55 protein-coding genes, 3 pseudogenes and 1 riboswitch (1 of these 59 only partly in view) are annotated in these 54,573 nt (G+C 62.3%); of the genes and pseudogenes, 34 read left to right on the top strand and 24 right to left on the bottom strand.

Annotated elements, in window-relative coordinates:
- Both ACNPAA_RS11780 and ACNPAA_RS11775 read left to right on the top strand, forming a co-directional pair.
- On the top strand, window positions 1-27 hold part of the coding region annotated (locus tag ACNPAA_RS11780) for an IS5 family transposase (RefSeq protein WP_417891784.1) (this coding region is incomplete at its 5' end). Its footprint begins 392 nt before the window's first position; 27 of 419 annotated nt are visible.
- A 151-nt stretch (window positions 28-178) separates the two neighbouring features.
- A complete protein-coding gene (locus tag ACNPAA_RS11775) occupies window positions 179-634 on the top strand; it encodes an EF-hand domain-containing protein (RefSeq protein ID WP_201871818.1) in 456 nt (151 codons plus the stop codon).
- Window positions 635-713: 79 nt separating this feature from the next.
- Here the strand turns inward: ACNPAA_RS11775 and ACNPAA_RS11770 are convergent, their stop codons facing one another.
- The 5 genes and pseudogenes from ACNPAA_RS11770 to ACNPAA_RS11750 form a co-directional block, all read right to left on the bottom strand.
- A complete protein-coding gene (locus ACNPAA_RS11770; protein WP_201871819.1) occupies window positions 714-1,238 on the bottom strand; it encodes a thioredoxin domain-containing protein in 525 nt (174 codons plus the stop codon).
- 3 nt (window positions 1,239-1,241) lie between these two features.
- Window positions 1,242-1,376: pseudogene (locus tag ACNPAA_RS11765) on the bottom strand (DsbA family protein); the annotation flags it as partial.
- 36 nt (window positions 1,377-1,412) lie between these two features.
- Entirely contained in the window at window positions 1,413-2,153 is a 741-nt protein-coding gene (locus ACNPAA_RS11760; RefSeq protein WP_201871820.1) for a DsbA family protein, read from the bottom strand.
- A gap of 10 nt (window positions 2,154-2,163) precedes the next feature.
- Window positions 2,164-4,206: a protein-disulfide reductase DsbD family protein gene (locus tag ACNPAA_RS11755; RefSeq protein ID WP_201871822.1), complete on the bottom strand. Its 2,043-nt coding sequence runs from the start codon at window positions 4,204-4,206 to the stop codon at window positions 2,164-2,166.
- 54 nt (window positions 4,207-4,260) lie between these two features.
- Complete coding sequence (locus tag ACNPAA_RS11750; protein ID WP_201871824.1) at window positions 4,261-4,641, bottom strand: hypothetical protein; 381 nt, start codon at window positions 4,639-4,641, stop codon at window positions 4,261-4,263.
- 163 nt (window positions 4,642-4,804) lie between these two features.
- On the opposite strand from ACNPAA_RS11750, the gene ACNPAA_RS11745 reads away from it, so the two are divergent.
- The 4 genes from ACNPAA_RS11745 to pspG all read left to right on the top strand — a co-directional run bounded on the left by ACNPAA_RS11745 (window position 4,805) and on the right by pspG (window position 6,877).
- Window positions 4,805-5,533, top strand: a complete 729-nt coding sequence (locus ACNPAA_RS11745; RefSeq protein ID WP_039039739.1) for a 1-acylglycerol-3-phosphate O-acyltransferase — start codon at window positions 4,805-4,807, stop codon at window positions 5,531-5,533.
- Window positions 5,534-5,739: 206 nt separating this feature from the next.
- Window positions 5,740-6,402: a phage shock protein PspA gene (gene pspA / locus ACNPAA_RS11740; protein WP_010672795.1), complete on the top strand. Its 663-nt coding sequence runs from the start codon at window positions 5,740-5,742 to the stop codon at window positions 6,400-6,402.
- Between the two features lie 2 nt (window positions 6,403-6,404).
- Entirely contained in the window at window positions 6,405-6,611 is a 207-nt protein-coding gene (locus tag ACNPAA_RS11735) for a PspC domain-containing protein (protein ID WP_010672796.1), read from the top strand.
- A 47-nt stretch (window positions 6,612-6,658) separates the two neighbouring features.
- Entirely contained in the window at window positions 6,659-6,877 is a 219-nt protein-coding gene (gene pspG, locus ACNPAA_RS11730) for an envelope stress response protein PspG (RefSeq protein ID WP_052814381.1), read from the top strand.
- Between the two features lie 50 nt (window positions 6,878-6,927).
- On the opposite strand, the gene ACNPAA_RS11725 is transcribed toward pspG, so the two are convergent.
- Window positions 6,928-7,263, bottom strand: coding sequence for a GIY-YIG nuclease family protein (locus tag ACNPAA_RS11725; RefSeq protein ID WP_052814382.1), 336 nt, complete (start codon window positions 7,261-7,263; stop codon window positions 6,928-6,930).
- The gene (rarD, locus tag ACNPAA_RS11720) at window positions 7,260-8,153 is read right to left on the bottom strand and encodes an EamA family transporter RarD (RefSeq protein WP_010672799.1); all 894 of its coding nucleotides are present in this window, start codon (window positions 8,151-8,153) and stop codon (window positions 7,260-7,262) included. Before rarD ends, ACNPAA_RS11725 begins: the two co-directional genes overlap by 4 nt.
- Before the next feature lie 102 nt (window positions 8,154-8,255).
- Between rarD and ACNPAA_RS11715 the strand changes: the two genes are divergently transcribed.
- Window positions 8,256-8,846 (top strand): uracil-DNA glycosylase family protein, encoded by a 591-nt coding sequence (locus tag ACNPAA_RS11715; protein ID WP_010672800.1) that lies wholly within the window; start codon window positions 8,256-8,258, stop codon window positions 8,844-8,846.
- Here ACNPAA_RS11715 and ACNPAA_RS11710 read toward each other — a convergent pair.
- Entirely contained in the window at window positions 8,843-9,700 is an 858-nt protein-coding gene (locus tag ACNPAA_RS11710; RefSeq protein WP_041214395.1) for a DMT family transporter, read from the bottom strand. The genes ACNPAA_RS11715 and ACNPAA_RS11710 overlap by 4 nt on opposite strands.
- Before the next feature lie 91 nt (window positions 9,701-9,791).
- Here ACNPAA_RS11710 and ACNPAA_RS11705 point away from each other — a divergent pair, with 91 nt between their 5' ends.
- Window positions 9,792-10,709 carry a LysR substrate-binding domain-containing protein gene (locus ACNPAA_RS11705; RefSeq protein WP_042014956.1) on the top strand — a complete coding sequence of 306 codons (918 nt, stop codon included), beginning with the start codon at window positions 9,792-9,794 and terminating at the stop codon, window positions 10,707-10,709.
- Window positions 10,710-10,813: 104 nt separating this feature from the next.
- On the opposite strand, the gene znuB is transcribed toward ACNPAA_RS11705, so the two are convergent.
- Both znuB and znuC read right to left on the bottom strand, forming a co-directional pair.
- Window positions 10,814-11,593 (bottom strand): zinc ABC transporter permease subunit ZnuB, encoded by a 780-nt coding sequence (znuB, locus tag ACNPAA_RS11700; RefSeq protein ID WP_010672803.1) that lies wholly within the window; start codon window positions 11,591-11,593, stop codon window positions 10,814-10,816.
- 9 nt (window positions 11,594-11,602) lie between these two features.
- Window positions 11,603-12,367 (bottom strand): zinc ABC transporter ATP-binding protein ZnuC, encoded by a 765-nt coding sequence (znuC, locus tag ACNPAA_RS11695; RefSeq protein WP_069785617.1) that lies wholly within the window; start codon window positions 12,365-12,367, stop codon window positions 11,603-11,605.
- Window positions 12,368-12,461: 94 nt separating this feature from the next.
- Here znuC and znuA point away from each other — a divergent pair, with 94 nt between their 5' ends.
- Complete coding sequence (znuA, locus tag ACNPAA_RS11690; RefSeq protein ID WP_201871828.1) at window positions 12,462-13,400, top strand: zinc ABC transporter substrate-binding protein ZnuA; 939 nt, start codon at window positions 12,462-12,464, stop codon at window positions 13,398-13,400.
- A gap of 76 nt (window positions 13,401-13,476) precedes the next feature.
- Window positions 13,477-14,151, top strand: a complete 675-nt coding sequence (locus tag ACNPAA_RS11685) for a transglutaminase-like cysteine peptidase (RefSeq protein WP_039039731.1) — start codon at window positions 13,477-13,479, stop codon at window positions 14,149-14,151.
- Here ACNPAA_RS11685 and ACNPAA_RS11680 read toward each other — a convergent pair.
- Together ACNPAA_RS11680 and ACNPAA_RS11675 are read right to left on the bottom strand one after the other, a co-directional pair.
- A pseudogene (locus tag ACNPAA_RS11680) lies at window positions 14,146-15,088 on the bottom strand (TAXI family TRAP transporter solute-binding subunit). The gene ACNPAA_RS11685 and the pseudogene ACNPAA_RS11680 overlap by 6 nt on opposite strands.
- Window positions 15,085-16,386 (bottom strand): LapD/MoxY N-terminal periplasmic domain-containing protein, encoded by a 1,302-nt coding sequence (locus tag ACNPAA_RS11675; RefSeq protein WP_043152912.1) that lies wholly within the window; start codon window positions 16,384-16,386, stop codon window positions 15,085-15,087. The pseudogene ACNPAA_RS11680 and the gene ACNPAA_RS11675 overlap by 4 nt, the downstream one beginning before the upstream one ends.
- 270 nt (window positions 16,387-16,656) lie before the next feature.
- Between ACNPAA_RS11675 and mepM the strand changes: the two genes are divergently transcribed.
- Complete coding sequence (gene mepM / locus ACNPAA_RS11670) at window positions 16,657-17,994, top strand: murein DD-endopeptidase MepM (RefSeq protein ID WP_417891783.1); 1,338 nt, start codon at window positions 16,657-16,659, stop codon at window positions 17,992-17,994.
- A 63-nt stretch (window positions 17,995-18,057) separates the two neighbouring features.
- Here the strand turns inward: mepM and ACNPAA_RS11665 are convergent, their stop codons facing one another.
- Entirely contained in the window at window positions 18,058-19,002 is a 945-nt protein-coding gene (locus ACNPAA_RS11665; protein ID WP_043152907.1) for a D-2-hydroxyacid dehydrogenase, read from the bottom strand.
- 161 nt (window positions 19,003-19,163) lie between these two features.
- On the opposite strand from ACNPAA_RS11665, the gene ACNPAA_RS11660 reads away from it, so the two are divergent.
- The 3 genes from ACNPAA_RS11660 to ACNPAA_RS11650 all read left to right on the top strand — a co-directional run bounded on the left by ACNPAA_RS11660 (window position 19,164) and on the right by ACNPAA_RS11650 (window position 22,152).
- Entirely contained in the window at window positions 19,164-19,745 is a 582-nt protein-coding gene (locus tag ACNPAA_RS11660) for a YjaG family protein (RefSeq protein ID WP_042864483.1), read from the top strand.
- 226 nt (window positions 19,746-19,971) lie between these two features.
- Window positions 19,972-21,315, top strand: coding sequence for a potassium channel family protein (locus tag ACNPAA_RS11655; protein WP_043152903.1), 1,344 nt, complete (start codon window positions 19,972-19,974; stop codon window positions 21,313-21,315).
- 237 nt (window positions 21,316-21,552) lie between these two features.
- Window positions 21,553-22,152 carry a Yip1 family protein gene (locus ACNPAA_RS11650; protein WP_029314835.1) on the top strand — a complete coding sequence of 200 codons (600 nt, stop codon included), beginning with the start codon at window positions 21,553-21,555 and terminating at the stop codon, window positions 22,150-22,152.
- Window positions 22,153-22,266: 114 nt separating this feature from the next.
- Here the strand turns inward: ACNPAA_RS11650 and ACNPAA_RS11645 are convergent, their stop codons facing one another.
- On the bottom strand, window positions 22,267-22,599 hold the full coding sequence (locus ACNPAA_RS11645; RefSeq protein WP_039039727.1) for a hypothetical protein: 333 nt from the start codon (window positions 22,597-22,599) through the stop codon (window positions 22,267-22,269).
- A gap of 383 nt (window positions 22,600-22,982) precedes the next feature.
- Between ACNPAA_RS11645 and ACNPAA_RS11640 the strand changes: the two genes are divergently transcribed.
- Window positions 22,983-24,476, top strand: a complete 1,494-nt coding sequence (locus tag ACNPAA_RS11640; protein WP_052814390.1) for a histidine-type phosphatase — start codon at window positions 22,983-22,985, stop codon at window positions 24,474-24,476.
- Window positions 24,477-24,528: 52 nt separating this feature from the next.
- On the opposite strand, the gene ACNPAA_RS11635 is transcribed toward ACNPAA_RS11640, so the two are convergent.
- Window positions 24,529-25,404, bottom strand: a complete 876-nt coding sequence (locus ACNPAA_RS11635) for an EamA family transporter (protein WP_171865451.1) — start codon at window positions 25,402-25,404, stop codon at window positions 24,529-24,531.
- 96 nt (window positions 25,405-25,500) lie between these two features.
- Between ACNPAA_RS11635 and ACNPAA_RS11630 the strand changes: the two genes are divergently transcribed.
- Window positions 25,501-25,959, top strand: coding sequence for an Lrp/AsnC family transcriptional regulator (locus ACNPAA_RS11630; RefSeq protein WP_039039724.1), 459 nt, complete (start codon window positions 25,501-25,503; stop codon window positions 25,957-25,959).
- 87 nt (window positions 25,960-26,046) lie between these two features.
- On the opposite strand, the gene ACNPAA_RS11625 is transcribed toward ACNPAA_RS11630, so the two are convergent.
- From ACNPAA_RS11625 to treR, 4 genes are all read right to left on the bottom strand, one after another.
- The gene (locus ACNPAA_RS11625; protein ID WP_029314833.1) at window positions 26,047-26,667 is read right to left on the bottom strand and encodes a sugar O-acetyltransferase; all 621 of its coding nucleotides are present in this window, start codon (window positions 26,665-26,667) and stop codon (window positions 26,047-26,049) included.
- On the bottom strand, window positions 26,667-28,331 hold the full coding sequence (gene treC / locus ACNPAA_RS11620; RefSeq protein WP_201871832.1) for an alpha,alpha-phosphotrehalase: 1,665 nt from the start codon (window positions 28,329-28,331) through the stop codon (window positions 26,667-26,669). Before treC ends, ACNPAA_RS11625 begins: the two co-directional genes overlap by 1 nt.
- An 88-nt stretch (window positions 28,332-28,419) precedes the next feature.
- On the bottom strand, window positions 28,420-29,850 hold the full coding sequence (treB, locus tag ACNPAA_RS11615) for a PTS trehalose transporter subunit IIBC (protein ID WP_201871834.1): 1,431 nt from the start codon (window positions 29,848-29,850) through the stop codon (window positions 28,420-28,422).
- Between the two features lie 186 nt (window positions 29,851-30,036).
- The gene (gene treR, locus ACNPAA_RS11610) at window positions 30,037-30,984 is read right to left on the bottom strand and encodes a trehalose operon repressor TreR (RefSeq protein WP_041211765.1); all 948 of its coding nucleotides are present in this window, start codon (window positions 30,982-30,984) and stop codon (window positions 30,037-30,039) included.
- Window positions 30,985-31,118: 134 nt separating this feature from the next.
- Between treR and ACNPAA_RS11605 the strand changes: the two genes are divergently transcribed.
- Window positions 31,119-32,069, top strand: a complete 951-nt coding sequence (locus tag ACNPAA_RS11605) for an AEC family transporter (protein ID WP_171865448.1) — start codon at window positions 31,119-31,121, stop codon at window positions 32,067-32,069.
- Between the two features lie 409 nt (window positions 32,070-32,478).
- Window positions 32,479-33,678: a mannose-6-phosphate isomerase, class I gene (manA, locus tag ACNPAA_RS11600; RefSeq protein WP_201871836.1), complete on the top strand. Its 1,200-nt coding sequence runs from the start codon at window positions 32,479-32,481 to the stop codon at window positions 33,676-33,678.
- A gap of 29 nt (window positions 33,679-33,707) precedes the next feature.
- Here the strand turns inward: manA and ACNPAA_RS11595 are convergent, their stop codons facing one another.
- Window positions 33,708-35,006 (bottom strand): PTS sugar transporter subunit IIC, encoded by a 1,299-nt coding sequence (locus tag ACNPAA_RS11595; RefSeq protein ID WP_041211762.1) that lies wholly within the window; start codon window positions 35,004-35,006, stop codon window positions 33,708-33,710.
- Between the two features lie 244 nt (window positions 35,007-35,250).
- On the opposite strand from ACNPAA_RS11595, the gene ACNPAA_RS11590 reads away from it, so the two are divergent.
- From ACNPAA_RS11590 to ansB, 12 genes are all read left to right on the top strand, one after another.
- On the top strand, window positions 35,251-35,556 hold the full coding sequence (locus tag ACNPAA_RS11590; protein WP_041211761.1) for a PTS sugar transporter subunit IIB: 306 nt from the start codon (window positions 35,251-35,253) through the stop codon (window positions 35,554-35,556).
- Window positions 35,557-35,583: 27 nt separating this feature from the next.
- Window positions 35,584-36,930 carry a PTS sugar transporter subunit IIC gene (locus tag ACNPAA_RS11585; protein WP_128312936.1) on the top strand — a complete coding sequence of 449 codons (1,347 nt, stop codon included), beginning with the start codon at window positions 35,584-35,586 and terminating at the stop codon, window positions 36,928-36,930.
- A gap of 47 nt (window positions 36,931-36,977) precedes the next feature.
- Window positions 36,978-38,360, top strand: a complete 1,383-nt coding sequence (locus ACNPAA_RS11580; RefSeq protein WP_041211759.1) for a glycoside hydrolase family 1 protein — start codon at window positions 36,978-36,980, stop codon at window positions 38,358-38,360.
- Between the two features lie 32 nt (window positions 38,361-38,392).
- A complete protein-coding gene (gene chbA / locus ACNPAA_RS11575; RefSeq protein WP_041211758.1) occupies window positions 38,393-38,704 on the top strand; it encodes a PTS N,N'-diacetylchitobiose transporter subunit IIA in 312 nt (103 codons plus the stop codon).
- Window positions 38,705-38,718: 14 nt separating this feature from the next.
- Window positions 38,719-39,621, top strand: coding sequence for an ROK family protein (locus tag ACNPAA_RS11570; protein WP_134996940.1), 903 nt, complete (start codon window positions 38,719-38,721; stop codon window positions 39,619-39,621).
- Between the two features lie 135 nt (window positions 39,622-39,756).
- On the top strand, window positions 39,757-41,103 hold the full coding sequence (locus tag ACNPAA_RS11565) for a maltoporin (RefSeq protein WP_161470587.1): 1,347 nt from the start codon (window positions 39,757-39,759) through the stop codon (window positions 41,101-41,103).
- Between the two features lie 11 nt (window positions 41,104-41,114).
- Window positions 41,115-43,304 (top strand): CBM35 domain-containing protein, encoded by a 2,190-nt coding sequence (locus tag ACNPAA_RS11560; protein WP_161470586.1) that lies wholly within the window; start codon window positions 41,115-41,117, stop codon window positions 43,302-43,304.
- A 189-nt stretch (window positions 43,305-43,493) separates the two neighbouring features.
- A complete protein-coding gene (locus tag ACNPAA_RS11555) occupies window positions 43,494-43,949 on the top strand; it encodes a CBM35 domain-containing protein (protein WP_041211754.1) in 456 nt (151 codons plus the stop codon).
- Between the two features lie 220 nt (window positions 43,950-44,169).
- Entirely contained in the window at window positions 44,170-45,483 is a 1,314-nt protein-coding gene (locus tag ACNPAA_RS11550; protein ID WP_128312931.1) for a carbohydrate-binding domain-containing protein, read from the top strand.
- Between the two features lie 95 nt (window positions 45,484-45,578).
- On the top strand, window positions 45,579-46,541 hold the full coding sequence (locus ACNPAA_RS11545) for a LacI family DNA-binding transcriptional regulator (protein WP_041211752.1): 963 nt from the start codon (window positions 45,579-45,581) through the stop codon (window positions 46,539-46,541).
- A gap of 62 nt (window positions 46,542-46,603) precedes the next feature.
- A complete protein-coding gene (locus tag ACNPAA_RS11540) occupies window positions 46,604-46,798 on the top strand; it encodes a heavy-metal-associated domain-containing protein (RefSeq protein WP_128312930.1) in 195 nt (64 codons plus the stop codon).
- 128 nt (window positions 46,799-46,926) lie between these two features.
- Window positions 46,927-47,985, top strand: a complete 1,059-nt coding sequence (gene ansB / locus ACNPAA_RS11535) for an L-asparaginase 2 (RefSeq protein WP_201871838.1) — start codon at window positions 46,927-46,929, stop codon at window positions 47,983-47,985.
- Window positions 47,986-48,079: 94 nt separating this feature from the next.
- Here ansB and ACNPAA_RS11530 read toward each other — a convergent pair whose 3' ends face one another.
- Window positions 48,080-49,066, bottom strand: a complete 987-nt coding sequence (locus tag ACNPAA_RS11530; protein WP_237682636.1) for a sodium:calcium antiporter — start codon at window positions 49,064-49,066, stop codon at window positions 48,080-48,082.
- A gap of 89 nt (window positions 49,067-49,155) precedes the next feature.
- Window positions 49,156-49,262, bottom strand: a riboswitch (yybP-ykoY riboswitch).
- A 190-nt stretch (window positions 49,263-49,452) separates the two neighbouring features.
- On the opposite strand from ACNPAA_RS11530, the gene ACNPAA_RS11525 reads away from it, so the two are divergent.
- Window positions 49,453-50,040, top strand: a complete 588-nt coding sequence (locus ACNPAA_RS11525; protein ID WP_041213974.1) for a superinfection exclusion B family protein — start codon at window positions 49,453-49,455, stop codon at window positions 50,038-50,040.
- A 64-nt stretch (window positions 50,041-50,104) separates the two neighbouring features.
- On the opposite strand, the gene ACNPAA_RS11520 is transcribed toward ACNPAA_RS11525, so the two are convergent.
- The 3 genes from ACNPAA_RS11520 to ACNPAA_RS11510 all read right to left on the bottom strand — a co-directional run bounded on the left by ACNPAA_RS11520 (window position 50,105) and on the right by ACNPAA_RS11510 (window position 51,632).
- Window positions 50,105-50,563 carry a methylglyoxal synthase gene (locus ACNPAA_RS11520; protein WP_041211864.1) on the bottom strand — a complete coding sequence of 153 codons (459 nt, stop codon included), beginning with the start codon at window positions 50,561-50,563 and terminating at the stop codon, window positions 50,105-50,107.
- Between the two features lie 250 nt (window positions 50,564-50,813).
- On the bottom strand, window positions 50,814-51,293 hold the full coding sequence (gene bfr / locus ACNPAA_RS11515; RefSeq protein WP_010675778.1) for a bacterioferritin: 480 nt from the start codon (window positions 51,291-51,293) through the stop codon (window positions 50,814-50,816).
- A gap of 132 nt (window positions 51,294-51,425) precedes the next feature.
- Window positions 51,426-51,632, bottom strand: coding sequence for a bacterioferritin-associated ferredoxin (locus tag ACNPAA_RS11510; protein WP_010675777.1), 207 nt, complete (start codon window positions 51,630-51,632; stop codon window positions 51,426-51,428).
- A gap of 138 nt (window positions 51,633-51,770) precedes the next feature.
- Here ACNPAA_RS11510 and ACNPAA_RS11505 point away from each other — a divergent pair, with 138 nt between their 5' ends.
- The 3 genes and pseudogenes from ACNPAA_RS11505 to ACNPAA_RS11495 form a co-directional block, all read left to right on the top strand.
- Complete coding sequence (locus tag ACNPAA_RS11505; protein ID WP_041211748.1) at window positions 51,771-52,085, top strand: HlyU family transcriptional regulator; 315 nt, start codon at window positions 51,771-51,773, stop codon at window positions 52,083-52,085.
- The gene (locus tag ACNPAA_RS11500; RefSeq protein WP_244812340.1) at window positions 52,082-54,154 is read left to right on the top strand and encodes a tRNA(Met) cytidine acetyltransferase TmcA; all 2,073 of its coding nucleotides are present in this window, start codon (window positions 52,082-52,084) and stop codon (window positions 54,152-54,154) included. Before ACNPAA_RS11505 ends, ACNPAA_RS11500 begins: the two co-directional genes overlap by 4 nt.
- A gap of 287 nt (window positions 54,155-54,441) precedes the next feature.
- Window positions 54,442-54,573 (top strand): annotated as a pseudogene (locus tag ACNPAA_RS11495) (IS630 family transposase); the annotation flags it as partial.

The following is a 54,573-nucleotide window of genomic DNA, read 5'->3' as shown; positions in this document are numbered from 1 at the left end:
ATGCCTGTTCGCCAGCCAGTGAATTGAGTGGTATCAACGGGTTGGGGAACGGCCATCCAGCGACGGATTTGATCAACAACGCCCCTCGGGACTACACTACAGGAGGCGCCAGGCGTTGCCCTGGCGATCTTCAGCAGGACTCGGCCATACCGAGATCCTTACCAAGGAATGAACAGCCATGCTCAAATTTTATCTTCTGCCTATGGTACTGCTTGGCGGCTTCGCCATCGCCGCCGATGAGAGCATCGATGAGCCCTTGATGTTCATCAAGGGAGACATCACCAAGGCCCAGTTCATGGAAAGAGCCGAGCAGCGTTTCGCCCGGCAGGACAGCGACAAGGATGGCACCTTGTCGGTGGCCGAGAGAGAGGCCGCCATGGCCAGGATGCAAGAGGCAATGCAGCAGTCAGGCAAGGCCATGCCGGGCAAGATGGGGAACATGGGCAACATGGGCAACATGGGCAACATGGGCAACATGAGGCCGATGCAGGACACCACCAAGGCGCAGTTCATGGAACGCCATGAGGCCGTCTTCACCAGGATGGACAAGAACGGGGACGGGGTGCTCGACGAGGCTGAGCGAGCCAGTGTCAGGGGGCGGCTCGGGCAGGGAGCCATGGCGCCCGCGCAATAGGGCGGCTAGCCAGTCTCCAGATGAAAAAGAGCCCGGTAGCGATACCGGGCTCTTTGTTGTCTTGGCATGGCGTGCGGGGTTACCTGCGGGCCCACAGCAGCCGCAGCCTGAGTCCCCAGGCGCTGCTCCAGCCGGTGGTGCTGCTCACAAGCTTCCCATCCTTGATGACGAGAAAGGTCGGCGTCACCCCCACCTGCCAGCGGGTGGCCAGATCCCCCGACTCGTCGTTGTGGGTCGGGAAGGTCAGTCCCTTCCTGGCCATCCCCTTGCCAAGCTGCTCTGGGTTGCCGGAGCGCAGGGCCACCGTCAGCACATTTTCGCCCTCCTGCCAGAGCTGCTCCACCGTGGGAGTGGTGAAGCGGCACACCCCGCACCAGCTGGCCCAGTAGTAGACCAGCAGGGGCTTGCCGCGGCTCTGCTCGGCCAGCGTGGTGGTGGTGCCGTCCTGCAGGGTGAAGGGGGCCTCCATGGCCCCCGCCGGCAGCGTGGGGCTGCGCCACAGATCCACCAGGGTGGTGATGACGAGCGCCATCAGCAGCAGCCAGAGCGCCTCCTTGCCCCAGCGGCGCCAGCGGGGGGCCTTTATGCCTGCATCCTCGGCCATGGCTTAGCTCCGCTTGGCCAGCTCGGCTTTGACCAGCTGCTCCAGCTCGTCATAGGGAATGGCACCCGGCACCAGCTGGTTGCCGATAAGGGTCGCCGGGGTGCCTTGCACGCCCAGCAGGGTGCCGATGCGCAGTGCGCAGTCGGTGTGGTCGCAGCTCCATCAATGGCCTCCTCATGCCCGCTTGGCCAGCTCGGCTTTGACCAGCTGCTCCAGCTCGTCATAGGGAATGGCACCCGGCACCAGCTGGTTGCCGATCAGGGTCGCCGGGGTGCCTTGCACGCCGAGCAGGGTGCCGATGCGCAGGCTGTTGCGCAGCTCTTCGGTGGCCTTGCCTGCGGGCTTGAGGGTCAGGTTGTCGGTGGCGGCCAGCGCCTTGTTGATGTCCGTCTCGGTCAGCATCCCCTGCTTGCTCATGAGCTTGTCGTGCAGGGGGAGGAAGCGGGCAGGATCCTGTTGCCACAGGGTCAGGCTGTACTGGGCCGCCTTGGCGGAGGTCTGCCCCTTGAACGGCAGCAGCTTGATCACCAGCCCCAGATCGTCCGGATAGGCCGCGAGCAGCTTGGCGACCGCCGGGTCGAACTGCTTGCAGTAGGGGCAGTTGTAGTCGGTGAACAGCACCAGGGTCAGCTTGGGATGCTTGGCGCCGAGGCGCGGGCTGGTGGGGCTGTTGAACAGCACATCCTGGTTGCCCTTGATGAAGTCACCCATCTGGGCCTGCTGGGTCGCGGCGTTCTGTTTCTCCCAGGATTCGGCTGCCTCGTCGAGGATCCCGGGGTTGGCGATCAGGGTCTCGCGAATGAGCTCCTTGATGCGGGCCTCCTGCTCCGGGGTGAAGGGGGCGGCGTGCAGCGTGGGGGTGCTCAGGGTGGCGGCGACCAGGGCAGTGCAGAGGGTCAGGGTTCGCAGTCTCATGGCATTCTCCTTAGAAATGGGTGGCATCGGCCTGAACGAGGCCGGCCTTGTGCAAGCTGTCGAGCAAGTCGGCCTTGTCCAGCAGGGGAGAGAGGATCTCTCCCTCTGGCAGGCCGGGCCCGTAGATCTGGTTGAAGGGCACGGCGGCTGCGCCGCGCTGGCGCAGGAAGGCGGAGATGGCGTCGCTCGGCCGGCTCCAGTCGCCACGCAGGGCCACTACGTCCGGGGCCATCAGGGCGCTCTGCACCTCGTCACGCAGCAGCACGTTGTACTTGTTGGCCTTGCAGGTGACGCACCAGTCGGCGGTGACGTCGACGAAGACCCTCTTGCGCTGGGCCAGCGCATCGACGATGGCCTGCTCGGAGAGCGGCTGCCAGGCGATGCGATCGACGCTGCCCGACCCCTGCGTCGTGAGGGCGCCCCCCAGCAGCAGGGCGCCGCCGATGAGTGCCGAGAGAGAGAGGGCCAGCGTGAAACCGCGCATGCCATAACGCCAGAGGATGCCAATCAGCAGCGCCAGCAGCATGGCGGCCATCAGCCAGCCGGTGGCCGTGCTGCCCAGATGGTTGCCAAGCAGGCTCGCCAGCCAGAGGCTGGAGCCCAGCATCATCAGCCCGAGCAGGATACGCAGCCGCCCCATCCAGCGGCCCGGTTTGGGCAGCCAGAGGGCGAGGCGCGGCAGGGCCGCCACCAGTAGCCAGGGCAGGCTCATGCCAAGGCCGAGCGCCGTGAAGATGAGCCAGAGCTGGCCGAGGGGCGCCGCCAGCGCAAAGGCCACCGCAGTGCCGAGGAAGGGGGCCGAGCAGGGGGTGGCCAACAGGGTGGCGAAGCTCCCCTGCAGGAAGTGGCCACCGAGCCCCTTGCCGCCGCTGGTGGCGAGGCGAGTGCTGAGATTGCTGGGCAGACGGATCTCGAACAAGCCCAGCAGGTTGGCGCAAAACAGCAGGGTCACCGCCACCATGAAGCCAATGAACCCGGCGCTCTGGAACTGGATCCCCCAGCCGACGGCACCCTGAGTCGCGCGCAGCAGGCTGCTCATGGCCGCCAGCACCCAGAAGGAGGCAATGATCCCGGCACTGGCGGCGAGGAACTGCTTGCGCACCTGTCGCTGTTCGCGCGCCTGCTGCTGCAGCACAGTGCCCAGTTTCAGGGCCAGCACCGGCAGCACGCAGGGCATCAGGTTGAGGATGAGGCCGCCGAGCAGCGCCGCCCCCAGCAGCCAGATGAGTGGCTGGCCTGGGGCCGGCAGGGCGAGAGGTCCGGCGATGGTGGCGCTGGTCTGCCAGGCTTCATCGCCGCTGCCGAGCAGCAGGCCGAGGGATTGGCCACGCAAGTCAGGGGCATCCCCCTGCCAGCCGTCGCTGACCGGCACCCGGGCGATCAGGGTGTTGCCGCTCACCTCGAGCGCCGGCTTGCCGAACTCGGCTCCCTCCAGCGCATCGATGAAGAGCGCTGGCGCCTGCCAGCCCTCTGCCCGCTCGGCGCGCAGCTGCAGCTGGTTGTGCTGGTAGCCGAGTTCGACCCGGGTGTCGGCGGGCAGCGTTTGCGGCAAGGTGCTCATGGCCTGGGCCCAGGCGAAGTCGAAACCGGCCGGCGCCTGCCCATCTGCCGCCAGGGTGAAGGGATAGTCGGTCAGGATGCAGACGTTGCTGCAGGTGGAGAGGCGCAAGGTGCCCTTGAGTGGCTGCCCGGCGGGGTAGTCCAGGCTCAGGGGGAAGCGTACCCGCTCCTGATAGCCCTGGGTGCTCAGTCCGGCCACCTCGAAGGGGCGCGGCGTGGGCCAATGCCACTGGAAGTTGCCGACCGGCTGCTCCCACAGGATCTGGGGCGCTATGCCCCCTTCACCCGGGCTGCGCCAGTAGGTTTTCCAGCCGGATTCGAGGGCCACCTCGAGCAGGATGCGGGTCTGGTCAGGGACGCTGCGGTCGGCTTGCAGCCTGACCTTGGCGTGATCGTTCTGGGGGCTGGTGAGCCAGCCCGTATCGCTGGCCAATCCAGTGGATTGCCACAGCAGGCAGCCCAGCAGCAGGCTCGCCTTGAAGAGAGTTGACATAGATGTTGTCTCGCAAAAAATGAATGACAGCAGGCTGAAAAAGCGCGGCTGAACTCATTCCCGCCAGACACAGAGGGTGAGGTGAAGTCGTCGTTCGGGAGGCGAAACGGCCCGTGGCGGCGGCAGTGGCGGCGTGTAGCGCCAGAGCGGGGCCAGCAACGCGATGAGCAGGGCCACCGCAAAGAACAGTTGCTCGAGGCAGAGCAGGGTGGTGGCGCTCAGCCACTTGCCGTTGAGCTGGCAGCTGTTGGGCTGCGGGCTGGCGGGCGTGCCCTTGTCGGCCTGGTCGTCGGCTGAGGCGAACTGGGGCAGGGCCTGACAGCTGATGGCGTGATCGAGCAGGGCTAGCCGGGCCAGCGGCTGGGCAGCGCAATTGAGCACCAGCAGGCAGACCAGCAGCAGGAGTCGTGTCGCCGCGCGTTGTTGCAAAATCATGCTCGCCCCGTTCATCAAGATGGCCACATCCTAGCGGGCAATGGCGGGTGGGGCAAGCCGGGGTGGCCGGTGACGTCCGGGGCTGGTCGGTTCTGTCTGGCGAACGCTTGTTCGCTAAAAGGGGGACCAGTATACTGCGCCGAGTCAAATTCCGAGGTGTTCGATGCTCAAACTTGCCCGTGTGCTGCTGCTGGCACTGCTGCTCGTCTTCTGGTTCCTGTTCGGCCTGTTGCTTTGTCTGGTGCGCCCGCGCCACCCGAACAACGTCTATGTCTTCGCCCGTATGTATCATGCGGTCTGCCCGCTGATCGGCCTCAAGGTCCGGGTGACGGTGGCCGACGAGGTCAAATCGGTGGGGCCGGCGGTCTACGTCTGCAATCACCAGAGCAACTACGACATCTTCACCGTGACCGGCGCCGTGCAGCCCGGCGTGGTGGCGGTGGGCAAGAAGAGCCTGTTGTGGCTCCCCTTCTTCGGCCTCATCTTCTGGCTCTCCGGCAACGTGCTGATCGACCGCTCCAACCGCTCCCGCGCCATCGGCACCATCGGCCAGGTGGTGGATCGCATCAAGCATCGCGGCACCTCCATCTGGATGTTCCCGGAGGGGACCCGCTCCCAGGGGCGTGGTCTGCTGCCGTTCAAGGCGGGTGCTTTCCACACTGCCGTCCAGGCCGAGGTGCCCGTGGTGCCCATCGTCTGCTCCAGCTATTTCGGTCAGGTCGATCTCAACCGCTGGGACAACGGCGAGGTGCTGCTGGAAGTGATGGCCCCGGTGTGCAGCAAGGAGCACGGCGCCGCCGGCATCCGCGAGCTCTCCGACACCTGCCGGGAGAAGATGGAAGCCAAGCTGGCGGAGCTGGATGGCAAGCTTGGCCATCGGCCGGCGGCCTGAGCCCGGTTGCAGAGAAGAGAGGGAGCCGCTGGCTCCCTTTTTTATTGGTGAAAATCACCATCTTGTTGGTTTTTTTCACCACTCAGTATCCGGTGAACATCCATCGTTAACTTTCATCTAATTGTAAATAAAGGAAAAAATATTCTGGCACGGCTCTTGTAATGTCATGGGAAGAGAGTGACACCCCATCAACAAGGAGCCAGACCATGAGCGTATTCAGCCGCCTGACCGACGTGATCAATGCCAACCTGCACAGCCTGCTCGACAAGAGCGAAGAGCCGGAGAAGATGCTGCGGCTGATGATCGAGGAGATGGAGCAGGTCCAGGTCGAGATGAGAACCCAGGCCGCCCGCGTCATCGCCGAACAGAAACAGCTGGAGCGCCATCAGCAGGCGCTGCGCAACCAGATCCAGGAGTGGGCAGCCAAGGCCGAACTCGCCATCCAGAAGGGCCGCGAAGATCTGGCCCGTGCCGCCCTCACCGAGAAGCTGGCGGAGATGAAGCAGTGCGAGCGGCTGGAAGAGGACAAGGCGCGGGTGGCCGAAGTGCTTGCCCAGCTCACCGCCGACAGCGAGCGACTGGCGGCCAAGCTGACCGAGGCGCGGGAGAAGCAGAAGATGCTGACCCTGCGCGAGCAGACCGCCCACAGCCGCATCCGCGCCCGTGCCCAGGTGGACAACCAGCGCATGCACGAGCTGGTGGCCCGTTTCGACGGCTTCCAGAACCGGGTCGATCAGCTGGAGGCCCAGCTGGAGGCGGCGACCCTGGGGCAGAATCCCTCCCTCGAGGCCCAGTTCCGCGAGCTGGAGCTGAACGACGAGATTGAGCGGGAACTGGCCCGGCTCAAGGGTCAGAAGGTGGAGGCATAACCATGACACCCTGGCCCAAGGATCTCGCCCATCGCAAGCTGACCGGGGTCTGCGCCGGTCTTGCCAGAGGGCTGGGGGTGTCCAGAGTGACGGTGCGGGTGGTGGCCCTGCTCGCCCTGATCCTGATGCCACCGCTGGCCCTGGCGCTCTATCTGGTGGGGGTGCTCGTCATGCCTCCCCGCCGTGAACTTCAACGCTGGCTGGGGTGATCTCCGGATCGCCCCGTCGGCAAGTGCAAGCCCGTGAGGAGCACAACATGCTGGAATTTATCGTCTTGATCCTGGTGCTGATCGGCATGGCGCTGACCGGATTCACCGTGCTGGCCATGCTGCTGGTGAGCGGGGTCTTCGTGCTGTTTGGCGCCCTGGCCGGCATGTTTGCCCTCATCATCAAGCTGGCGCCCTGGTTGCTGGTGGTGCTGGTGGTGTGCTGGCTACTCAACAACAGGCGCAAGCAGTCGAACACCTACCGTTAAGCCCCCCTGATTTCGCATCCTTCCTTGGTCACTGCTTGCAGTGGCCCTTTTTATGGGGGCGACACAGGGTCGGTGTGCGGGGTGGCAAGCCAGGAAAGGCTCCAGCCGTGCCACAGCGCCGGCTCGTGTACCAGGCGCTCCTTGAACGCCTTGCTCTGCTGCTTGAGGCGGTACTCGAGGCGCAGCGCCTCGGGTTTGCCGGGGACTTCCTGCTGCCATACCAGGGAGAGGGGTCCCTTGCCGCGCAGGGCTCTGGCCCCCTTGCCGCTCTGGTGCTGACGCAGTCGCCGCTCGGGATCCGTGCTGATCCCCGCATAGAGTGCCCCGGTGCCGGTGCGCACCAGATAGACAAACCAGCGGGAGGGAGTGGTGGTGGCGAGGGTCATGAGGTGCGCCACCTGGCCCGCTGGCGCCCAAGCCGGTGCAGGGGCAGCAGGCTCACCAGCAGGCCGGCCCAGACGAAGGCAAAGCCCACGGATTTCACCGGATCCGGGATCTCGCCAAACCAGAAGAGGGCGAGCAGGAAGGCGAGGCTCGGCTCTATGTATTGCAGCAGCCCCACCGTGCTCATGGGCGTGCGCGCCACCGCATAGCAGAACAGCCCCACCGGCAGCAGGGTGGCGGGGGCACTGCCCATCAGCAGCAGTCGCTCGGTCCAGTCACCGGCCATAAACTGGCTGGTGCCCTGCAAGGTCAGCCAGCCGATGATGAGAAGGGCGACGGGCAACTGCACCAGGGACTCCAGATAGAGGCTGGTTCCGGCGTCCAGTCTCACCTTTTTCTTGATGAGGCCGTAGAGGGCGAAGTTGGCCCCCATCACGAGGGAGAACCAGGGCAGCTGGCCGTAGGAGAAGAGCATATAGGCGAGCCCCGCCAGGGCGAGCGCCACCGCCAGGTGTTTTTGCGGGGTGAGCTTCTCTTTGAGGAAGAGCACCGCAAAAGCGATGTTGAACAGCGGGGTCATGAAGAAGGCGAGGCTGGTGGCCAGCACCTGGCCCGTGGTCAGGCACCAGGTGAACATGCACCAACTGATGGACATCACGGGGCCCGCCAGCAGCACAAGGCCGAGCTGCCGGGGATCGCCGCGCAGGGCCCCCCAGGGCACCCGCTGGCCGAGGAGCAGAAGCAGGCCTCCCAGCAGCACCACGGACCAGAGCACCCGGTGGGAAAGCAGTTCCCACATGTTGATCTCGGGCATGAACTGGTAATAGAGGGGCAGCATGCCCCACAGCACGAATGAGAGGGCCGCGCTGCCGGTGCCCATCCAGTTCTTCATCTCTCTCCGTTTATTAAACTAAACAATGGCGGCTGCATGATAAGTATCCGCCGCCCCTTTCACAAGCGGGAGCGGGGAGAAAACTCTGGTACTATCTGGCCCATGAACCGACTCGATCCCCTGTTTGAACAGATCCGGGCCTGCCGCCTGTGCGAGGCCCACCTGCCGCTCGGCCCAAGGCCGGTGATCCGCGGCAACGAGCGCGCCCGTCTGCTCATCATCGGCCAGGCCCCTGGCACCCGGGTACACGCCAGCGGCATCCCCTGGGACGATCCCTCCGGCGATCGGCTGCGCTTGTGGCTCGGGGTGGACAAGGCCACCTTTTACGATGAATCCCGCATCGCCATCATGCCCATGGGGCTCTGTTACCCCGGCAGGGGCAAGTCGGGGGATCTGCCGCCGCGCCCGGAATGTGCCCCCACCTGGCACGACAAGGTACTGATGCTGCTGCCCAACATCGAGCTGACCCTGCTCATCGGCCAGTATGCGCAGGCTTACTACCTGAGGGCGGCGGCGAAAGGATCGCTCACCGAGACGGTGCGACACTGGGCGGACTATGGCCCGGCCTGGTTGCCGCTGCCGCACCCGTCCCCGCGCAACACCCTCTGGCTCAGGAAGAACCCCTGGTTCGAGCAGGCAGTGATCCCCCATCTGCAGCAGAGGGTCGCCCCCCTGCTTGACCCGGCAGGCTAGAGCGCCGGCTCGGCCTGGGGCTTGGGCTTGCTGCGGGCCATGGCGACCAGCGGCAGTATGATGCACAGGCACCCCAACAGCAGCGGCAGCCCCGGCTGTTCGTCAAACAGCCAGACCCCGATGGCGACCGCCATCAGCAGCCCGGTGTACTCCGCCGAGGCGATCTTGCTCGCCTCCGCCTTGCGATAGGCCATCACGCACAGCCCCGCGTAGACCATGATGAGCGCCGAGGAGCCGAAGGCGGGCCACCACATCTGCCATTGCCACTCGCCCCCTTCCCACCAGGCCAGCGCCAGGATGAAGGGCATGCTCAGCACATTGGTGAAAAACAGGGTCTGGGCGATGGGCTGCTGGAGCGGGATGCGCTTGATCAGCAGGTTGTTGACCGCCAGAGAGAGCGCCACCCCGAGCGCCGCCAGGGCGGCCCAGTTTACCTCGGTCGGGCGCAGCACGATGAGCACCCCGACGAAGCCGAGCAGCGCCGTCAGCACCTTCTGGCGCGAGAGTGCCTCCCCCGCCAGCCAGACCGCGAGCGGCACCATCAGCAGCGGGGCGGCATAGAAGAGGGCGTTGGCGGTGGCGAGCGGCAGTCGGGTGAGGGCGACCACCATCAGGCAGACGCCGACGGCCCAGATGTGGGCCCGCAGCAGGTGCCACTTGAGGGCTACCGGCGGGTTGCGCCGCCAGGACCAGAGCAGCCAGGGGGTGAGCAACAGGGCCGCGGAGAGCTGGCGGAAAAAGACAAACTGGAAAATGGGCTGGTCCGGCTCCAGCACCTTGACCAGGGCATCGGAGAAGACCGCCACCATGTTGCCGAGCACCAGATAGAGGATGCCTATCCCGACTGCATTCATACCACCTCCAGATTCAGATGAGGGGAGGGTAGCCCGCGGCCTGTTATCCAGTAAAATGATAAAAAATCATCACGCATGAGAAATTTGGATAATGAAGCTGCCCCCCCTGCGCGCCGTTCAATATTTCGAGGTGGTTGCCCGCCTGCTGAGTTTTTCCCGCGCCGCCCTGGAGCTCAATGTGAGCCAGAGTGCGGTCAGTCACCAGATCCGTCTGCTGGAGGATTTTCTGGGGGAGCGACTGCTGCTGCGCCAGGGGCGGCTGCTCTCCCTGACGCCCCAGGGGGAGATCTATTTCGAGGGGATCGCCGCCGGGCTGGTCCAGATTGCCCAGAGCAGCGAGCAGTTGCGCGGTGGAGGCGAGATGCGGGTGCGGCTCGCGGTCTACAGCTCCTTTGCGGTGAAGTGGCTGATCCCTCGCCTGGCCGGGCTGCGCCAGCTCTATCCCGAGCTGGATCTCAGCCTGGAGATGGTGGCGGAAGATCCCGAGCTCTCCGACAGGGTGGCGGACGGTTTCATCACCGTCTCCCCCGAAGGGCCGGGCTACATGCACGATCTGCTCTATCGGGAGCGGCTGATGCCGGTGTGCAGTCGCCGGATGTGGCAGCAGGTGGAAGGGGAGTGGCCCGCCACCCTGTGGCAGTTGCCGCTGCTCTCCATCCAGGCTATCTACCGAGAGAAGGGGGAAGATTGGCGGCGCTGGGCCGAAATGGGGGGGCTGACCATTCCCCCCGAGGCGAGAGTGCACCATTTCAGCCATATCCTGCTCGCGCTGGAGGCGGCGAACTGGGACCAGGGAATGGCGCTCATCAATGACTACATGTTGCAGCCGGAGGATCCGCGTCTGGTGCGGCTGCCCCTGCACGCCCTCGAGACCGGCGACAACTTCTATTTCGTCTTCAAGCGCTCGCGTGCCCATGAACCCGCCATCAGCCGGTTGCGTCAGTGGCTGTGGCAGGAGTCGCAGGCGAGCCTGAGACCCGGGGAAAACGAGCCTCTCAGGCGTGTCTGAACGGGCTGGGGGCCCTATGCAGAATGGACGGCGCAGCCCACGACGAAGGTGTCTGATTCGGGAGGCCTGATGGCACTGGCGAGACCAGGACCATCAGGAGCGGGTCAGGTGCGCTTGAACTGGCTCAGTACAAAGAGGGTGGTGGCGCAGACTACGACCGAGGGACCGGCCGGGGTGTCCTGATACCAGGAGAGGGCAAGGCCCCCCAGCACGGCGAGACAGCCTGTCAGGGCGGCAAAGCCAGCCATCTGCTCCGGGGTCTGGCTGAAGCGGCGGGCGGTGGCGGCGGGAATGATCAGCAAGGAGGTGATGATGAGCGCCCCGACGAACTTCATGGCCACGGCGATGACCAGGCCTATCAGCAGCATCAGCACGCAGCGCAGCACATCTACCCGCACCCCTTCCACCCGGGCCAGCTCTTCCGAGATGGTCATGGAGAGCAGGGGATCCCAGAGCCGCCACAGGGTGAGCAGCACCAGGGCACCGCCGCCGTAGATCCAGAGCAGGTCCATGGGCTGCACCGAGAGCAGGTCGCCAAACAGGTAGGCCATCAGATCCACCCGCACGTTGTCCATGAAGCTCAGGGTGACCAGACCCAGCGACAGGGCGCTGTGGGCCAGAATGCCGAGCAGGGTGTCGGTGGCGACCTGTTGGTTGCGGCTCATGATGACCAGCAGCATCGCCATGGCGAGGCAGCAGACCACGACCGCCAGGGTGAGGTCCACCTGCAGCAGGATGCCGAGGGCGATGCCGAAGAGGCAGGCATGGGAGAGGGTGTCGCCAAAATAGGCCATCTTGCGCCACACCACGAAGCTGCCCAGGGGCCCGGCCAGCAGGGCGATGCCGAGTCCGGCCGCGAGGGCGTATAACAGAAAGCTGTCCACGTGAAGATCCTAGTTGTTGCGAGAGGGCAGGCGGATGACGGGAGCCTGCGGTTCATGATGATGGTGTTCGCCATCGCAGTGGTGATGGTGGGTATAGACCGCCAGCACCTCCCGCTCCGGCCGCCCGAACAGGCGGGCAAATTCCGGGTGGCGGGCCACGCTCTGTGGCTCGCCGTGGCAGCAGACGTGGCGATTGAGGCAGATCACCTCGTGAGTGCTGGCCATCACCAGGTGCAGATCGTGGGAGACCATCAGCACGGCGCAGTGGAACTCGGCGGCCAGCTGGCTGATGAGGGCATAGAGCTCGATCTGGCCCGTGATATCTACCCCTTGCACCGGTTCGTCCAGCACCAGCAGCTCGGGTTTGACCAGCAGGGCGCGGGCCAGCAGCACCCGCTGCATCTCGCCACCGGAGAGCTTTTGCATCCGGTTGTCCAGCAGATCCTGGGCACCGACCCGATTGAGCGCCTCCTCGATGGAGAGGCGGCTGTTCTTGCCAAGTTGCAGGAAGCGGCGCACCGTCAGGGGGAGGGTGGGGTCCAGATAGAGGCGCTGGGGTACATAGCCGACTCGCAGATCGCGGCGGCGGATGATGTCCCCCGAATCTGGGCGGAGCAAGCCCAGCACCAGCTTGCTCAGAGTGCTCTTGCCCGCCCCGTTGGGGCCGACCAGGGTGGTGATTTTGCCTTTGTTCAGGGTAAAGGAGACCTTGTCGAGCACGAGTCGTCCGTCAAATGAGAGACAGACCTCTTTCAGCTCCACCAGTTGGGTCATGACAGCTCCGGGGTTTACAGCCTGTGAGAGTTATAATATAACAGTGACGTTGGTTTGTTATATTATCACACACACACACCCTGACGAGACCTCTATGCGAATTCTTGCTTTGATCACTGCCCTGATGGCGGTGAGTCTGCCTGTCCGTGCCCTCGAGGTGCTGACCACCATCAAGCCCCTGGGCTTCATCGCGGCGGCGATCACCGATGGTGTGAGCGAGCCCGGGGTGCTGCTGCCCACCGGCGCGTCGCCCCACGATTTTTCCCTGCGCCCTTCCGACATGCGCAACATCAAGGAGGCCGATCTGGTGGTGTGGGTCGGTCCCGAGCTGGAAGGCTTCATGGCCAAACCCCTGGCCCAGCATCCTCATGTATTGACCCTGACCCAGGTTCCCGGCATGCCGCTGTACAACTATGCGACCCAGGGGGAACATGACGATCATCACCATGATGACAAGGATCATGACCATGCCGCCCACGACCACGGCTCGCACGACGAGGGCCATGAAGGGCACCACCACGAAGGGGTGGATCCCCACATCTGGCTGGGTCCAACCCAGGCCAAGGTGATTGCCAAGGCGATTGCGACCGAACTGGGCAAGCTGGATCCTGCCAACCAGGCGCGCTATGCCGCCAATCTCGCGGCCTTCGAGGGCAAGGTTGACGCCCTGGACAAGGTGATCGCCGTGCAGATGAAGGCGGTGGATCAGAAGGGCTACTTCGTGTTCCACGAAGCCTATGGATACTGGGAGCGCCACTACGGCATGAGTTCCAAGGGACACTTCACCGTGAGCCCGGAGCGTCGCCCGGGAGCCAAGACGCTGATTGACATCCGCAAGGCGCTGGAAGAGAAAAAGGCGAGCTGCATCTACGCCGAGCCGCAGTTCTCCCCGGCGGTGATCGAGTCGGTTGCCCGCAATACCGAGGCCAAGGTGCTGCTGCTGGACGAAGTCGGCGAGCAGGTGCCTCTCGGTCCGGACGGTTATCCGCAATTCATGCAGCAGTTGGCGGACGCCTTCGCCCAGTGCCGCTAGGCCTTGCCCGACATTGACGATAGAGGCGGCGCGGCCAACTATACTGACCTCCAGCATCTGATATGGAGTGTCAGTCATGAAATGGTTGCTCGTCTCTGCCTGCACGCTGACCCTGCTGGGATCCGGCATACAGGCATCCGGTCTTTCCGAACACATCGCCAGCCCGGAACTCAGGGCAAAAATGCAGGCGGTCTATGGCGCCAGAGCGATCCAGCGGTCCGAGGCCTTCTCTCGGCTGCTGACGCCAAGGGCCGGAACCACGGACCAGCAGAAGCTGGAGTTGGTGAACAACTACTTCAACAACCTGACCTACAGCGAGGATCCCAGACTGTGGGGGGATGATGATTATTGGGCCAATCCGCTGGAGTTCATCGGGGCGAGAGGGGGGGATTGCGAGGACTACAGCATCGCCAAGTACTACACCCTGATGGAGCTGGGGGTCGACGAGAAGAAACTGCGGCTGGCCTATGTGAAGGCACTCCGTTACAACCAGTTCCACATGGTGACGTTGTACTTCTCGACCATCAAGTCAGATCCCTTGGTGCTGGACAACATCAATGGCCGCATCCTGCCGGGGAGCAAGCGCAATGATCTGCAGCCGGTTTACAGTTTCGATGCCAAAAGCATCTGGATCATGAAATCCCGCCGCGAGGGAACCCTGGCGGGGAGCGCCGATCGCCTGGCCCAGTGGACCTCAATGCAGAGCCGGTTCTCCAGCGAGCATCTGCGCTCCCCCCGTCGCCAGCTATAACTTGCCCGCCGCCTTCAACTCCTCGAAATATTTTCCCGCGCCCGGATGCTGTTCGACACTCAGCACCGGGCCTATTTTGTTGCGCGCCTTGTGAAACAGGTTCGCATAGCCATAGGTCTGTTCGTTGAAACTGGTTTGCTGGCTCAGCATGGCCCGGGTCAGCCGATAGACCTCGTCATCGGGAGTGGCGGCATTGGTCACCAGGGTGGCGGCGATGGCGAAGGTGGGGGTTGCCTTGAGGTTGCCCGGGTAGATGCGTGCCGGCACCTGGCTGCGCTGGTAATACCTGACCCCTTTGAGCAGCTGGTCCCTTACGGGCCCCTCGATCGCCAGGAAGCGCACGGCGCAGCGCTTGGCGGTGTCCAGCACGATGCGGTTGGGATGACCCATGACAAGGCCATAGGCATCGATCTGTTTATTGCACAACGCTTCGGAGAGATTGGCGACGCTCTTCAAATCGAGATCTTGCTCCTTTGCGCCCAGAACATTGAACAGGGCCAATGCCGTTTGACGAGTCCCTGAACTCTTCAGGCCCATGTCGATGGGGGCCAGCTTGAGCTGCTCCAGGGTGGTGATATCCCCATCGGCTCGCACCACTATGGTGAAAGGTTCGGCGTGGGTGGCAAAGAGCGCCCTCAGCTCGGGTTGTGGCTGGGCAGCGAAAGGCCCGGTGCCCTGGCTGGCCTGATAGAGCCAGTCGGACTGGACGAGCGCATAGGGTACCTCTCCCGTTTTCAGCTGGCGGAGATTTTCGATGGACCCGGAGCTGGCCTGTAGTTTGCAGGACATCGTGGGGTCACTTTTTTTTGGCCAGTCTGCAGAACTCCTTGATGACCTGATAATAGATGCCTTGCTCCCCCCCTGTGCCTATGGTCATGGTGGTCGCGTGCAGGGTCGGTTGCCACAGCAGGGCGAGCAGCAGCAGCGGGATCCTCATGATGCATTCTCCTGAGTGGCATAACCATCGATGCCCCAACTGCGCAGCATGTCCACATCGCTTACGTCGCCGGCTTCCGCCAGCAAGGTGTAGCCGGAAGCATGGAGGCATTGGGAGAGCAGGTTCCAATAAAGGGGGGACTGGGTGAGCTGGCAACTGATGAAGACAGGTCTGATGGGGTCGAGCCTGGCCAGATTGTCGTTGTTCATCGGGATGTTGCTGAATGCCAGCTCAATCCCCTGGGACTGGAGTGCGGTCAGTCGTTCCTCGGCCAGGGGGGGGAAGATCGCCAGATCCCAGCGCCAGTCCAGCGTCTTACCACGAGCGCTGGTCAGCACGGGGGCAAACTGCGCCCAGTCTGGGTGGCCGAGCAGGCTGAGAGGCAGCTGGAGCCCTTCCGCCTTCTGAGTCAGCCAGTCGTTGAGCAGCCCCCGAATTTCATCCGGCGAACTGTCCGTGGTGGGGGGGTGCTTGGGTAGCAGGCGGCTGTAGAGCCTGATACTCCCCTGAGTGGAGAAGAAATGCTGCTGATAGGTGTTGCCATCGGTGTCGACCAGCCCAACGAGCTTCTGGTGGGTCGGGAGAGCGTCGTGCTTGCCAAGCTGGGTGATCTTGAGCCGCTGTTGCAGCAGGTCCCGCTTGCGTTCAGAGACCAGCTGGTTGATGGAGACAACGACTTCCTGCAATTCGCGAAGCCACGGGGTTGGCAGGTTGCCGCTGAACTGGCGTTTGCGGATCCGGGCCAGTTGCAGACTGATCTGCTCGAGGGGGCGCAGCAGGCGGCGGCACACCCAGGTGATCACCAGGCTGAACACCAGCAGGCCGGCGAGCAGCGCAAGTCCGGTACGACTGATGGCGTTCCACAGATGCTGGTAGGCGTAACCCTTGTGTCCCTCGAGCGTGAGGGTACCGAGAATGCGCCAGCCGTCGGTCAACTCCTGCTCAATCTTGACCGGCGGCATGTCGATAACTGAGGGGAGCCAGCCTGGAACATTTTGCTGTGCGGTGTGGAACACCTTCTGGAACAGCACCTGGCCATCCGGATCCAGCAGAACGACGGAGTTGACGAAGCCTCCGTCGAACATGGCGTTCACTATGGTCTCGGCAAGGACCTTGTCATCGTTGAGCAGAGTGCCCTGCAGCACCAGCCCCAGTGCGGTGATGGCGGTTTCAAGGTTGGCCGACATCTGGTCGAGAATAGACTGTCGTACCGTCGTGATCTCCAGCACGAGCAGCAGCGCGGCGCCGATGGTGAAGAGGATTAGGATGATTACATTTAACAATTTTGCCAATGACATACCCACTCCATGGAGATGTTTTTGCAACATTTTCTGGGCCGGAGAGCACCACAACCGGACTTGGTTCTTAAAAATAGAAAAAAATGGCTGAAAATGACGATCATTTCTGCCCATGCTGGAAGGTTATGCATAAAATGTGAGTTTCGTGCATGGAGCTATGAACTTTTTGTAAGTATTTAGGTCTAAAAGCCAGATATTCGGTTTTCATAATAAAAACTCATAAAAACAGACCCACAACCACCACCCTTAGATCTAATAACAGGATAGCGGATGAAACGTCTCCGTCCCTTGGTAGCCCAGGCTGCCAATTGGGAACCCCCGGTTCCCCGCAAGCATTTCTATGCCATGCTATTGCTCACGGCCATGACGCTGTCAGCGGTAGCCGTATTGCCAGCTCCCGGTGACATCCTGGAGCGGCCACTGCGTCTGGAGTTGCCGATCGCCACCACGGGCACCGCAACCAACGAAGACAACACCGACTTCAACGACATTCCGGATCACGAGCTGGTCGAGTCAGCCGCTCCCGAAGACGACATCCCGGCCGATGCCACGCCTCAATGGCAAGATTACCGGGTTCGCAACGGCGAGAACCTGACCACCATCTTCAACAACTTGGGGCTGTCCACCACCACCCTCTACAAGGTGCTGGATGCGGATGCCAAGAACAACCTGGCGCGTCTCAAACCCGGTCAGACCATCGAGTTGCTGATCGATCAGGACAACATTCTGCAGCAGTTGAAGATCCGCCTGAACATCAAGCAGACCCTGGTGCTGGAGCGTACCGACGACACCTATAGCGCCAACATGCTCAATGAAGAGGTAGAGTGGCAGCAGAAGAGCTATGACGGTGTCATCAACGGCAGCTTCTACGTCAGCGCCCGCAATGCCGGTATCCCGGCCAACCACATCCAGAAGATTGCCAACCTGTTCCAGTGGCGCCTCAACTTCGCCAAGGATTTGAAAAAAGGTGACAAGTTCAAGGTGCTGGTCCGTCAGGAGACGGTCGACGGCAAGAGTACGGGCAATACCCAGTTGCTGGGGGTCGAGGTGTTCAGCCAGGGCAAGGCCGTGTCAGCCTGGTTGTCGGAAGATGGCAACTATTATGACGGTCAGGCAAACAGCCTGGAGCGCGGCTTCCGCCGTTATCCGACTCACAGCCGTTACCGGGTCAGCTCCAGTTTCAACCCGAATCGCCGTCATCCCATTACCGGGCAGGTCCGGCCCCATGAGGGGACCGACTTTGCCCTGCCGGTAGGCACGCCCATCATGGCGACCGGTGATGGTGTGGTCCTCAAGGCAACCAGCCACCCGCTGGCAGGCACCTATGTCGTGATCAAGCACGGCCGTACCCTGATGACCCGTTATCTGCACCTGAGCAAGCTGCTGGTCAAGCCGGGCCAGAAGGTGAAGATGGGTGACAAGATTGCCCTCTCCGGCAACACGGGCCGCTCCACCGGTGCTCACCTGCACTACGAGGTGCGCATCAACAACCGCCCGGTGGATCCCATGAAGATCAAGCTGCCGATGGCGGAGCCGCTCTCCGGCAAGGAGAAGCGTCAGTTCCTCGCCAAGGTGAAGAGCTACCGCAAAGAGATGGAGGCGGGCTGAACGGCTCCCTCCTGACGAAAAAGGCCCCGCCAACTGGCGGGGCCTTTTCATTGCAGAACGGCTTCAATAACCCTTGTCAAAGTCGATCCTGCCGTCCAGCTGCTGACCATCGATGAAGCGGATGTAGTTGCGGATGAAGATCTGGGCCACATCTTCCGGGAAGCTGTAGGCGCTGTTGTGGGGCGTCACGATGAGATTGGGCTGGTGCCAGAGCGGGCTGTCAGCGGGCAGGGGTTCCTGCTCGAACACATCGAGCACCGCCATGGCGGGCTTGCCGGCTTGCAGTGCCGCCAGCAGATCCCCCTCATGGACGGCATTGCCCCTGCCGACGTTGAAGAAGATGGCGCCCGGTTTGCAGTGGCCGAAGCGTTCGGCGGTGAAGAGATGGCGTGTCTCGCGGGTGGCGGGCAGCACGCTGACGATGACATCGGCTTGGGCCAGCATCTTGTTGAGTGCCGGCAACTGGTACACCTGATCGAACCCGGCACGCTCACGGCCACTGTGGCTGATGCCGAGCACCCTCATGCCAAAATGTTTGCCGGTGTGGGCGATATGCTGCCCTATGCTGCCGGTGCCGAGCAGCAGCAGCGTCTTTCCCTTCAAGCCCTGATAGGGATGGCTCTGCCAGACGCCCTGTTGCTGCTGCTCGCGATAGAGTGGCAACTGGCGGGTCAGGCTGAGCAGATGGCCGAACACATACTCGCTCATCAAGGGGCCGAAGATGCCGCGGACATTGGTGAGCAGGTAGTCGCGGCGGCAACTGGCGTCCAGCAGCACATCGACCCCGGCATAAGTCGACTGGAGCCAGCTGAGCTTGCCGGCCTTGGCCAGCAGCGGCTTGGCCCGGGCAGGCTCGGCCATCAGGATATGAGCGTCACCGATAAGCTGTTCGGCCTCGGCCTGATTGTCGGCCCGAAGAATGTGCAGATGGGGAAGATGGGCCGCCTTGAGCAGGCGTTCATAGTGGCTGTTGTCCTGACTCAACAGCAGCAGGGTACGTTGGCTCATACTCTTGTTCCTTATCGTGTTTATGGCAAGGCGAGAGGGATGCTGTCTCCATCTTACCCCAGTTGATCGGGCAAGATAGTCGAGCAGGGCGCTTTTTCATTTTTAGACGGGGCCCTCGTGGGCTACAATCTGCCCCACATTTTGCAAAGGATCCGACTCCAGTGTTTGGTGACAAGTTTTATAAGCGACTGGCCGAGCTGCAGCCCTGGCAGCAAACCGTCTATACCCTGGCGCTGGCAGAGCGCATGTACCCCAACTATGTGCTCTTTACCCAGGCTTCCGGTTTCGGGGATGCGAGGGCATTCCGTCACGCGCTGGATCAGATGTGGAACTACCTGACGGTCAAGGGATCCCGCGTCAATCTTGGTGCCATTCTGGAAGCGTTTGAAGTCTACATTCCCGATCCCCGCAAGTTTGAATCCTACGGCGCCTATCCGGCACTGGACGCCTGCGTGGCGCTGGGTTGTGCCTACAACTCGGTGATCTGCCGGGTGGGGGAAGAGGCCAACGACGCCAGCCATGCGTCTGTCGGCACGGTCGCCGGCTTCATCGAGATGCTGGAAGAGCGGGATCTCAGCGATGAGGAGCTCTATGAGCACGAGTACATGGAGGCCGAGCTGGAGTTCCAGGTCGAACTGCTCAAACGGGTGGCCCATGAACGGGACAGCGATCGCATCCTTGCCATTCGCGCCTTCGCGGCCCAGGACGGCGTCTCCAACATCGGCATCAGCCTGGAGGCGTAACGCCATCGCGTACTGCCCATAAAAAAAGCTCCCGGTCGGGAGTTTTTTTTATCTCTGAGCGTTCATTTTTTTGGTGTGTGAGAAAGCATTTATGCATTTTTTTCAAATGGTTAACTTTTTTTCTCCTGATTCTTAGGGGCCATTCGTTGCTGTTGTAAGCTCGCTTCTATTGGTTGCACTTGACAGAGAATCACCGACGAGAACATCTCCATTACTGAGGTCATCTATGAATGCAACAGAGCTTTGGCAGCTTTCCCCCGAGCAATTCAACGAGTGGCGGCGTGAGAACGATTATCCCCGTATCTGGGCGCTGCTGGTGGCGTCGCTGCCCCATTTCGACGACTGGATGGCGGAGCAGAAGATAGAAAAAAGCGTGATCTTCCAGATCGGCATCGCCCGCTTCATCAGCTCCCGCTGCGTGTTGAGCCTTTGTGTCTACATGAGCGACGACAAGGTCCGCCTGTATGAGAGCGCCTCGAGTGCACTGGAATCCCTGCGCAAGAGCGGCCTCATCCGCTCGGAGACCCGTTTCGAGCCTTACAGCATGTGGCTGGCGGGAAAACATGGCAATGACGAGGTGAAACGGGTGCAAAGCCTGCTTTCGGTCTCGGAGAACAACAAGGGGGAGGCCCAGGTGCTGGGCAAGCATCGTCTGCTCAACATCGGCGGTGTTACCCTCAAAAGCCCCATCATCTCCGGCCGGTTGCTCGATTTTACCTGTCTCGACGAGCTCTCTCTCGATGGGGCCGTCAACAACTCCAAGGTTTATCTGTGGCACTGCTCGGCCAAGGGGGTCAGGGTCAATGGCGGGGTGATCGGGCTCGATCTGTTCGACTCCCTGCTGTGGGACCACAGGGCCTGGGCCAAGAAGCGGGAGCTGGCGCTGGAGGACGGGGTCTTTCAGGACTTCACCATAGAGTGCGAGGAGATCCGCTTCCACTCCTCCCGGGCGGTGCTGAAAAACTTCAGCGTCAGCGCCAAGAACTTCGATGCCACCATGGAGCACACCAACCTGGACAAGGTGGAGGTGGTCTACAACGACAATGGGCGGATCGACCACAACGAGGCGAGCAAACTCTATCGCAATGCCAAGCGTCTCTTCTCCAGCGTGGGTGACACCGTCGACGCCGGCGAGTGCTACTACAAGGAGAAGCTGCACGAGATGAAGTCCCTGGCGAGCCCGCGGGAGCTGTTCCGGGAGCGCTGGTTGCGCAGCGGTCCGATGACGAAGTGCTGGCTCTCCCTGTTGTGCTATCTCAAGTGCGCGGGCAAGTTCATCAGCTTCATCACCTGGGGGTTTGGGGAGCGTCCCATCAGAAGCCTGCTGATGTCGATGGGGGTGATCCTGCTGGCGACCCTGACCTATTTCCTGGCACCGGAGTCTGCAACCCACGGCCATCTGGGGCGCTCCCTCTATTTCAGCATCGTCACCTTCGTGACCCTGGGTTATGGGGACATCTCCCAGACCTCCTCGCCGCTGCAACTGCTGTCGGCCATCGAAGCCTTCTGCGGCATGTTCCTGACCGGTCTCTTCCTCGCGGGTTTTGCCTCGAAAACCAAGCAGTATTGACGGGAGTGCCGGCGGCGGGTGCCATCAGTGCCCGCCTCCGGTGCCCTCCTGCTGTCTTCCCATTCCTCCCGGCTGGCTCGGCGACCCTGCTTGACGCAGCGGCGGTGGAGCGACTTTATTTAAAGTCATCGCATGCCATGGCAAGCGATGGCGCCACCAGCGCCCGGACATGACGCAATCAGAGGAGAAAGCCCGGTATCGATCCGCCAACCACCGATGTAGAGAAGGAATAACGCTATGATATTGAATCACTTATGGGGATTGTATGCCCATCCCCACACCGAATGGCATACCATAGACGAGCGGCACGACAGCTTCAGAAACAGTCTGACCCACATCCTGCTCGTGGCCCTTATCCCTCCCATCTGCGCCTACTATTCCGCCGTTCACATCGGCTGGAGCATCGGGGTCGGCGATCCCATCACCCTGACCGCCAACAGCGCATTCAAGCTGTCGGTCGCCATGTACGTGACCCTTATCATCGGCGTGTTGGCACTCTCCTATCTGGTGCACTGGATGGGGCATACCTTCGGCTCGGATCCCAGCTACACGACCTCGCTGGAGCTGGCGGCCTACACCTCCACGCCACTCTTCATGGTGGGCTTCTCCGCTTTCTTCCCGCATCTCTGGTTCGTGATGCTCATCGGTTTGGTCGGGCTGACCTATTCCGTCTACCTGCTCTATATCGGCGTGCCCATCCTGATGCACATCACCAAGGAGCAGGGATTCATCTACGCCAGCTCAGTGGTGACTGTCGGCCTGGTGTTGCTGGTCTGCGTGCTGGCTGCCACGGCCATCCTGTGGGGATCCGGCTTCGGTCCCGTCTTCACCCAGTAGCCGTGCGTGCCGACGGCAACGACGACAAGGGCGCCTTGATGGCGCCCTTGTCGTTGATCTCTCGCCTGGTCGGCGTGTCTTTGCCAGACCCGGGAGGGACGTCGTCTGCGTTGATCAGCGGGGATTGCCGCTGCCGATGCCGAACGGGATGCGGTAATCGCTGCTCTGATCGCCGAGGCTGACGGTCAGGTTGCCTTGGGCGCGGCTCGGGATCTGTACCTGCTGGGTACCCATCAGGTTGGCGTGGACGGAGGCCACCAGATCACCGGATTCATCGCGCACCTCCAGCATGGGGTTGGCCTTGCCAGCCATGGCGGCGCTGGCATGCCAGTTCACGAACAGCACACCCGGGGTGGCGTTGAAGTCGGCGGGGACGGAAGCCTGGGCAACACCGGCACTCATCAGGCCTGCAACGGCCAGCATCTTGATCACGTTTTTCATGTTCATTCACTCTCTTGGTTTTTATGTCATTGGCAAGGCCTGACAGGCCTGCATCAATGCATCCTTGCAAGAGGTCATTCAAATGGTGTGTTGTTTTGTCACGGATGTTTGTCACCCATGTGTATGGGGGACTGCCATGAACGACCAGTTGTTTTGCGGCTTGGCGCTCCTGCCTAAGCGATGCGTGAATATTAAGCGCCTCACCCGGTCATTGTTAGCGAGATAAACTGGCCTACATGTTCAAAAAATATGAATGATTTTTTTGTGGGGGGACATAGACGGGTTGGAGGGTGTTCACCCTTCCGGAGAGAGGTGCATGTCCCAGACCTGACACCGGATTGTCACATCCGGTGCGTACTGTGCGGCTTCATTTTCACACTGGTTCAAGGATGACTATGTTTCGCGTCTCTTCCCTTGCCGCCTGCGTGGCGGCCACCCTGCTGAGCGGCTGCAATTCGGGCAATGACTCCTCCTCGCCCGCCGTCGGCGACTATCAATACAGCACCAAGGCGGTCTATGCCGCCCGTCAGGCAATGAACAGCTATGAGGTTGCCCCTGAAGGCTTTAGTCCCGTCTTCACCGAACTGGTGGCACGCCATGGCTCCCGCTCGTTGTCGAGCCCCAAATACGATGTGCTGACCAAGCTGGTGTGGGAGGAGGCCGCAAGACAGGGGGCCTTGACCGAGCTGGGCCAACGGCTCGGCGCCAAGGTGGACGCCGTCACGGCCGCCAACCAGACCCTCGGCTATGGCCTGCTGAGTGCGCTCGGCAAGGAGGAGCACGCCAACCTGGCGACCCGGCTCGCCGAACGGCTGCCCACCCTGCTGACCACTGAATCGACTCCCCTCTGCCTCAAGGTCGAGACATCGGGCAAGGATCGCGCCAACGAAAGCGCCTACTTCTTCATGCAGAGCCTGGCCAAACGGGTCTCTCTGGTGACGGACAGCCCCGACTGTTACGTCAGCCAGGAGAACCCTTCCGAGATCGACAAGGGGCTGCGCAACAAGTTCGAGCTCTACTTCCACAAGACCGAGCCACAGGGGGAGTACACCCGGTATCTGCCCACCTTCCAGGCCTATCAGGCCTTTGTCGGGGACGAAGACAACGGGGTGGCTCCCGCTCCCGAGCTGACCGAGGCCCTCGATGCGCTCAAGGCCCTGCCCAGGACCCGGGTGATGGCCCGCGAGATGCTCGAGCGTCTCTACAGCAAGGCCTTCGTCGACGAGCTGGCCGCCGGGGTGGATTATGTGGCGGTGAACCCGGAAGACGGCGGCAAGACCCATGTGCGCGACGAGGTGGACGCCGCCCTCATGCTCTACAACCTCTTCATCATCGGCCCGGGGATGATCCGGGAGGCGCAGGCACAAGGCGGGTCCTGGGATCTCGAGCAGTTCATCACGCCAGAGGAGTCTGCCTGGTTCTCCTACCTTTCCGATGCCGAGGACTTCTACGAGAAGGGGCCGAGTGTTGCCAGCCAGAGCGCCACCTACGCCGTGGCCCAGCCCCTGCTTGACGGCCTCTTCAACGAGGTACAGACCCAGGTGGTGGAAGAGGCGGGCGAGCATGTCGCCAAGCTGCGCTTTGCCCATGCGGAGACCCTGATCCCGCTGGCGGCCCTGATGAAGCTGGCAGGGAGCCGCCAGAGCGCCCAGCCCGGCGTGTTGATGAGCCAGGAAAACAACGAATGGCGTGGCGGCTGGGTCTCTCCCTATGCGGCCAACATCCAGTGGGATGTCTACCGCAACGAGGCCGGCCGGGTGCTGGTGAAGATGCTTTACAACGAGAAGGAGCTCGCCTTCAAGGCAGGTTGCGCCCCCATTGCGGTGGGCAGCTTCTTCTATGACTTCGGCGAGCTCAAACGCTGTTACGACTACTCGTCCTGACGCGCTCGTGCCATCCCCGGGGCCGGTCATCGCCGGCCCCGCGTTTTTTGGTTCAGGCGGAGCCCGCATGTCGACGACCCGCCTGCCAGGTGGTGCCCATGGAGGCGGCGATGATGGCGGCTATCCCGAGCCATTGGGACGGGGGCAACTGCTCGCCCAGCCATACCAGTCCCATCAAGGCTCCCATGGCCGGTTCACCGCTGGTGAGAATGCCGTAGCTCTTGAGGGGAAGGCGGCGCAGGGCAAACATCTCGAGAGAGTAGGGGATGGCGCTCGAGAGCAGCCCCACCCCGATGATGGTGAGGATCACGGGGACGGTGAATGACGCCTCGATCGCACCCTCCAGCCCGAAGGGCAATACCAGCAGGGTGCCCACCCACATGCCCAGCGCCGGAGCCTGTGCGCCCAGCAAGGCTCCTGCCCGCTTTCCGGTGAGCATATAGAGCCCCCAGAAGAGGCCAGCCCCGAGAGCCAGTGCGGCTCCCAGGGGATCGATGGCCTGCTGTGTTGCCCGCAGGGGCAAGAGCAGCAGCAGGCCGGCGATGGCCAGTATCAGCCAGATGAAGTCTGCCCGGTGGCATGAGGAGAGCAGGGCCACTGTCAGGGGGCCGATGAACTCGATGGCCAGGGCTACGCCGAGGGGAATGCGTGCGATGGCGAGATAGAAGAGCAGGTTCATTGCCCCAAGCGACAGGCCGTAGGGGATGGCGCCCAGCAGGGTGCGACGGTCGAGGGGGGCACGCCAGATGCGAAACACCAGGGAGAGGAGGAGGGCGGCGCACCCCAGCCGGAACAGGGTCGTACCTGCGGCACCCAGCAGGGGAAACAGGGATTTGGCCAGGGAGGCGCCGAGGGTGATCGACAACATGGCGAGCAGGACGGCCAGAAGGGAGGAGAGGGCATTGGAATTGGGTTGCATGGTGTTCATACCGGGCAGGACGATGAGCAATAAAATATATCTGGAGACTTGGGTAAAACCGGTCTAATACTGGCCTTGTTCGATAATTTTTATCTAATGAACCCCATGACCGACAAATTTGATCTGCTCATCCTCGCCGAGCTGCAACAGGATGCCCGTCTGCCCACGCCGGAGCTGGCCCACAGGGTCGGTCTTTCCGCCCCTGCCTGCTACCGCCGCGTCCGCGCCTTGCGGGAGTCCGGTCTCATCGAGCGGGAAGTGGCGCTGGTGGCACCGTCCACCATGGGCTGGCCCATCACCATGCTGGTGCTGGTGACCCTGGAGCGGGATCATGGCCGCATCGTCGATGAGATGATCGCCAGCCTGCAGCGGGAACCCGAGGTGATGGATCTCTGGTATGTGACGGGGGAGCAGGACTTCGTGCTGCAAGTGGCCGCCAGGGACATGCAAAGTTACGAGCAGTTCACCCGTCGGGTGCTCCATGCCAGGGACCAGGTGCGCAGTTTCAAGACTCTGGTGGTCATGGGACAGCACAAGCGTTGCGGCGCCTTGCTGCCCGGGTAAAGAGGGGGTTGCGCCGAAGCCTTGCCGGCATTGCGGGAGCGCCGTCAGGGAAAGGAACAGGGGCAGGTACGGCCTGCCCCTTCTGTGTCAGCCAGGTTCCCCGGGCGCCAGCTCCTCTGCCGTCATGGGGCGCAAGACCCGGCAGGGATTGCCGACCGCCACCACGCCTGCCGGAATGTCTCTGGTGACAACGGACCCCGCCCCGATGACGCTGTTGTCCCCTATGGTGACGCCCGGGCAGATGACGACGCTGCCCCCAATCCAGACGTTGTTGCCGATGCGCACCGGCTTGCCGAACTCCACCCCCTTGATGCGCGGCGCTACCGCCACCGGGTGGGTAGCGGTGTAGATCTGCACTCCGGGGGCCAGCAGCACGTTGTCGCCTATGTGTACCTCGCACACATCCAGGATGGTGCAGTTGAAATTGGCGTAGAAATTCTCGCCGACAAAGATGTTGGCGCCATAGTCGCAGAAGAAGGGGGGCGTGATGAAACAGCGTTCTGCGCGGCCACCCAGCAGGCGGGTGAGGCGCTCATCCCAACCAGGGGCATCGGTTCGCTCCCGGTTCAGTTCTCCCAGCAGGGCGCGGCACTGCTCCCGCGCAGCCCGCAGTTCGGGGTCCCCTGCATCATAGGGCGCTCCCGCCACCATCTTCTGCCACTCGGGGCCACGCACAGCGGGCCGCTGCACTGTCGTTGCGTCAGTCATCATTGCTCCATCAGCCAGATCAGGGATTCGTAAGGGCGCAGCTTGCAGGATTGCGGCCGGGTCGGGCTGTCTTGGTAGTTGCCAAGCAACAGGCGCCCCTCTCCATTGGCCAGTTCGGCAGGCAGCTCGAAGGCCACCGGCTCGCCGTAGAAGTTGCTCACCACCAGCAGGGTCTGACCGTCGGCGCGGCGGGCATAAGCCCAGATCTGCGGGTGCCCGGTCAGCAGCTCCTGATAATCCCCCTGAGTGAAGATGGGGTGCGCCTTGCGAAGGGCGATGAGATCCCGATAGTGCCAGAACACCGAGTGCTGGTCGGCGAGCGCCGCTTCGGCGTTGATCTCGGGGTAGTTGGCGGCGGGCTTGAGCCAGGGCGTCCCGCTGGTGAAACCGGCGTTGGAGGCGGCGCTCCACTGCATCGGGGTGCGCGAGTTGTCCCGGGACTTGGCGCCGAGAATGGCGAGGATCTCGGCCTCGCTCATCCCTTCCGCCTGCTTGATGGCGAAGATGTTGCGGCTCTCCACATCCTGATAGTCGTCGATGTGCTGATAGCCGGGGTTGGTCATGCCGATCTCCTCCCCCTGATAGATGTAGGGGGTGCCTTGCAGGCCGTGCAGCGTGCTGGCCAGCATCTTGGCGGCGACCACCCTATGCTCGTCCTCATCGCCGAAACGGGAGACGATGCGCGGCTGATCGTGGTTGCACCAGAAGAGCGCCGACCACCCCTTGCCATGCATGCCGCTCTGCCAGTGGTTGAAGATGCGCTTGAGTTCGAGGAAATCGAACGGGGCCTTGGTCCACTTGTCGCCGCCCGGGTAATCCACCTTGAGGTGATGGAAGTTGAACACCATGGAGAGCTCGGAGCCATCCAGCGCGCCATAGCGCTGGCAGTGCTCCAGAGAAGTAGAGGACATCTCCCCCACTGTCATGGCCCCCACGGGGGCGAAGACGTCGCGGCTCACATCCTGCAAAAATTCGTGGATGCGCGGCCCGTCGGTGTAGAAGCGGCGGCCATCCCCCACCTCGTCGTCAGGGAATGCCTGATCCTTGGAGATGAGGTTGATGACGTCGAGGCGGAAACCGTCCACCCCTTTCTTCGCCCAGAAATGGATGATCTTCTTCACCTCGGCGCGCACGGCCGGGTTCTCCCAGTTGAGATCCGCCTGCTCGCGGGCAAAGAGGTGCAGGTAGTACTGGCCGGTGGCCGGGTCCAGCTCCCAGGCGCTGCCGCCAAACTTGGATTGCCAGTTGTTGGGCACGCCGCCGTCCACCGGATATTTCCAGATGTAGTAGTCGCGATAGGGGCTGTTCTTGTCCCCCAGCGCCGACTTGAACCAGGCGTGCTCGGTGGAGGTGTGGTTGACCACGATATCCATCACGATGCGGATGCCGCGCGCATGGGCGGCGGCCAGGAGCGCTTCGAAATCGCTCATGGTGCCGTAGGCGGGATCTATGTTGAGGTAATCGGCGATGTCGTAGCCGTTGTCCACCTGGGGGGAGACATAGACCGGGGTCAGCCAGAGGGCATCGACGCCGAGGGTCTTGAGGTAGTCGAGGCGGGCCATGATCCCCTTGAGATCACCGGTGCCACGGGCGCCGGAATCCTGAAAGCTCTTGGGGTAGATCTGGTAAATCACGGCGCTTTGCCACCAGGGTGTCTGTGTCATGGTTGGTTCGCTCATTGGTTGAAACCGGATTAGTTGGAACAGGGCAACGATAAAGGGCGGAGCCAGGGCTCCGCCGAGGTTGTGTGGATCAGGCCGTGGCCAGATCCAGCTTGCCGGCAGCCTGCTGGCGCTTGTAGACCAGCAGGGTCAGCAGGGCGGGGACCACGATGGCCACCAGCATGGCGACGGCGTAGATGCCCCAGTATTGCGGCTGGATGGAGAGGATGCCCGGCAGGCCGCCCACCCCGATGCCGTTGGCCATCACACCGGCGAAGCCGCAGATGAGAGCCGCACAGCTTGAGCCCACCATGGCGCACAGCATGGGGAACTTGTACTTGAGGTTGATGCCGTACATGGCCGGCTCGGTCACCCCGAGATAGGCGGAGATGGCGGCCGGGACCGAGATCTCCCGCTCGTTCTCCTTGCGGCTGATCAGGATGATGCCGACGACCGCAGACGCCTGGGCGATGTTGGAGAGGGCGATCAGCGGCCAGATGGGGGTGCCGCCCATGCTCTGCATCAGTTGCAGGTCCACCGCGTTGGTGGTGTGGTGGATGCCGGTGATGACCAGGGGCGCATAGAGGAAGCCGAACAGGGCGGCGCCGATGGGGGCAAACGAACCCGTCATGGCAGCCTTGGCGGCAAAGCCGACGCCGTCACCAATCCAGCGGCCGAACGGACCGATCAGGGCGTGGGCCACGATCACCGCCAGCAGCAGGGAGATGAAGGGCACAATCACCAGGTAGAGATAGGCCGGGATGATGCGCTTGAGGCTGGTTTCCACCCAGGCGAGGAAGACACCCGCCAGCAGGGCCGGAATGACCTGGGCCTGATACCCCACCTTCTGGATGACGAAGAGGCCGAAGTCCCACACTTCCGGGGTCTGCTGGCCGATGCCATAGGCGTTCATCAGTTGCGGCGACACCAGCGTGATACCCAGCACGATGCCGAGGATCTCGGAGCCGCCCATCTTCTTCACCGCAGACCAGCAGACACCCACCGGCAGGAAGTGGAAGATGGCTTCACCCAGCAGCCAGAGGAAGGCGTGCACCTGGGCCCAGAACTGGCTGATCTCGGTGAGGGTGTGGGTGCCGTCGTCGAACATCTTGATGTCGCCGATGACGTTGCGAAAGCCCAGGATCAGACCACCGGTGATGATGGCGGGCAGCAGGGGGACGAAGATCTCGGCCAGGTGGGAGATGCCGCGCTCCAACGGGTTCATGTTGTGGCGGGCGGCCTGCTTGGCGGCCTCCTTGCTGCCGCCGCTCACGCCGATCTCCTGGGTGAGCGCCTTGTACCACTGATCCACCTCGTTGCCGATCACCACCTGGAACTGGCCGCCCTGGGTGAAGCTCCCCTTCACCGAAGGGATGGTCTCGATGGCCTTGGGATCGGCCTTGACCGGATCGGCCAGCACGAACCTGAGCCGGGTCAGGCAGTGGCTGACAGTGGTGATGTTCTCTTTGCCGCCGATCCGCTCGATCAGCTGCGCCAGATGCTGTGTGTTGACTTTTGACATGAGCCTTCCCTCTGTGACTCCATGAATAATGGTCGTGTCTTTACCGGCTGGCCAAGGACCGCCCGTTTATTGGTATCGTTCCCAATCAGCATGAAGCCAGTGGCTCGCATCGGCAATGGGAACGTTCCCAATTCGTGGCTCTGGTCACAAAAAGCGCAAAACGCCGGGAATGGAGGAAAAGATAGACTACAGGGGCTGACAGGGGGCGATGGTCGCTCTGGGGGGTTGCCCCTCTTCAATCTGGTCGAGCAGCTGTCTGGCGGCCAGGATGCCGGCGTCCTTGTAGCCGAAATCCAGGCTGAGGGTGTTGGCAAAGAGGAACGTCAGCATGGGATTGCTGCCAAGGCCGCTCACCAGGATGTCGGTGCGACCCTGCTCCTGCAGGTATTTGGCGGCGCCGATGGCCAGGGTGTCGCTGGCACAGACCATGGCCTGGGTGGTGGGGGTGAGAAGCTCGGCCGCGAGCCGATAGCCGCTTTGCAGACCGAGATCCCCGAGGGCGCTGCGGGGTGTGCGCCCCTGTTCCCGACAGTAGTCGAGGTAAGCCTGATGCCGACGCAACCCGGTGGTGAGATCGCTGCGTTCCACCCCGAGATAGGCGACCTCGGTCAGGCCACGCTCCCCGAGGTGGGCGAGCACGGCGCGCACCGCCCCGTCATCGTCGAAGCAGACTGACGAGAAGCCGGGGCGCTCGCGGGCCATCAGCACCAGTTTCTCCCTGAGCGGCGCCATGGCGGCATAGTCCAGATCGTTGAAGGCAAACAGGATGATGCCGTCCACCCCGCGCCGCTCCAGCACCGCCAGGTGCTCGCTCACCTTGGCGGGGGAGAACTTGCTCTCCATCAGCACGGCGTCGTAGCCACGCTGGTAGAGGGTCTCCAGCATGCCGCGCACCGCCTGGTTCTCGGAGCTGGAGTCGAGGCGCGACACCACGATGCCGACCACCTGCTGGCTCTGGCTGCGCATGGCCCGCGCCGATTTGCTCGGCACGAAACCGTGCTGGGCGATCACCGATTCGACCCTGGCCCTGGTCTGGGCATTGACCTTGGGATCCTGATTGAGCACCCGGGAGACGGTCGACTTGCCGACCCCGCTGAGGCGAGCGATATCGAGGATGGTCAGTTTCTTTTCCATGGGGGATCCGTGACAGGGGAGGGCGACAATCGGGATGCAGACATTGTTGTGATTAACTCCTGTGAATACAAGCCCATGGCGTTAGAATGCCCTTTCCCAGGCGACTTTCTTCGCCGTTGCACAGGACGCGCATCATGGATCTGTTGGCAAGTCTGCACTTCTCTCTCTCCATCACGGGCCCCATCTGTCTGGTGCTGGTACTCGGCATCTGGCTCAAGCGGCTGGGTCTCTTGCCCGACAGCTTCGTCGAGTCCGCCTCCCGTCTGGTGTTCCAGGTCACCCTGCCAGCTCTCTTGTTCCTGAGCATGGTGCGCACCGATTTTTCCACCATGCCGAGCCCCTGGCTCATCCTCTATGGCCTGCTCGGCACCCTCGCCGGTTTCCTGGTGCTGGAGGTGCTGGCGGCCCGTTTCATCGGCGAGCAGAAATTGCGGGGCATCTTCGTGCAGGGCAGCTTTCGCGGTAACATGGGGATCATGGGGCTGGCCTATGTGCAAAACGCCTACGGCCCGGAGGGGATAGGGGCCGCCGCCCTGCTGGTGGGCTCCATCACAGTGCTCTACAACATCCTTGCGGTGATCACCCTGACCCGCAGCCTGGGGGGCGGAAAGGGGCTCGCCCCCATACTCAAGGGGATCGTCAAAAACCCCCTCATCATCGCCATTCTGGCGGCCCTGCCCTTCGGTCTGCTCGGCATCGAACTGCCCCAGCTGGTCATCACCACGGGCAACTATTTCGCCAACATGACCCTGCCGCTGGCCCTGCTCTGCACCGGCGCCAGCCTCAACCTCAAGGCCCTGCGCGGCGGCGCCATGCTTACCGGCTGGGCCACGGTCAACCGGTTGTGCTGCATCCCCGTGCTGCTGGTGCTGGGGGCCTGGGCGCTCGGCTTCAGCCCGCAGGCCCTCGGCATCCTGTTTCTCATCAGCTCAACCCCCACCGCCGCCGCCAGCTATGTGATGACCCGCGCCATGGGCGGTGACAGTGCCCTCGCGGCCAACATCATCGCCACCACCACCCTGGGCTCGCTCGTCACCACCAGCCTGGGGGCCGCCCTGATGAACTACCTGGGGCTGATGGGCTAGCCCGGCACTCAGGGCAGACCCAACTCTCTGGTCTGCCCTGACCCGTCTCCGACGAACGCCCCCCTCAGTCACACCCTCCTGTTTTGGAAAGCGCTTGCCGTCAAATGGGCCGGCAGGCTCCGAGTATTGCCCTCTTTCGCTCATTATTCCCCCAGCTGGCTGCTGGCTGACGTCCTTATCCTCCTGGGCCGTATCATGACACCACGCCAGGTCGTGGCTGCCTGAACAACGCCTACCCTTGATACGCAGGCGCGCTGGACAGAGGTTTTCTTCCCTTATGTCGACCTGTCGCCACCCCCCTCTCATGGCGTCATTATCTGATGTGGATCACTCCAATAATGGAAACCGGTTTCCGTAATTGGGTTGGACTGATACATTCCGGACATCTCCCTTCCACCATCACCATGAGATGTCCATCATGTATTTATCGACAGCATTTCTGATGCGAAACCCGATCCAGGAATATGACTGGGGTAGCCGTGACGCCTTGACCCGGCTGTTCGGGATCACGAATCCGGAGCGCAAGCCTCAGGCCGAGCTCTGGATGGGGGCTCATCCCAACGGCTGTTCACAGGTCGAGGTAGCTGGCCTGCCGACGCCTCTGTCCGAGCTGATCGCCGGGCGCGGCGTGGCGATACTGGGCGAATCCACCTACGCCCGCTTCGGGGGGCTGCCCTTCCTGTTCAAGGTGCTCTGTGCCGAGAAGGCGCTCTCCATCCAGGTTCACCCCAGCAAGGCTCAGGCCGAGGCCGGGTTTGCTCGCGAGGTGGCGGAGGGTATCGCCATCGATGCTCCCTACCGCAACTATCGCGATGACAACCACAAGCCCGAGCTGGTGTTCGCCCTGACCCCCTATCAGGCGATGAACGGTTTTCGTGACTTTGCCGCCATCCTGGTGCTGTTTGAGCGGGTGGCGGCGGCCAGTCTGGCGCCGCTGGTGGAGGCGTTCGCCGCCGATCAGAGCGAGGGCGGACTGGCACGTTTCTTCCGGGCTCTGCTGACTCTGGAGGGGGAGAGCAAAGAGACGGCACTCGCCGCCCTCAGGGTCTGTGCCGAGCGCGATCGTCAGGACGAGACTTTTGCCCTAGTGCTGGACCTGTTCACCCAGTATCCGGGGGACGTGGGTCTGTTTGCTCCCCTGTTGCTCAATGTGGTGACGCTGCACCCGGGCCAGGCCATGTATCTGGATGCCGGTACCCCCCATGCCTATGTCCATGGGACCGGGCTCGAAATCATGGCCAACTCCGACAACGTGCTGCGGGCCGGGCTGACCGCCAAGCATCTGGACGTGGACGAACTGCTCGCCTGCACCAAATGCCGGCCCAAGCCGGTCGAGACGCTCCTGATCTCGCCCCGTGCGGAGGAAGGGGCGCAACACTTCGATGTGCCTGTCCCCGACTTCACCTTCAGTGTCTACGGCGAGGGGGAACACAGGCTGGTCACGACGAGCGCGGAGATCCTGTTTGCCATCAATGGCTCCCTCTCCCTGCACCGTGACGGCCAGCCCCCCCTGGCATTGGATAGGGGGCAGTCAGCCTTCCTGCCAGCCTGCCTCGGCCCTTATGAGGTGCAGGCCCAGGGCAGTTTTGCCCGCGCAGGCAACCGTTGAGTCAGGCCGCCTCGGGGCGGCCTGCTTGATCAGTGAGCCCTGCGCTCCGTCTCCTGGGCCAGCAGCATCCGCTCGTGAGCGATGAAGAAGGGGCGGTAGAGCACGTAGCTGTTGAGGATGCAGACCAGCACCATGAGGGCGTTGGCCAGGCTGCCATTGGCGGCCCAGGCTGCCCCCAGGGGAGAGGGCATGGACCAGGGCAACATGGCGACGAAGCGATCCAGGTAGCCCCACTCGGTCAGCAGCCAGGCCAGGGTGGCATTGACCATGGGGACCCCTATGAAGGGCAGGAAGAAGAGCGGGTTCATGATGATGGGAAAACCGAACAGCAGGGGCTCGTTGATGTTGAACAGCGAGGGGATGAGGCCGAGCCGGCCGACCGAGTGCAGGGTTCGGCTGCGGCTGCGCATGGCCATGAAGACCAGGGGCAGGGTGGTGCCTATGCCTCCGATCAGCAGGTAGTAGTCCCAGAACCCCTGCAGGAAGATGTGGGGCAGGGGCTCCCCCGCCATCAGTGCGCCCTGGTTGGCGCTCAGACCCGCCATCCAGAACGGGGAGAGCAGGCCGTTGACGATGAGGGCCCCGTGCACCCCCATGAACCAGAGCAGGTGTGCCACCAGCAGGGCGATGAGCAGTGCCGGCAAGGTATCGGCGCCGGTGACCAGGGGTTGGAACAGGTACTCCATCAGCTCGGGCAGCGATATCCCGAAATGCTGTTGCAGCCAGAGCCGCAGCAAGCTGAGGGAGAGGGTGATAAACAGCAGGGGAATGATCAGCTGGAATCCCTGGCGGGTCATCAGGGGGACCTCCTCGGGAAACTGGATGATCCAGCCGGCCCGCTGGAACAGGCGGATGACCTCCACCGTATAGAAGGCCGCCAGCAGGGCGGTGAAAATCCCGAGTCCTCCCAGGTAGCCGAAGACCCCTCCCTGTGCCGAGCGAAAGTCGATGAGCAGCAGGAAGGCGACGCAGCCGCACAGGCCGGAGAGGCGTTCCGGCATCTCATACGCCTTGGCCAGGCTGGCGGCGGCTCCGAAGGCGATGATGAGGGAGACCAGGCCGGCGGTATGGCTGTAGACAGGATACAGCCAGGGCATCAGCTGCTGGGAGAGGTCCCGCAGGGCGATGGCCAGCGGGTGGGCGTTGTCGCTGGCGACAGGGGGATAGAGGATGGGCACCAGCAGACTGCCGACGATGATGAAGGGCATGGCGAGCTGAAACCCGTCTCTGAGTGCCATCACGTGCCGACTGCGTGTCAGCCAGTTGGCAACCGGTATCATTCTTTGTTCAACAATGCTGGCCAGCATCCCCATCACTTGCATGTTCATTGCGGCATCTTTCCTCTTCTCGCCAGGCGCTATGGCGTGCCTCCATTCTGCTCTCTTTCGGACTCAGCGTCCGTATTCACCAACCGAGTTTCCCTGTTTTTCTAGCTGGCTCACAAAAAAGGCACGCTTCTCCAGGGAATGGTCGACCTGGATCACAAATGAAATGAATCAAAATGGAAACCGGTTTCCATTCATTTCCGAGATCGGCACAATCCCTCCCATACCACCCCAAGGAGATTATCTGATGAAGAAGATCATGTTGTGCTGCTCCTCCGGCATGTCCACCAGCCTGCTGGTCAAGAAGATGAAGGAAGAGGCGGCGAAACGCGGTCTGGAGGCCGAGATCAACGCCTTCGGTGCCAGCGAGTTCGACAACCAGATGCCCCACTACCAGGTCGTGCTGCTCGGCCCCCAGGTCAAGTACATGCAGGCGGAGCTGGCCGGGCGTGCGGCACCGCACGGCGTGCCGGTGGCCACCATCGACATGATCGATTACGGCATGCAGCGGGGCGACAAGGTGCTGGACCATGCGCTGTCGCTGATCGGCTAACCCGGCTCATTTCACAAGGAACAGTCCATGAACACGCTTTACGACCGCTTCGTCTCGGTGATCGAGCAGAAGATAAGCCCACTGGCCGGCCGTCTCGGTCAGCAGAAGTACATCCAGGCCATCCGCGATGGTTTCATCGCCGCGCTGCCTTTCATGATCGTCGGCAGCTTCATGCTGGTGTTCATCTTCCCCCCCTTCTCGCAAGAGACCCAGTGGGGCTTTGCCCGGGCCTGGCTTGACTTTGCCGGCACCTATCAGGCCCAGCTGCTGCTGCCGTTCCAGCTCAGCATGGGGCTGATGACTTTGTTCATCTCGGTGGGCATCGGTGCCAGCCTGGCCCGGCAAAACGGGCTGGATCCGGTCACCACGGGCCTGCTCTGCCTGATGGCCTTCATGCTGGTGGCCGCGCCCGTCAAGGATGGCCAGATCTCGATGCAGTACTTCTCGGGCCAGGGGATCTTCACGGCCCTGATCACCGCCATCTATGCCGCCGAAGTCTATGCCTTCCTCAAGAAGCACAACATCACCATCAAGCTGCCTCCTCAGGTGCCGACCGGGGTGGCGCGCTCGTTCGAGGTGCTGATCCCGGTGTTGCTCATCATCCTGACCCTGCATCCGCTCAATCTGATCCTTGAGAGCAGCACGGGGATGATCCTGCCCGAGGCCATCATGGCCCTGATCAAGCCCCTGGTCGCCGCCTCCGACACCCTGCCCGCCATGCTGCTGGCCGTGCTGCTGTGCCAGATCCTTTGGTTTGCCGGGATCCACGGTGCCCTGATCGTTACCGGCATCATGAACCCCTTCTGGATGGCCAATCTGGCCAACAACCAGGCGGCCATGGCGGCGGGCGAGGTACTGCCCCACATCTTCCTGCAGGGCTTCTGGGATCACTACCTGCTCATCGGCGGTGTCGGCTCCACCCTGCCGCTGGCCTTCCTGCTGTTGCGCAGCAAGGCGGCCCACCTGAGATCCATCGGCAAGATGGGCGTGGTGCCGGGTCTGTTCAACATCAATGAACCCATCCTGTTTGGCGCCCCTATCGTGATGAACCCGGTGTTCTTCCTGCCCTTCATCCTGGTGCCCATGATCAACGCCACCCTGGCCTGGTTCGCGCTGGATCTGGGGCTGGTGGCACGGGTGGCGTCCCTGACCCCCTGGACCACACCAGCCCCCATCGGTGCCTCCTGGGCCGCGAACTGGGCCATCAGCCCGGCGCTGATGTGCATCCTGTGCATGTGCTCGGCCGCCGTCATGTATTACCCCTTCCTGAAAGCCTACGAGCGCAGCCTGCTCAAGCAGGAAGAGGAGAGAGAAGAAGCTGAAAAAGCCTTCACCGGCGACGTCGCCATGGCGACCCGTCAGAACATCCGCTAATCGAACCATCGGCCGCCATTCCATGGCGGCCTGACAGGAGACACACCATGCAGTTCCGTTTCCCCGACACCTTCTGGTGGGGCAGTGCCTCATCCGCCCCTCAGGCCGAGGGCGCCAGCCTCCAGGGCGGCAAGGCCCCGACCATCTGGGATCACTGGTTTGCCATCGAGCCGAACCGCTTCCACCAGCAGGTGGGACCGGCCGATACCTCCACCTTCTACCAGCATTTTCGGGATGACATCGCCCTGATGCAGGAGATAGGTCACAACAGTTTCCGCACCTCCATCTCCTGGGCGCGCCTCCTGCCCCAGGGGCGTGGCGAACCCAACCCGGAGGCGGTGCGCTTCTACCACGCCATGCTCGACGAGCTGCTGGCCCGTGGCATCACCCCCTTCATCAACCTGTTCCACTTCGACATGCCGATGTCCATGCAGGAGCAAGGGGGCTGGGAGAGTCGCAAGGTGGTCGACGCCTTCGCCGAGTTTGCCGCCACCTGCTTCCGGCTGTTCGGGGGCAAGGTCAAACACTGGTTCACCTTCAACGAGCCGATCGTGCCGGTCGAGGGGGGTTATCTCTATGACTTCCACTACCCGAACGTGGTGGACTTCCGCCGTGCCGCGACCGTGGCCTACCACACCATGCTGGCCCACGCCAAGGCGGTGCAGGCCTATCGCGCCCAGGGCCAGGACGGCCAGATCGGCATCATCCTGAACCTGACCCCTTCCTATCCGCGTTCCCAGCATCCGGCGGATCTGAAGGCGGCCAACATTGCCGACCTCTTCTTCAACCGCAGCTTCCTCGACCCGGCGGTCAAGGGTGAATACCCGACCGAGCTGGTGGCGCTGCTGCGGGAATATGACCAGTTGCCGGCCAGCGAGCCGGAAGATCGCGCGCTGCTGGCCGCCGGCAAGGTGGACCTGCTCGGTGTCAACTACTACCAGCCGCGCCGGGTCAAGGCCCGCAGCAACGCGGTCAATCCTGCCAGCCCCTTCATGCCGGAGTGGTTCTTCGACTACTACGAGATGCCGGGTCGCAAGATGAACCCGCACCGGGGCTGGGAGATCTACGAGAAAGGCATCTACGACATCCTGGTCAACCTGCGGGACCACTACGGCAATATCCCCTGCTTCATCTCTGAAAACGGCATGGGGGTCGAGGGGGAGGAGAAGTTCCTCGGCGAGCAGGGCCAGATCCAGGACGACTACCGCATCGCCTTCATCCGCGATCACCTGAGCTGGGTGCACAAGGGAATAGGTGAGGGGTGCCAGTGCCTTGGCTATCACCTCTGGACCTTTGTCGACAACTGGTCGTGGAGCAACGCCTACAAGAACCGTTACGGCTTCGTCCGCCTCGATCTGGCGACCGGCGAGCGCCGCATCAAGAAGAGTGGCGAGTGGTTCGCCGACGTATCCCGCAACGGCGGCTTCTGAGCCGGCATCACAGCAACACCAAGGAGTACAAGATGTTTGATCTCGAAGAAACCGTCATGGGCATCATCATTAACGCCGGCCAGTCACGCAGCCTGTGCTACGAGGCGCTGCGCAGCGCCAAGCTGGGGCAGTTTGCCGAGGCGGACGACCTGCTGCGGCAGGCCACCGAGGCGGCCAACGCCGCCCACGCGGTGCAGACCAGGCTGATCGAGGCGGATCAGGGGGAGGGCAAGATCCCGGTCACCCTGGTATTGGTGCACGCCCAGGATCACCTGATGACCTCCATGCTGGCCAAGGAGCTGGTGTGCGAGCTCATCGAACTCTACCGCCGTCAGGCCGCCTGAGAGAGGAGCGCGAGATGTTGCGACTGGGACTGGATATCGGCGGCACCAAGATGGAGGGGCTGCTGCTCGACGGCGAGGGCAACGAGCTGTGCCGGCGCCGCATCGCGACGCCGCAGCAGGGTTACCAGACCTTCATCGAGGTGGTGACCGGTTTTATCCGCGGCTTCGCCGAAGAGGCCGGTGCGCCGGTCAGCATCGGCATCGGCTTGCCGGGGGCGGTGCGTGCCGACAACGGCTGCATCAAGAACGCCAACTGCCTGTTCCTCAACGGCCATCCGCTCAAGGCGGATCTGGAGGCCGCCCTCGGCCAGCCGGTCTGGCTGGCCAACGATGCGGACTGCTTCACCCTGTCCGAGGCCGTTGACGGGGCGGGCAGCGGTGCCAACCTGGTGTTCGGGGTCATCCTGGGCACCGGCTGCGGCGGGGGCATAGTGGCGCATCAGCGCCTGCTGGTAGGTCCCAACGCCATCACTGGCGAGTGGGGACACAATCCGTTGCCCGGCTATGACCCGGTGCGCGATGGCCCGGCCCAACCCTGCTACTGCGGTCGTCGCAACTGCATCGAGCGCTTCGTGTCGGGGACGGGGTTCGCGGGGCGCTTCGTCGAGCGCCATGGCCGCAGTCTGTCGCCGAAAGGGATCCTGACGGCGGCGGCCGAGGGGGACGAGGAGGCCCAGGCTCACTACGAGCACTTCCTCCATGCCCTGGGGCGCAGTCTGGCGAGCGTCATCAACCTGCTGGACCCGGATGTCATCGTCTTCGGTGGTGGCCTCTCCAACATAACGCGCCTCTATGAGGACTTGCCGGCGGCCATCACCCCCTGGCTGTTCACCGACCGTTGTCTGACCCGGCTGCTGCCGGCACGGCACGGGGACAGCAGCGGCGTACGCGGTGCGGCCTGGCTGCCCACCCCCTGATCTGACTCTCTCACCTCAGTACCCATACACGGTGCCGGCTGCACCGTGGGGCCGCCCCTTGCCTGCGGCGCCCCTCAATGTCGTGGCCGGGGCCTTTTTTACCACGATAGGACGTTACAAAAAGGAAGAGCAAAGATGGAAAAAATGCACAAGGTCATGCCCCTTTCCCTGCTGACCCTGGCCATGTTCAGCGGCCCCGTGTTGGCCGACAAGTATGACTTCGCCATGCACGGCTATGTCCGCTCAGGCATCCTGGCCAATCAGGATGGCAACCGGGTGGACTCCGTCGGCCTGATGCCGGATGGCAAATGGCGACTGGGCAACGAGGACAACACCAAGCTCGAGCTGATCCCCCAGGTGACCCTGACCTCAGATGCCGGCCCGGTCGCCAAGATCCAGGCCAACCTGACCCATGAGACCGACTGCACGTCCGACTGGAACTGTGTGGATGACGACGGCCACGACATTCAGGTACGCGAGGCCTTTGCCCAGCTGACCAGGCTCGACTTCGCACCGGATGTGGTGTTCTGGGCCGGCAAGCGTTACAGCAGCTCGAACACCTCCAGCCACCAGTACGACTGGGAGTACATCCAGTACAACGGCACCGGGGGCGGGGCGGACAACATCGACATCGGTTTCGCCAAGTTTGACGTCGGCGTCTACGCCTTCACCCCGAGCGACGAGGCCAAGGCCTATCCCCACGATGCGAACGAGCAGGGTTATCCGGACGACTACTCCCTCAACCTCTGGTTCAAGAAGATTGGGGGCGGCCCCATCGATCTGCAACTGGTCGCCCACCACATGAACCAGAACGAGAACAACGCCTGGAAGGAGAGTGCCGAGAAGGGCTATGGCGTCACCGGCATCTACAACTTTGACGGCTTCTACGGTCTGACCGGCGGTTACTCCCGCTTCGTGGCCCAGCTCGGCAAGGGCTTGGCGGCGGGCGACTCCCTCGGCAAGAACGGCTGGGGCTGGTCCAACCTGGATGACACACAGTCCTGGCGCCTGGTGCTCGACGGCCTGGCTTCTCTCGACAACGGTTGGGATGTCTCCACCTTCGCCTTCTACCAGAAGGACAAGAGCTACCGCTGGTGGACCGGGGATCAGGATGGTTGGGGCCGTTCCATGTGGGTTGCCGGGGTGCGTCCCATGCAGCAGATCACCCGGAACTTCGCCATGCAGTATGAGGTCGGCTACGAGTACCTCGACGATGACAACTACAAGGGCGTGGCGGGCAGCAAGGGCAAGGGGGGCATGACAAAGGCGACCATAGCGCCGACCCTGACCTTCGACTCCGGCTTCTGGAGCCGTCCGCAGCTGCGTCTGTTCGTCACCTACGCCAAGTGGGATGAGGGCGTCTCCGATGCCATCGACGGCAACTACGACTGGGGGAGCGGCACCCTCTCAGCCGGGGCTTACTCCCGCAGTGGCAAGACGGATACCTGGAACTTCGGTGTCCAGGGCGAAGTGTGGTTCTAAGGAGCACGAGCATGAGATCTCTCTTACGCAATACCCTGAGTTTCTGTGTGCTGTCGGCCCTGGCCGGCAGCACACTGGCGGCGCCTTCCCACTTTGAGCACTTCATCACCCGCCAGGGGGCGGCGCTGATGGATGGCAAGCAGGGGTTCCGCTTTGCCGGCATCCACGCCCCCGAGCTGCACCGCATCGAAGACGATGCGCGCGGCGTGTGCAAGGCCGACCCGCGGGGCTGGGGCCAGTACTTCAAGTGGCCGACCGCCGAGGAGCAGGCCAACTGGATCCGCGCCATGGTGCAGACTGGCGCCAAGGCCCAGCGGGTCTATGTCCTCTCGGTGCAGCAGGAGAACGACCAGGCTTGTGAGCGCGAGACCCACATTCTGGCCCCTGCCACGGCAGACGGCATGCCCGTGCTCAATGAAAAGGCCATGGTGGTCTATGACAACATGATTGCCGAGGCCGACAAGCAGGGGCTGCGGCTCATCCTGCCCTTCATCGATCACTGGTGGTGGTGGGGCGGGCGCGAGCAGCTGGCAGCCTTCTACAAGGAGACGGCAGACGACTTCTACGACACCTCGAGCAAGACCTACAAGGCCTATCAGGACATCATCCGCCAGGTGATCACCCGCAAGAACACGATCACCGGCCGTCACTACTATGACGAGAAGGCGATCATGGCCTGGGAGACCGGCAACGAGCTGGAGAACTCCAATGAGGCCTTCCTGACCCGGACCGCGGCCTGGATCAAGCAGTTCGCTCCGCACCAGCTGGTCATCGACGGCACCTACAAGAAGATCAACGACTTCTCTCTCAAGGATCCGAACGTCGACATCATCAGCAACCACTACTACACCAACGCCGGCAACAACCACCCGGATCAGGTGAAGAAGGATCTGACCGCCATCGCCGGCAAGAAGGCCTATCTGGTGGGCGAGTTCGGCCTGCTCGATCACCGGGATCTGGACAACATCATGCAGTCCATCGTCCATACCGAGGTGGATGGCGCCAAGGCGGTGGGGGGCTTCATCTGGGGTTTCCGTGGCCACCGTCACGACGGGGGCTTATACTGGCACAAGGAGTACACGGGGCACTACAGCTATCACCTGCCCGGATTCCCAATAGAGGGCAAGGCCAACCAGGAGATGGACGTCGTCGACCTGGTGCGCAAGGCGTCGGCCCAGATGGCGGGTCTGGCGCAGGCGCCTGCCCTGCCGGCACCGGACGCTCCGTTGCTGCGCCAGACCGATTCGCCGTTTGCCATCAACTGGATGGGGGCGCCGGTGGGACGTGCCTATGACATCGAGCGCGCCACTTCCGCCAAGGGTCCCTGGACCCGTGTCGGCAAGGATGTCTCGGATGGCGTCAACGAGTGGGACCCGAGCAGGATGAGCCTGTTCAGCGACGACTACGGCTCGCTCAAGCTGGGTCAGACCTACTACTACAGGGTCATCGCCAAGAATGAGTCGGGTGCCTCCCAACCCTCCAACGTCATCTCGGTCAAACACACCCAGCAGAATCTGCCGCCTGTGGTCGAAGTGGGTGGCGATCTGACCACCTCGGTGGATCAGGGTGTCCTGCTCAGCGCCGTCTGGCGCGACGACCAGCTGCCGACCCCGCAGGTCAAGGTGGGGTGGCGCAGCACCGGGCCCCTCGAGGCCAGGTTCTGCCACGGCGATAAGGCTTCGACCCGTGCCTGGTTCCCTCAGGCGGGCGAGTATGAGCTGACCTTCAGTGCCGATGACGGCCTCGCCCGGAGTGCGAGATCCATCAAGGTGAAGGTGGATCGGGCCAGGGGCGAGCTGCCGGTCAGCTACTGCGAGTTCAGCTCTGCCGAGCTGGTGGCCAAAGAGGGTGAGCTGAACGTGGTCAAGAGTGCCGAGAACCAGCTGGAGGTGGCGGCCGACGGTTTCGCTGGTCCGTTTGCCAGCGAGGGTGACAAGATCACCTGGCACGTCGAGGCCCCCTGGTCCGGCGCCTTCAACCTGCACCTGCACTTCAACGGCAAGTGGGGCGGCAAGAAGAACAGCGTCGTCATCAATGGCACCGATATTCACCCGATCGAATTCCCGCAGACCGATGAGGCCGGTCAGGTGCAAGTCGTCCCGGTGCAGCTCAAGCAGGGCAAGAACCTGGTGAGCTTCGGTAAATTCGCCGGTGACTGGGGGTATATGTTCGTGAAGTCCGTCAAGGTCGTGGCGGAATAACAGTACGGGCCGCATCTAATGGTGCGGCCCGTATTCATTCGTGTTTCATTCACATCGGAGAGCGAGTCGTCGGAGGCCTTTTTTGGCGAGTGTGCAATATAGCCTTGTGCGGTTTATCCCGATACAGGGTGTCTCTTTCACATATTCAAAAAATAAAGCGGCACGACCGTCTCCATGAAGGAGATAAAGATGAAGAAACATATTTTTCTCGGTGCTCTCTGGCTGGTTCTACCCGCGTTGTCCCTGTCTGCGATGGCGGCCGACTATCTGGTCGAGCAGTCGGCCGGAGATGGTCAACTGAATGTGGTCACCAGCGCCAAGGACCAGCTGACCCTGGGGGATGACGGTTTTCTCGGTCCCTTTGCCAGCGAGGGGGACAAGGTGACCTGGACGGTTGCGGTGCCCAGTGCCGGTGAGTACCAGCTTCGCCTCTTCTTCAATGCCAAGTGGGGCGGCAAGAAGAACACCCTGGTGGTCAACGGCGGCGAGCCGGTGCAGATCGACTTCCCCCAGACCGGTGAAGCCGGTGAAGAGAAGGTGCTCCCGGTGACCCTGCAGGAGGGCAGCAACAGCATCAGCTTCGGCAAGGCGCCCAATGACTGGGGTTATATGTTCGTGAAATGGATCAAGATCGCGGCCAAATAATCGAACACCTGGCTGCCTGTGCGAGCCGGCAGCCACCTTATTCGCCCATCAGAAATAAATAACAAGAAGGGTCCTGATGCTCTGTGGCTGATTTTATTGTCCGCCACAGAGAATGCCTCGGTGGTGTATTTCCATCACGACGTGACAATGAATGATGCGGTATCGCTGTCCTGATTATGGAATAACCGCTTATCCCCTGGATAAATAAAAGGATAGAAAAGTGAAGAGAAAGACGATCATCGCTACCCTGCTGCTCGGCTGCAGCACCGTGCCCGCTCTGCTGCTGAGCCCTTCGGCCCTGGCCGCGACCACCTACCCGACCTGTGCCTCGGCGGCCAGCGACCCGGACGGTGACGGTTGGGGCTGGGAGAATGGCCAGAGCTGCCAGGTGGTGGCAGGGTCGGGCGGCGGCGCGACCACTTACCCGACCTGTGCCTCGGCGACCAGCGATCCGGACGGTGACGGTTGGGGCTGGGAGAATGGCCAGAGCTGCCAGGTGGTGGCAGGGTCGGGCGGCGCGACCACTTACCCGACCTGTGCCTCGGCGGCCAGCGATCCGGACGGTGACGGCTGGGGCTGGGAGAATGGCCAGAGCTGCCAGGTGGCCAGCTCCACACCGACACCGGGCTCGGGGGACATGTATGTGAAGGATGGCCAGCTTTACTCCGCCAGTGGTCAGCGCTTCATCGCCCGCGGCATCAACCTGCAGTATGGCGACAACCCGGGGGCGGCCTTCGCGGCCATCACGCCGATCGCCAATACCGGCGCCAACATAGTGCGACTGCAACTGCGCAAGCACACCACGGCCCAGGAGCTGCGCGGTGTCCTCGATGCCATCGTCGCCCGCAACATGGTCGCCATGCCCATGTACTGGGAGAGCGACGTGACCTGCCAGAGCAACCCGCAGCCGCTGCAGACCGCCGTCGACTCGCTCTGGCTCGGCAGCTGGAAGGCCGTGATGCAGGATCCCAAGTACAAGGGCAAGATCCTGCTCAACATCGCCAATGAATGGGGTGAGGATACCAACAATTACGCCGACTTTATCACCACCTACAAGGGGCTCATCAAGGGACTGCGCGATGGCGGCTATACCATGCCGCTGGTGATCGATGCGGCCCACTGCGGCCAGTACGTGCAGAGCTTCCTCTCGGGTCGTGGCAGCGAGTTGCTCAATGCCGATGCCAGCAAGAACCTGCTGTTCTCCCTGCACGCCTACCACTGGCTCTGGGACACGCCTGCCGAGATCGATGCCGCCATTGCCCAGATGAAGGCGCAGAACCTGGCATTCCTGTTTGGCGAGTTCGGAGACAAGCGCTTCCAGGCCCCCAACAACGTCGATCACTATCATCTGCTTGGCAAGGCGCAGAGCGAGTCGGTAGGGTGGATCGCCTGGTCCTGGAAGGGGAATGGTGCCGGGGAAGAGGAGGTGCTAGACATGTCCTACGACTACGGCAGCATGGATCTCTCCCCAAGGGGAAATGACATCGTGTTCGGTGAGGCCGGCATTCGCCAGACGGCGTCCGCACTGCAATAGCATCTGGCTCACAGGGCGGGAGTCTGGAGGTTCCCGCCCCGTTGGGGGCATGGTAGGATGAAACCAGTTGTAAACCGGTTACCGGAATTGAACCCATGGCCAATATTACCGATGTGTCGCGTCTTGCGAATGTGTCCAAAGCCACCGTTTCCCGTGTTCTGAGCGGCTCGCGCGGCGTGCGGGAAGAGAGTCGCCTGGCCGTGCTGCAGGCTGCCGAGCAGCTGAATTTTCGGCCCAATGCCACGGCCCGCTCTCTGGCGACCCAGGCGACGGATTGCGTGGGGATCATCCTCTCTTCCCAGCTTGGCAACCGGCTGGCCAGCATGCTGCCACTGCTGGAAGGGGCGCTGACCAAGGCGGGCAAGAGCATGCTGGTGCGCTTCGCCGACGAGGCGGAGCAACAGCAGCGGGCGGTCGATGAGCTGTTGGGGGGGCGTTGTGACGGCGTGCTGGTGCTGGGAGCCAAGCAATCCCTGGCGCCGGACGAGCGCCTCATCCAGCTCGATGGGGTGAGCGATTCGGACAACCTCAATCTCTGCTACGACCTGACGTTTGCCACCGAGAGCGCCTGCCGCTTCCTGCTTGGCAAGGGGCATCGCCAGTTGGTGCTGATGCTGGACGACAAGCTGTCGCCGGCGGGCAAGAGTGCCATCACGGGCTATCAGCAGGCACTGCAGCAGCAATCCCTGCCCTACAACGGCCAATTGGTGATCGACGGTGCCGACAACCAGCAGGCGCTGCTCGGCCTGCTCAACCGCTATCTGCCCTTCACCGCCCTGGTGGTGCAGCAGGATGCCCAGGCGGCCGATGCCATGCGACTGCTGCGTGAGTTCAACCTCCACGTTCCCCAGGATGTGTCCGTCATCAGCCTGGAGGGGGCCACCCTGGCAAGCCAGCTGACTCCGCCATTGACCTGCATCGAATACCCGAGTGAACGGCTGGCCCAGGAGAGCGTGCGCGTGCTGCTGGCACAGCTGGCACAAGGCCTGCGTCCGGCCGACGAACCGCAGAAGTTCCAGGGGCGTCTGGTGGTGCGTGAGTCGGTACTGGCCCGCTAGGGCTTGACCTTGCTGCGGCCGTCAGCTTTAGGCTGGGGGGACATTCAGAGAGGAGATTACCCATGACCATCGAACTCACCGTTTCCGGCATGTCCTGTGGTGGCTGTGCCGCCAGCCTGCAAAAAGCGTTGCTGGCCCAGCCTGCCGTCAGCACCGCCAGCGTCGACTTTGCCAGCCGCAAGGCCGTTATCGAGAGCGAGCTGGGCAAGGCGGAGCTGATCGCCCTAGTCGAGGCCAGTGGCTTCACCGCGGAATGACTTATCACCTAAGTGGTAAAAAATAGACCAATATTCTGTTTACTTCTTTTTATTGGTGAGAACGATCACTTAAATTCCGTTTAAAAAGAATAAAAATGCTGCAATCAACCCATAAGAAGGATTGCAGCATGACCCTCCCTATCCGCAAGACCCTGCTCGCCGCCGTGCTCGGTATGACCCTCTCCCCCATGGCCATGGCGCTGCCGAACGTGCACATACTGGCCACCGGTGGCACCATCGCCGGTGCCGGCCAGTCCGCCACCCAGTCCAACTACGAGGCGGGCAAGGTTGCCATCGAGACCCTGATCGCCGCCGTGCCCGAGATGAAGAACGTGGCCGACGTGCAGGGTGAGCAGGTGGTCAAGATCGGCTCCCAGGACATGAACGACGAGGTGTGGCTCACGCTCGCCAAGCGGGTCAACGCGCTGCTGGCCAGGGATGACGTGGACGGCATCGTCATCACCCATGGCACCGACACCATGGAGGAGACCGCCTACTTCCTCAATCTGACCGTCAAGAGCGACAAGCCGGTGGTGCTGGTGGGCGCCATGCGCCCCTCCACCGCCATGAGCGCCGACGGCCCCATGAACCTCTACAACGCCGTGGTGACTGCCTCCGACCCCGCCTCAAAGGGACGTGGCGTCATGGTGGCGATGAACGACACCGTGCTGGATGCCCGCGACGTCACCAAGACAAACACCACAGGAGTGCAGACCTTCGCCTCCCCCAACTTCGGCCCGCTCGGCTACATCCACAACGGCAAGATCGACTACCAGCGCAGCCCGGCCCGCCAGCACACCAGCAAGACCCCGTTCGACGTGAGCAAGCTCGACAAGTTGCCCCAGGTCGGCATCGTCTACAGCTACGCCAACGCCTCGGATCTGCCGGCCAAGGCCCTGGTGGATGCCAAGTTCGACGGCATCGTCAGCGCCGGGGTGGGCAACGGCAACCTCTACCACACCCTGTTCGACACCCTGGCCAAGGCGAGCAAGGACGGCATTCGCGTGGTGCGTTCCGCCCGCGTGCCGACCGGTTCCACCACCCTGGATGCCGAGATCGATGACGCCAAGTACGGCTTCGTCGCCGCCGAGACCCTCAACCCGCAGAAGGCGCGGGTGCTGCTGATGCTCGCCCTGACCCAGAGCAAGGATCCGGCCCAGATCCAGCGCTGGTTCCAGCAGTTCTAAGACCTCGGATCGGTCTGATTGACACTACCCCGTGAGATGAAGGGCAGGATAGGATCCTGCCCTTTCTTGTTGCGCCAGAGGCAGAGGCCGGCCCTCAGCTCATCATCAGCCAGCCGCAGAAACCCAGGTAAACCAGTCCCACCAGGGCGAGCCTGCCCGCCGTCATCCGCTCCCGACTGAACCCCCACCACAGCAGCGTGACCGCCAGCAGCGTCACCAGCGAGGAGGCCATCATGGTGCTGTCCAGCAGCCAGGGAGTGAACAGCAGGCAGAACGCCTTGGGAATGGTGCCCTGGATCATCATGGCGCCGGAGATATTGGCCAGTGCCAGCCGGTGTTTGCCCTGCCGCACCCAGATGAGCACGTTCATCAGCTCGGGCATTTCGGTGGCCACCGGGCTCAGCAACAGGGCGGCCACTACCGGCGAGAGGCCGAACAGCTCGCCCATGTTCTCCAGCTGGTGAACGAACAGCTGGGCCGCCAGCGCCACCACGCCGAGCGCCACCAGGGTTTGCAGCAGCACCTTGCCGAGCGCCGGGATCCTGGCGTGCGGATCCAGCTTGAGGGGGGAGGGCAATTCCGCATCGTGGCTGTCGGTCTGTTTCAGCTCACGTCGCACATAGAGGAGGTACATCAGCACGAACAGGGGGGCCAGCCAGGTTTTACCGGTGAAGGCCACCATGCCAAGCAGCACGGCCAACAGGAAGATGCCGGCAAACCAGGCCTGATCGCGGCCTATCTCCCGCTGCACCTCGCCATTGATGGCTCTGTGCTCCCGGCTCATGCACAGCAGCAGGGTCACGCCGACGGCAGCATAGCCTATGGTAGCCAGCACCAGCGGGCCGCCGAGGGCCGCACCTATGCCTATCTGCTGCTGGGCGGGGGCATCCCCCATCAGCAGCGCGGTCAGGGTGACGATGCATTCGGGCAGGGCCGTGCCGAGGGCAGCCAGCAGAGAACCGGTGGCGCTTTGGGACAGTTTGAAATGATGGCCGGTCCATTCGATGCCGTTGACGAAGTATTCGCAGGCCAGATAGATGGTGACGGCAGAGATCAGAAATAACAGCAGGGTGATCAGCATGACGAGTAACCGCCAGGCGAGCAGAACAACCGATGGACCCGATACGGCTCGCCCGGCTGGCGTGCATATCGAGGCCAAAGGTCTTGCAGGACGATAGGTGCTATCGCCGCCCATGCCATGGATCTGTGGATCCAAGAGTGTTGACATGGGCCCTGCCCGGATTTCGGGCGGGTTGCTACTCCCCAGTGACAGTGCGGGCTTTTTACCAAGTGGCTCGGTGAGGCGCAAGGCCAACAGGGGATGATCCGCGCGACAAGTTGTAAAAGGATGTGACAACCCCTCGACTCTCCCGTCCGGGATCCTGATCTTTTTACGAGGATCCTTGTGCTGGCACAGCGATTGCTACGAGTTGGCTACTGTCCACATTGACTTGGGAAGGGTGAACGATGAAACGGTGGATCCAACATTTTTACCAGCTTAATCGCCTCAACTGGCTGATGGTCTGGCTGCTGCTTTGCTGCAGCATCATCCTGCTGTTTCCGGCCGGATTGATGAAAGGCGCCGTGAGCCAGTGGGCCACGGCTCATGCGGCCTGGCTTGGGGTCGGCATGTTGATCGCCATCTCCTATTTCTGCAGTCAGGGCTTTCTGATCGCCTGGGAGTGGGCCTGTGACGAGTGGCAGTCCCGCCGCCAGCAGGATCAACTGGCCCAGATGATTGGCTTCCTCGACTTCAACGAGAAGGCGGTGCTGCGGGAGTTCGTACTGCAACGGAAAAGCGTCATAAACCTGCCGATCACCGAACCCGCCGTCAAAAACCTGATGGATGCCGGCGTGCTCACCTACGCCTACGGCAAGCCGGCGCGAGAGAAGGAAGACGAGAACCAGATCCGCGCCCTGATGATCGCCCTGCCGGCGCGCCCTCTGCTGACCTACAAGGTTCTGGGACTGTCGCGGGGCAAGATGAGCGACGAGCAGGTGGAGCAGATCATGAATGCCAGGCCAAAATTCGCGCAGAAAAGCCTCCAGCGCTGACCTTCTCCCCCCATGAAAGAAAAGAGCCGGACATCTGTTCCGGCTCTTTGCTGTCTGGCGTTGCTTATTCAGTTCTGGCCTTGAGGTAGCCGGCGTAGTCGGGCACCTGGACGCTGAATGCCTGCTGCATGTGCGGGCTGTCCATGATGAAGTCCGCCGTCGCCTCGTTGGTGGCGACCGGGATGTTCCAGACGGCCGCGAGGCGCAGCAGGGCCTTGACGTCAGGATCGTGGGCGGCGGGATTGAGGGGATCCCAGAAGAAGATCATCACGTCTATCTTCCCTTCGGCGATGAGGGCGCCGAGCTGCTGATCCCCTCCCATGGGGCCGGAGAAGAGGCAGGTAATGGGCAGCTGCGCCTTCTTGCCGAGCAGGGTGCCCGTGGTGCCGGTCGCATAGAGATGGTGGAGCTTGAGCTCCTCCTTGCGGCGCAGCACCCAGTTCAGCAGAGGGGCTTTCATGTTGTCGTGAGCCACCAGGGCAACCCGTTTGTGGGGCGCCATCTCGCGTGCAATCAGTTCCATGGAGGTCATCCGTAGCAAAATGATGGGAATGGGGTCGTATCCTAATCGAAAGCGGCGCCTGCCGCTGCCCCATGCATCGTAACTGTGATCCCGGAGGCGGTTCAATCCGGCGCCTGCCATCCTGACAGCCTCTGGCCTGCCTTGTCAGCAACCAGGTTGGCTACCGTATCGTTGGGCAAGATCTCTGCCGCTGGTGCCATGAAAAAACCCGCCTGGGCGGGTTGGGATTGTCTCTTGATGTCATCGCGATTCAGGATGACTCGGCATGGAGCTGGGATTGCTGGTAGTTTTCCAGACCGATACGGGCGATGAGATCGAGCTGGGTTTCCAGCCAGTCCACATGCTCCTCTTCATCTTCCAGGATCTCCTGGAACAGGTCGCGGCTGACGTAGTCCTGCACAGACTCGGCATAGGTGATGGCGACTTTCAGGTCGGGGATGGCGTCCATCTCCAGAGACAAGTCACAGCGCAGCATCTCTTCCACCGTCTCACCGATGCGCAGCTTGCCCAGATCCTGCAAGTTGGGCAGCCCTTCCAGAAACAGCACCCGCTTGACCAGCTCGTCGGCATGTTTCATCTCATCGATGGATTCGTGATACTCCTTGTGCCCCAGCCCCTTGAGGCCCCAGTCATCATAGATGCGGGCATGCAGGAAGTATTGGTTGATGGCAACCAGCTCATTGGCCAGCACCTTGTTGAGGTGGGCAATGATTTTGGGATCTCCTTTCATCGACATTACTCCTCGTTTTCGAGCCTAGGCAACGATCACTAGAGCTTAGTCCAGAAACATGACCATAACGTGATGGGGGAAAGTCGTCCCCTGGAGGGCAGAAGGAGAGATGAAGATGAGAAGTCGGCGGTTTTACGCCACTTCGTAATAGAGCGGTGCCTGCTCTGACTCCATCTTGTCGATTTCGGTAGCGATGATCTCCATCGCCATGCGCACACATTTACCACATTGGGCACCGACTTCCAGCGACTGTTTCAACTGTCGGAATTCAGTCTTGCCTGCCTGTACCGCCTTGCGGATCTGGTTATCTGTGATGCCGCGGCACAAACACACGTACATAATCTGGACCTCATGCTGGAATGAGATGAAATCTAAATGAGAATGGTTCGTAGTGCAAAGAACGAATGGTAATAAGATCCCGAGCTTGCCAGTGATTCCACCCTTGGGGAGAATGCCTTTATCAGAGAGGATGCGAACATGTTCAAAAAACTATTCAATGCCCTGTTCAAGGGAGAGATCGCCCAGAGCCCCGAGGTTGAGCCCATCGAATACATGGGCTATCTCATCTATCCCGAGCCCATGGCGGAAGGGGGGCAATACAGGCTGGCAGGTCGCATCACCAGGGAGATCGACGGGCAATTACAGACCCATCGCTTCATCCGCTCCGATCTCTTTGCCAACCCGGCGGATGCCGAGCGCTTCATGGTGCAAAAGGCCCATACCTTCATCGACCAGATGGGGGAGCGCATGTTTGAACCCCGTGTGAAGCCAGACGCCAGCCCAGCTCCATGATGTCAGCCGAGCTGCTCGCCTTGCGCCACGCTATCGCTCATGCCGGCGAGCGACGTCTGATCTGGCTGGAAGGGGAGCAGGATGACTGCATCGTTCGTGCCGAATCCTTGCTGTGGGGGGCGGTGTTCTGGCTGGGGCAGGGTCCTGAGCGTCATGCTCCGCAGCCTGCCGCCAAGGCGCTTCAACGGCTCGGTCAGGAGTGCGACACCCTGGTATTCAATGCCTTCAGTGGTTTTCACCCCGATGCATTCGGTGCCTTGGCGGGGACATTGAGGGCTGGGGGGCTCTTGCTTCTGCTGACCCCGCCGCGGGAGGCATGGCCGACCTACCCAGACCCAGATCGTCAGAGGCTGGTCGCCCAGCCAGAGGAGGTTGATCGTGCCGGGCAGGGGTTCATCTCCCGTCTAGTACGGTTGCTGGAAGAAGATCCGGCGCGAGATCTGACGCCTGCCTCTTGTGATATTACCTGGCAGCCTCTCGACGGGGACCGACCGCTGAGCGCGGATCAGGCCCGTGCGCTGCCCGCCATCCACAACGTGTTGCACGGCCATCGCCGCCGCCCCCTGGTGCTGAGCGCCGATCGCGGTCGTGGCAAGAGCGCCGTGCTGGGGCTGGCGAGCGCCGATTTGCTGAGTCGGGATCCGGCCTTGAGGATAGCGGTGACGGCCCCTTCCCACGCCACAGTGGCGACACTTTTTGCCCATGCAGAGCGCGCGCTGGCAGAGATGCCTGAGCGGCTGGCCGGTCTGAGCTATGTGTCCCCTGATCGGGCCTCTCAAGGAGACGTGCTGGCGGATCTGTTGCTGGTGGATGAGGCCGCCGCCATCCCGACCCCGCTGCTGGAGGCCATGCTGGCCCGTCACAGTCGCATTGTCTTCGCTACAACGGAGCACGGCTATGAGGGGACGGGGCGCGGCTTTCATCTGCGCTTCAAGAGGGTACTCGATGAGCAAACCCCGGATTGGCAGGAGCTGCACCTGGTGGAGCCCATTCGCTGGAGCCTGAGCGATCCGCTGGAGCCTCTGATCTTCCGGCTCCTTGGTCTGAATGCCGACATATCGGCACCTCATCCCCCGACATCACCGACCTGGCGCCTGGTCGGACAAGATGAGCTGGCCCGTGATGACGCGCTGCTCAATCGGGTGTTCGGCCTGCTCGTGCTGGCTCACTACCAGACCAGCCCAAGTGATCTGCGGTATTTGCTGGAGGGGCCGGATCTCGACATTCATCTGATGGAGCAGGGACAGGAGTTGCTCGGGGTGGCGCTGGTCTCGCGGGAGGGCAATATACCCCCTGATCTGGCGCATGCGATCTGGGCCGGACGAAGGCGCCCTCGTGGACATCTGCTGCCCCAGTCGCTGCTGGCCCACGCCGGTTTCGTGACGGCGGGGGAGCGCTCTTATGCCAGGGTGATGCGCATCGCCATCCATCCTGCCCTTCATCGTCTCGGGCTGGGGTCTTGGTTGCTGGACAAGCTGGTATCACATTATCGGGTATTAGGGGTCGATTATCTGGGGTCTGCCTTCTCCGCCAGTCCAGATCTGCTGCCATTCTGGCTCAAGGCGGGATTGAAGGTGCTGCGTCTTGGTCTGCAGCGCGATGCGGCCAGCGGCAGTCATGCAGCTTTGCTGCTGATGCCGTTGCAATCGGAATATCACGCCGAGCTGGCGCAATGGCGACAGCGTTTCATGAGCCAGTTGCCGGCCCTGCTGGCGGGTGAACTCAAGAGGCTGGATACCGAACTGGTCTGGCTATCCCTCAGAGGCGGACCTGTCACTCATGTGCCGGATCTGGATGAATTCGAGCATCGGGAACTCGATTGTTTTGCCCACCATCACAAGCCATTCGAATTGTGCCAGGCGACACTGCAACGCTGGCTGCTCCGGCGAGTGATGATGCTGGATGCGTTGAGTCAGGATGAACGACGGTTGCTGATTGCCACCATCTGGCAATATGCGTCCTGGTCCGAGCTGGCTGCCCGACAGGGTGTCGCGGGCAAACCCGCGCTGATAAAAGCATTGCGCTCCCTGCTGGCCAGACTGCTGGCTCAGCAAGCCCCAGCGGGCTGACCCCACCTCTGGCACGGCAGAAAACCACGGAGCCCAGGAGGAACCAATGGCCCCTCCCGGGTTCTGCACATCGATTCGACTCACCATGGCTGAAGCTCTCCCCGTTCAAGGCGCGGCCACCCCGGGACCCGTTTCTCCCTCTTCCCTGCTCGCGTTTTGCCTATTGCCACTGCTCTGATGAGCCTGGTCAGGGCTGTCTGCATTTTGGTTTTTTCTGAATATGGACTAATACCAATCAGATTAAAGATGTGATCTAATTGCTCTATTCTGGTTTCACTGTACTCAGTATGTCCGATCTAATCGATTTCTTGGCCCTCGCCAAGGCAGAAACCAACGCCAGGAAACGCATGCGATTCCTGGCGTTAGCACACTTTCAAGAAGGTCATTCCAGAACTGACATTGCCCGCTTTCTCAAAGTC

It is taken from the genome of Aeromonas sp. PS2Canimalfood6 (assembly GCF_048276795.1).
In the GTDB taxonomy this organism is placed as follows: domain Bacteria; phylum Pseudomonadota; class Gammaproteobacteria; order Enterobacterales; family Aeromonadaceae; genus Aeromonas; species Aeromonas caviae.
Note: the sequence above shows the minus strand (reverse complement) of the source record. Positions and strands in the feature narration are given on the sequence as shown.

Bases quoted from the DNA above. Each gene is read 5' to 3' on its own strand.
- ACNPAA_RS11715 (WP_010672800.1), top strand. From the start codon at position 8,256: ATGAACCGACTCGATCCCCTGTTTGAACAGATCCGGGCCTGCCGCCTG.
- ACNPAA_RS11655 (WP_043152903.1), top strand. From the start codon at position 19,972: ATGAATGCAACAGAGCTTTGGCAGCTTTCCCCCGAGCAATTCAACGAG.
- mepM (WP_417891783.1), top strand. From the start codon at position 16,657: ATGAAACGTCTCCGTCCCTTGGTAGCCCAGGCTGCCAATTGGGAACCC.
- ACNPAA_RS11500 (WP_244812340.1), top strand. From the start codon at position 52,082: ATGATGTCAGCCGAGCTGCTCGCCTTGCGCCACGCTATCGCTCATGCC.
- treB (WP_201871834.1), bottom strand. From the start codon at position 29,850: ATGTCAAAAGTCAACACACAGCATCTGGCGCAGCTGATCGAGCGGATC.
- ACNPAA_RS11580 (WP_041211759.1), top strand. From the start codon at position 36,978: ATGCAGTTCCGTTTCCCCGACACCTTCTGGTGGGGCAGTGCCTCATCC.
- ACNPAA_RS11570 (WP_134996940.1), top strand. From the start codon at position 38,719: ATGTTGCGACTGGGACTGGATATCGGCGGCACCAAGATGGAGGGGCTG.
- ACNPAA_RS11525 (WP_041213974.1), top strand. From the start codon at position 49,453: ATGAAACGGTGGATCCAACATTTTTACCAGCTTAATCGCCTCAACTGG.
- manA (WP_201871836.1), top strand. From the start codon at position 32,479: ATGTCCATCATGTATTTATCGACAGCATTTCTGATGCGAAACCCGATC.
- ansB (WP_201871838.1), top strand. From the start codon at position 46,927: ATGACCCTCCCTATCCGCAAGACCCTGCTCGCCGCCGTGCTCGGTATG.
- znuA (WP_201871828.1), top strand. From the start codon at position 12,462: ATGCGAATTCTTGCTTTGATCACTGCCCTGATGGCGGTGAGTCTGCCT.
- ACNPAA_RS11650 (WP_029314835.1), top strand. From the start codon at position 21,553: ATGATATTGAATCACTTATGGGGATTGTATGCCCATCCCCACACCGAA.
- chbA (WP_041211758.1), top strand. From the start codon at position 38,393: ATGTTTGATCTCGAAGAAACCGTCATGGGCATCATCATTAACGCCGGC.
- ACNPAA_RS11665 (WP_043152907.1), bottom strand. From the start codon at position 19,002: ATGAGCCAACGTACCCTGCTGCTGTTGAGTCAGGACAACAGCCACTAT.
- ACNPAA_RS11585 (WP_128312936.1), top strand. From the start codon at position 35,584: ATGAACACGCTTTACGACCGCTTCGTCTCGGTGATCGAGCAGAAGATA.
- ACNPAA_RS11545 (WP_041211752.1), top strand. From the start codon at position 45,579: ATGGCCAATATTACCGATGTGTCGCGTCTTGCGAATGTGTCCAAAGCC.
- ACNPAA_RS11510 (WP_010675777.1), bottom strand. From the start codon at position 51,632: ATGTACGTGTGTTTGTGCCGCGGCATCACAGATAACCAGATCCGCAAG.
- ACNPAA_RS11505 (WP_041211748.1), top strand. From the start codon at position 51,771: ATGTTCAAAAAACTATTCAATGCCCTGTTCAAGGGAGAGATCGCCCAG.
- ACNPAA_RS11645 (WP_039039727.1), bottom strand. From the start codon at position 22,599: ATGAACATGAAAAACGTGATCAAGATGCTGGCCGTTGCAGGCCTGATG.
- ACNPAA_RS11685 (WP_039039731.1), top strand. From the start codon at position 13,477: ATGAAATGGTTGCTCGTCTCTGCCTGCACGCTGACCCTGCTGGGATCC.
- ACNPAA_RS11675 (WP_043152912.1), bottom strand. From the start codon at position 16,386: ATGTCATTGGCAAAATTGTTAAATGTAATCATCCTAATCCTCTTCACC.
- ACNPAA_RS11590 (WP_041211761.1), top strand. From the start codon at position 35,251: ATGAAGAAGATCATGTTGTGCTGCTCCTCCGGCATGTCCACCAGCCTG.
- znuC (WP_069785617.1), bottom strand. From the start codon at position 12,367: ATGACCCAACTGGTGGAGCTGAAAGAGGTCTGTCTCTCATTTGACGGA.
- ACNPAA_RS11710 (WP_041214395.1), bottom strand. From the start codon at position 9,700: ATGAATGCAGTCGGGATAGGCATCCTCTATCTGGTGCTCGGCAACATG.
- bfr (WP_010675778.1), bottom strand. From the start codon at position 51,293: ATGAAAGGAGATCCCAAAATCATTGCCCACCTCAACAAGGTGCTGGCC.
- ACNPAA_RS11735 (WP_010672796.1), top strand. From the start codon at position 6,405: ATGACACCCTGGCCCAAGGATCTCGCCCATCGCAAGCTGACCGGGGTC.
- ACNPAA_RS11595 (WP_041211762.1), bottom strand. From the start codon at position 35,006: ATGAACATGCAAGTGATGGGGATGCTGGCCAGCATTGTTGAACAAAGA.
- ACNPAA_RS11775 (WP_201871818.1), top strand. From the start codon at position 179: ATGCTCAAATTTTATCTTCTGCCTATGGTACTGCTTGGCGGCTTCGCC.
- ACNPAA_RS11760 (WP_201871820.1), bottom strand. From the start codon at position 2,153: ATGAGACTGCGAACCCTGACCCTCTGCACTGCCCTGGTCGCCGCCACC.
- ACNPAA_RS11520 (WP_041211864.1), bottom strand. From the start codon at position 50,563: ATGGAACTGATTGCACGCGAGATGGCGCCCCACAAACGGGTTGCCCTG.
- ACNPAA_RS11640 (WP_052814390.1), top strand. From the start codon at position 22,983: ATGACTATGTTTCGCGTCTCTTCCCTTGCCGCCTGCGTGGCGGCCACC.
- ACNPAA_RS11770 (WP_201871819.1), bottom strand. From the start codon at position 1,238: ATGGCCGAGGATGCAGGCATAAAGGCCCCCCGCTGGCGCCGCTGGGGC.
- ACNPAA_RS11750 (WP_201871824.1), bottom strand. From the start codon at position 4,641: ATGATTTTGCAACAACGCGCGGCGACACGACTCCTGCTGCTGGTCTGC.
- ACNPAA_RS11560 (WP_161470586.1), top strand. From the start codon at position 41,115: ATGAGATCTCTCTTACGCAATACCCTGAGTTTCTGTGTGCTGTCGGCC.
- ACNPAA_RS11755 (WP_201871822.1), bottom strand. From the start codon at position 4,206: ATGTCAACTCTCTTCAAGGCGAGCCTGCTGCTGGGCTGCCTGCTGTGG.
- ACNPAA_RS11530 (WP_237682636.1), bottom strand. From the start codon at position 49,066: ATGCTGATCACCCTGCTGTTATTTCTGATCTCTGCCGTCACCATCTAT.
- ACNPAA_RS11745 (WP_039039739.1), top strand. From the start codon at position 4,805: ATGCTCAAACTTGCCCGTGTGCTGCTGCTGGCACTGCTGCTCGTCTTC.
- rarD (WP_010672799.1), bottom strand. From the start codon at position 8,153: ATGAAGAACTGGATGGGCACCGGCAGCGCGGCCCTCTCATTCGTGCTG.
- treC (WP_201871832.1), bottom strand. From the start codon at position 28,331: ATGACACAGACACCCTGGTGGCAAAGCGCCGTGATTTACCAGATCTAC.
- ACNPAA_RS11705 (WP_042014956.1), top strand. From the start codon at position 9,792: ATGAAGCTGCCCCCCCTGCGCGCCGTTCAATATTTCGAGGTGGTTGCC.
- ACNPAA_RS11625 (WP_029314833.1), bottom strand. From the start codon at position 26,667: ATGACTGACGCAACGACAGTGCAGCGGCCCGCTGTGCGTGGCCCCGAG.
- ACNPAA_RS11630 (WP_039039724.1), top strand. From the start codon at position 25,501: ATGACCGACAAATTTGATCTGCTCATCCTCGCCGAGCTGCAACAGGAT.
- ACNPAA_RS11565 (WP_161470587.1), top strand. From the start codon at position 39,757: ATGGAAAAAATGCACAAGGTCATGCCCCTTTCCCTGCTGACCCTGGCC.
- ACNPAA_RS11555 (WP_041211754.1), top strand. From the start codon at position 43,494: ATGAAGAAACATATTTTTCTCGGTGCTCTCTGGCTGGTTCTACCCGCG.
- ACNPAA_RS11725 (WP_052814382.1), bottom strand. From the start codon at position 7,263: ATGACCCTCGCCACCACCACTCCCTCCCGCTGGTTTGTCTATCTGGTG.
- ACNPAA_RS11540 (WP_128312930.1), top strand. From the start codon at position 46,604: ATGACCATCGAACTCACCGTTTCCGGCATGTCCTGTGGTGGCTGTGCC.
- ACNPAA_RS11605 (WP_171865448.1), top strand. From the start codon at position 31,119: ATGGATCTGTTGGCAAGTCTGCACTTCTCTCTCTCCATCACGGGCCCC.
- treR (WP_041211765.1), bottom strand. From the start codon at position 30,984: ATGGAAAAGAAACTGACCATCCTCGATATCGCTCGCCTCAGCGGGGTC.
- ACNPAA_RS11635 (WP_171865451.1), bottom strand. From the start codon at position 25,404: ATGAACACCATGCAACCCAATTCCAATGCCCTCTCCTCCCTTCTGGCC.
- pspA (WP_010672795.1), top strand. From the start codon at position 5,740: ATGAGCGTATTCAGCCGCCTGACCGACGTGATCAATGCCAACCTGCAC.
- pspG (WP_052814381.1), top strand. From the start codon at position 6,659: ATGCTGGAATTTATCGTCTTGATCCTGGTGCTGATCGGCATGGCGCTG.